The sequence below is a fragment of the Pseudomonas sp. ANT_J12 genome, assembly GCF_008370045.1.
In the GTDB taxonomy this organism is placed as follows: Bacteria; Pseudomonadota; Gammaproteobacteria; order Pseudomonadales; family Pseudomonadaceae; genus Aquipseudomonas.
In genome coordinates, this window is record NZ_VOBN01000007.1 from 173015 (window position 1) to 230685 (window position 57671).

The 57671-nt window shown below is 60.1% G+C and carries 51 protein-coding genes and 1 riboswitch (2 of these 52 running past the window's edge); of the genes, 28 read left to right on the forward strand and 23 right to left on the reverse strand.

Annotated elements, in window-relative coordinates; genetic code table 11:
• Positions 1-382 carry the end of a choline ABC transporter ATP-binding protein gene (gene choV / locus FQ192_RS17300; RefSeq protein ID WP_149659659.1) on the forward strand. 797 nt of this gene lie to the left of the window's left edge, so 382 of the gene's 1179 nt are visible here — the last part of the coding sequence; its start codon lies off the left edge, out of view; the stop codon is at positions 380-382.
• Between the two features lie 253 nt (positions 383-635).
• Here the strand turns inward: choV and FQ192_RS17305 are convergent, their stop codons facing one another.
• Entirely contained in the window at positions 636-2585 is a 1950-nt protein-coding gene (locus FQ192_RS17305; protein WP_256672302.1) for a BCCT family transporter, read from the reverse strand.
• 379 nt (positions 2586-2964) lie between these two features.
• Here FQ192_RS17305 and betI point away from each other — a divergent pair, with 379 nt between their 5' ends.
• The 9 genes from betI to yccS all read left to right on the forward strand — a co-directional run bounded on the left by betI (position 2965) and on the right by yccS (position 16839).
• A complete protein-coding gene (betI, locus tag FQ192_RS17315; protein WP_149659662.1) occupies positions 2965-3558 on the forward strand; it encodes a transcriptional regulator BetI in 594 nt (197 codons plus the stop codon).
• 99 nt (positions 3559-3657) lie between these two features.
• Positions 3658-5130, forward strand: a complete 1473-nt coding sequence (gene betB, locus FQ192_RS17320; protein WP_149659663.1) for a betaine-aldehyde dehydrogenase — start codon at positions 3658-3660, stop codon at positions 5128-5130.
• Positions 5131-5266: 136 nt separating this feature from the next.
• Positions 5267-6970, forward strand: a complete 1704-nt coding sequence (gene betA / locus FQ192_RS17325) for a choline dehydrogenase (RefSeq protein ID WP_149659664.1) — start codon at positions 5267-5269, stop codon at positions 6968-6970.
• Positions 6971-7228: 258 nt separating this feature from the next.
• Positions 7229-8671, forward strand: a complete 1443-nt coding sequence (locus FQ192_RS17330) for a TldD/PmbA family protein (protein WP_149659665.1) — start codon at positions 7229-7231, stop codon at positions 8669-8671.
• On the forward strand, positions 8671-10008 hold the full coding sequence (locus FQ192_RS17335; RefSeq protein WP_149659666.1) for a TldD/PmbA family protein: 1338 nt from the start codon (positions 8671-8673) through the stop codon (positions 10006-10008). The genes FQ192_RS17330 and FQ192_RS17335 overlap by 1 nt, the downstream gene beginning before the upstream one ends.
• A 138-nt stretch (positions 10009-10146) precedes the next feature.
• Positions 10147-11574 (forward strand): multidrug transporter subunit MdtD, encoded by a 1428-nt coding sequence (mdtD, locus tag FQ192_RS17340; protein ID WP_149659667.1) that lies wholly within the window; start codon positions 10147-10149, stop codon positions 11572-11574.
• Between the two features lie 57 nt (positions 11575-11631).
• Positions 11632-13017 carry an ATP-dependent RNA helicase DbpA gene (dbpA, locus tag FQ192_RS17345; RefSeq protein ID WP_149659668.1) on the forward strand — a complete coding sequence of 462 codons (1386 nt, stop codon included), beginning with the start codon at positions 11632-11634 and terminating at the stop codon, positions 13015-13017.
• Positions 13018-13149: 132 nt separating this feature from the next.
• Positions 13150-14328 carry an NAD(P)/FAD-dependent oxidoreductase gene (locus FQ192_RS17350; protein WP_149659669.1) on the forward strand — a complete coding sequence of 393 codons (1179 nt, stop codon included), beginning with the start codon at positions 13150-13152 and terminating at the stop codon, positions 14326-14328.
• A 327-nt stretch (positions 14329-14655) separates the two neighbouring features.
• Positions 14656-16839 (forward strand): YccS family putative transporter, encoded by a 2184-nt coding sequence (yccS, locus tag FQ192_RS17355; protein WP_149659670.1) that lies wholly within the window; start codon positions 14656-14658, stop codon positions 16837-16839.
• Between the two features lie 125 nt (positions 16840-16964).
• Here yccS and FQ192_RS17360 read toward each other — a convergent pair whose 3' ends face one another.
• On the reverse strand, positions 16965-17702 hold the full coding sequence (locus FQ192_RS17360; protein WP_149659671.1) for an ABC transporter substrate-binding protein: 738 nt from the start codon (positions 17700-17702) through the stop codon (positions 16965-16967).
• Between the two features lie 256 nt (positions 17703-17958).
• Between FQ192_RS17360 and FQ192_RS17365 the strand changes: the two genes are divergently transcribed.
• Positions 17959-18411: a GNAT family N-acetyltransferase gene (locus FQ192_RS17365; RefSeq protein WP_149659672.1), complete on the forward strand. Its 453-nt coding sequence runs from the start codon at positions 17959-17961 to the stop codon at positions 18409-18411.
• A gap of 114 nt (positions 18412-18525) precedes the next feature.
• Here FQ192_RS17365 and FQ192_RS17370 read toward each other — a convergent pair whose 3' ends face one another.
• Genes FQ192_RS17370 through FQ192_RS17380 form a run of 3 tightly spaced genes read right to left on the reverse strand, consistent with a single transcriptional unit; the run spans position 18526 to position 21494 of the window.
• Complete coding sequence (locus tag FQ192_RS17370; protein WP_123404302.1) at positions 18526-18822, reverse strand: helix-turn-helix domain-containing protein; 297 nt, start codon at positions 18820-18822, stop codon at positions 18526-18528.
• Between the two features lie 11 nt (positions 18823-18833).
• On the reverse strand, positions 18834-19325 hold the full coding sequence (locus FQ192_RS17375) for a M48 family metallopeptidase (protein ID WP_149659737.1): 492 nt from the start codon (positions 19323-19325) through the stop codon (positions 18834-18836).
• Positions 19326-19370: 45 nt separating this feature from the next.
• Positions 19371-21494, reverse strand: a complete 2124-nt coding sequence (locus FQ192_RS17380; protein WP_149659673.1) for a bifunctional diguanylate cyclase/phosphodiesterase — start codon at positions 21492-21494, stop codon at positions 19371-19373.
• A gap of 322 nt (positions 21495-21816) precedes the next feature.
• Between FQ192_RS17380 and FQ192_RS17385 the strand changes: the two genes are divergently transcribed.
• From FQ192_RS17385 to FQ192_RS17400, 3 genes are all read left to right on the forward strand, one after another.
• Entirely contained in the window at positions 21817-22485 is a 669-nt protein-coding gene (locus FQ192_RS17385) for a polysaccharide lyase family 7 protein (RefSeq protein ID WP_149659674.1), read from the forward strand.
• Positions 22486-23108: 623 nt separating this feature from the next.
• Positions 23109-23393: a fructose-bisphosphate aldolase gene (locus tag FQ192_RS17395; protein WP_149659675.1), complete on the forward strand. Its 285-nt coding sequence runs from the start codon at positions 23109-23111 to the stop codon at positions 23391-23393.
• Positions 23394-23682: 289 nt separating this feature from the next.
• Positions 23683-24096 carry a hypothetical protein gene (locus tag FQ192_RS17400; RefSeq protein WP_149659676.1) on the forward strand — a complete coding sequence of 138 codons (414 nt, stop codon included), beginning with the start codon at positions 23683-23685 and terminating at the stop codon, positions 24094-24096.
• Positions 24097-24873: 777 nt separating this feature from the next.
• On the opposite strand, the gene FQ192_RS17410 is transcribed toward FQ192_RS17400, so the two are convergent.
• Both FQ192_RS17410 and FQ192_RS17415 read right to left on the reverse strand, forming a co-directional pair.
• Positions 24874-25161, reverse strand: coding sequence for a hypothetical protein (locus FQ192_RS17410; RefSeq protein ID WP_149659677.1), 288 nt, complete (start codon positions 25159-25161; stop codon positions 24874-24876).
• A gap of 89 nt (positions 25162-25250) precedes the next feature.
• Positions 25251-25562: a hypothetical protein gene (locus FQ192_RS17415; RefSeq protein ID WP_149659678.1), complete on the reverse strand. Its 312-nt coding sequence runs from the start codon at positions 25560-25562 to the stop codon at positions 25251-25253.
• Between the two features lie 309 nt (positions 25563-25871).
• Here FQ192_RS17415 and FQ192_RS17420 point away from each other — a divergent pair, with 309 nt between their 5' ends.
• Entirely contained in the window at positions 25872-26249 is a 378-nt protein-coding gene (locus FQ192_RS17420; RefSeq protein WP_149659679.1) for a hypothetical protein, read from the forward strand.
• Positions 26250-26389: 140 nt separating this feature from the next.
• Here FQ192_RS17420 and FQ192_RS17425 read toward each other — a convergent pair whose 3' ends face one another.
• The 7 genes from FQ192_RS17425 to tkt all read right to left on the reverse strand — a co-directional run bounded on the left by FQ192_RS17425 (position 26390) and on the right by tkt (position 33173).
• Positions 26390-26629: a helix-turn-helix transcriptional regulator gene (locus FQ192_RS17425; protein ID WP_149659680.1), complete on the reverse strand. Its 240-nt coding sequence runs from the start codon at positions 26627-26629 to the stop codon at positions 26390-26392.
• 163 nt (positions 26630-26792) lie between these two features.
• A complete protein-coding gene (gene fba, locus FQ192_RS17430; protein WP_054044249.1) occupies positions 26793-27857 on the reverse strand; it encodes a class II fructose-bisphosphate aldolase in 1065 nt (354 codons plus the stop codon).
• Between the two features lie 252 nt (positions 27858-28109).
• A complete protein-coding gene (locus FQ192_RS17435; RefSeq protein WP_149659681.1) occupies positions 28110-28442 on the reverse strand; it encodes an MliC family protein in 333 nt (110 codons plus the stop codon).
• A gap of 56 nt (positions 28443-28498) precedes the next feature.
• On the reverse strand, positions 28499-28723 hold the full coding sequence (locus FQ192_RS17440) for a hypothetical protein (RefSeq protein WP_149659682.1): 225 nt from the start codon (positions 28721-28723) through the stop codon (positions 28499-28501).
• Positions 28724-28757: 34 nt separating this feature from the next.
• Positions 28758-29921 carry a phosphoglycerate kinase gene (locus FQ192_RS17445; protein WP_149659683.1) on the reverse strand — a complete coding sequence of 388 codons (1164 nt, stop codon included), beginning with the start codon at positions 29919-29921 and terminating at the stop codon, positions 28758-28760.
• A gap of 17 nt (positions 29922-29938) precedes the next feature.
• A complete protein-coding gene (epd, locus tag FQ192_RS17450) occupies positions 29939-31003 on the reverse strand; it encodes an erythrose-4-phosphate dehydrogenase (RefSeq protein ID WP_149659684.1) in 1065 nt (354 codons plus the stop codon).
• Between the two features lie 172 nt (positions 31004-31175).
• Positions 31176-33173 carry a transketolase gene (tkt, locus tag FQ192_RS17455; RefSeq protein ID WP_149659685.1) on the reverse strand — a complete coding sequence of 666 codons (1998 nt, stop codon included), beginning with the start codon at positions 33171-33173 and terminating at the stop codon, positions 31176-31178.
• Positions 33174-33433: 260 nt separating this feature from the next.
• Between tkt and FQ192_RS17460 the strand changes: the two genes are divergently transcribed.
• The 4 genes from FQ192_RS17460 to FQ192_RS17475 all read left to right on the forward strand — a co-directional run bounded on the left by FQ192_RS17460 (position 33434) and on the right by FQ192_RS17475 (position 37970).
• Positions 33434-34429 (forward strand): metalloregulator ArsR/SmtB family transcription factor, encoded by a 996-nt coding sequence (locus FQ192_RS17460; protein ID WP_149659686.1) that lies wholly within the window; start codon positions 33434-33436, stop codon positions 34427-34429.
• Positions 34430-34447: 18 nt separating this feature from the next.
• The gene (metK, locus tag FQ192_RS17465; protein WP_149659687.1) at positions 34448-35638 is read left to right on the forward strand and encodes a methionine adenosyltransferase; all 1191 of its coding nucleotides are present in this window, start codon (positions 34448-34450) and stop codon (positions 35636-35638) included.
• Positions 35639-35798: 160 nt separating this feature from the next.
• Positions 35799-37472 carry an NAD-dependent DNA ligase LigB gene (gene ligB / locus FQ192_RS17470; RefSeq protein WP_149659688.1) on the forward strand — a complete coding sequence of 558 codons (1674 nt, stop codon included), beginning with the start codon at positions 35799-35801 and terminating at the stop codon, positions 37470-37472.
• A gap of 102 nt (positions 37473-37574) precedes the next feature.
• Positions 37575-37970: a DUF1090 domain-containing protein gene (locus tag FQ192_RS17475; RefSeq protein ID WP_149659689.1), complete on the forward strand. Its 396-nt coding sequence runs from the start codon at positions 37575-37577 to the stop codon at positions 37968-37970.
• Between the two features lie 177 nt (positions 37971-38147).
• Here the strand turns inward: FQ192_RS17475 and FQ192_RS17480 are convergent, their stop codons facing one another.
• Positions 38148-38597, reverse strand: coding sequence for a cytochrome c (locus tag FQ192_RS17480; protein ID WP_149659690.1), 450 nt, complete (start codon positions 38595-38597; stop codon positions 38148-38150).
• Positions 38598-38725: 128 nt separating this feature from the next.
• Here FQ192_RS17480 and FQ192_RS17485 point away from each other — a divergent pair, with 128 nt between their 5' ends.
• Positions 38726-39898, forward strand: coding sequence for a murein transglycosylase A (locus FQ192_RS17485; RefSeq protein WP_149659691.1), 1173 nt, complete (start codon positions 38726-38728; stop codon positions 39896-39898).
• Positions 39899-39990: 92 nt separating this feature from the next.
• Here the strand turns inward: FQ192_RS17485 and FQ192_RS17490 are convergent, their stop codons facing one another.
• Together FQ192_RS17490 and FQ192_RS17495 are read right to left on the reverse strand one after the other, a co-directional pair.
• A complete protein-coding gene (locus FQ192_RS17490; RefSeq protein ID WP_149659692.1) occupies positions 39991-40374 on the reverse strand; it encodes an MAPEG family protein in 384 nt (127 codons plus the stop codon).
• Positions 40375-40415: 41 nt separating this feature from the next.
• Positions 40416-41249, reverse strand: coding sequence for an EamA family transporter (locus FQ192_RS17495; protein WP_149659693.1), 834 nt, complete (start codon positions 41247-41249; stop codon positions 40416-40418).
• Between the two features lie 285 nt (positions 41250-41534).
• Between FQ192_RS17495 and FQ192_RS17500 the strand changes: the two genes are divergently transcribed.
• Together FQ192_RS17500 and FQ192_RS17510 are read left to right on the forward strand one after the other, a co-directional pair.
• Positions 41535-42704 (forward strand): MFS transporter, encoded by a 1170-nt coding sequence (locus tag FQ192_RS17500; protein WP_149659694.1) that lies wholly within the window; start codon positions 41535-41537, stop codon positions 42702-42704.
• A gap of 249 nt (positions 42705-42953) precedes the next feature.
• Complete coding sequence (locus FQ192_RS17510) at positions 42954-44219, forward strand: sodium:proton antiporter (protein WP_149659695.1); 1266 nt, start codon at positions 42954-42956, stop codon at positions 44217-44219.
• Here the strand turns inward: FQ192_RS17510 and FQ192_RS17515 are convergent, their stop codons facing one another.
• Entirely contained in the window at positions 44220-45107 is an 888-nt protein-coding gene (locus tag FQ192_RS17515; RefSeq protein WP_133835627.1) for a formate/nitrite transporter family protein, read from the reverse strand.
• 180 nt (positions 45108-45287) lie between these two features.
• Positions 45288-45692: an acyl-CoA thioesterase gene (locus tag FQ192_RS17520; protein ID WP_123514743.1), complete on the reverse strand. Its 405-nt coding sequence runs from the start codon at positions 45690-45692 to the stop codon at positions 45288-45290.
• A gap of 189 nt (positions 45693-45881) precedes the next feature.
• Positions 45882-45980, forward strand: a riboswitch (S-adenosyl-L-homocysteine riboswitch).
• 23 nt (positions 45981-46003) lie between these two features.
• Here FQ192_RS17520 and ahcY point away from each other — a divergent pair.
• The 4 genes from ahcY (at position 46004) to FQ192_RS17540 (ending at position 51536) form a co-directional block, all read left to right on the forward strand.
• A complete protein-coding gene (gene ahcY, locus FQ192_RS17525) occupies positions 46004-47413 on the forward strand; it encodes an adenosylhomocysteinase (RefSeq protein ID WP_133835625.1) in 1410 nt (469 codons plus the stop codon).
• 184 nt (positions 47414-47597) lie between these two features.
• On the forward strand, positions 47598-48443 hold the full coding sequence (gene metF / locus FQ192_RS17530) for a methylenetetrahydrofolate reductase [NAD(P)H] (RefSeq protein ID WP_123599646.1): 846 nt from the start codon (positions 47598-47600) through the stop codon (positions 48441-48443).
• Between the two features lie 168 nt (positions 48444-48611).
• Complete coding sequence (locus FQ192_RS17535) at positions 48612-49427, forward strand: ABC transporter substrate-binding protein (RefSeq protein WP_149659696.1); 816 nt, start codon at positions 48612-48614, stop codon at positions 49425-49427.
• Between the two features lie 222 nt (positions 49428-49649).
• A complete protein-coding gene (locus FQ192_RS17540; protein WP_149659697.1) occupies positions 49650-51536 on the forward strand; it encodes a DEAD/DEAH box helicase in 1887 nt (628 codons plus the stop codon).
• A gap of 245 nt (positions 51537-51781) precedes the next feature.
• On the opposite strand, the gene FQ192_RS17545 is transcribed toward FQ192_RS17540, so the two are convergent.
• The 3 genes from FQ192_RS17545 to FQ192_RS17555 all read right to left on the reverse strand — a co-directional run bounded on the left by FQ192_RS17545 (position 51782) and on the right by FQ192_RS17555 (position 54992).
• Positions 51782-52375 carry a YceI family protein gene (locus tag FQ192_RS17545; protein ID WP_149659698.1) on the reverse strand — a complete coding sequence of 198 codons (594 nt, stop codon included), beginning with the start codon at positions 52373-52375 and terminating at the stop codon, positions 51782-51784.
• A 32-nt stretch (positions 52376-52407) separates the two neighbouring features.
• Positions 52408-52959: a cytochrome b gene (locus tag FQ192_RS17550; RefSeq protein WP_149659699.1), complete on the reverse strand. Its 552-nt coding sequence runs from the start codon at positions 52957-52959 to the stop codon at positions 52408-52410.
• A 269-nt stretch (positions 52960-53228) separates the two neighbouring features.
• The gene (locus tag FQ192_RS17555; RefSeq protein ID WP_149659700.1) at positions 53229-54992 is read right to left on the reverse strand and encodes a flavin monoamine oxidase family protein; all 1764 of its coding nucleotides are present in this window, start codon (positions 54990-54992) and stop codon (positions 53229-53231) included.
• 222 nt (positions 54993-55214) lie between these two features.
• Between FQ192_RS17555 and FQ192_RS17560 the strand changes: the two genes are divergently transcribed.
• Positions 55215-56621 carry an adenosylmethionine--8-amino-7-oxononanoate transaminase gene (locus tag FQ192_RS17560; protein ID WP_149659701.1) on the forward strand — a complete coding sequence of 469 codons (1407 nt, stop codon included), beginning with the start codon at positions 55215-55217 and terminating at the stop codon, positions 56619-56621.
• A 91-nt stretch (positions 56622-56712) separates the two neighbouring features.
• Positions 56713-57432: a 16S rRNA (uracil(1498)-N(3))-methyltransferase gene (locus FQ192_RS17565; protein WP_149659702.1), complete on the forward strand. Its 720-nt coding sequence runs from the start codon at positions 56713-56715 to the stop codon at positions 57430-57432.
• Between the two features lie 142 nt (positions 57433-57574).
• On the opposite strand, the gene FQ192_RS17570 is transcribed toward FQ192_RS17565, so the two are convergent.
• Positions 57575-57671 carry the end of a transporter substrate-binding domain-containing protein gene (locus tag FQ192_RS17570; protein ID WP_149659703.1) on the reverse strand. Its footprint extends 806 nt past the window's final position, so the window shows 97 of its 903 coding nt (coding positions 807-903); its start codon lies off the right edge, out of view; its stop codon occupies positions 57575-57577.

Genomic DNA, 57671 nt, shown 5'->3' on the forward strand with positions numbered 1-57671 from the left:
CTTCGTGGCTCACACCAACCCGCTGAACGTGTTGTGCGGCCGCAGCCTGATGCGCACGCTGGACAACTGCAAACGCATCAACGGTTCGGTGTGCCTGGATCCGGGCGGCGATTCGTGGCTGGACCTGGCCGAGGGCAACACCATCAAGGGCGCCCGCCAGAACGGCGCGAGCCTGGACCTGCAGAACTGGGTGCCAGGGCAATCGGTGGAAGGTTTAGGCCGTCGGCCAACGGTGGTGGATTCGAACATCGGCATGCGCGAAGCGCTGCAGATTCGTTACCAGACCGGCAACAAACTGGTGCTGCACGACAACAACAAAGTGGTGGGGATCCTCGGCGACAGCGAGCTTTACCACGCGCTGCTCGGCAAGAACCTGGGCTAAGGCAACAGACACAAAAACGCCGCGAGAGGATCGCGGCGTGATCGTTCCCACGCTTGATCGTTCCCACGCTCCGCGTGGGAATGCATCCGGTGACGCTCCGCGTCACGATTCAAAAGCGGACGCGGAGCGTCCGGGGCGGCATTCCCACGCAGAGCGTGAGAACGATCAACCGATCGATCAGGCACAAAAAAAGGGGCTCAACTTGAGCCCCTTTGCGTTCCCACGCGTAGCGCAGGAACGCTCATCTCGCTACTCAGCTATAGACACGGCCAAGGAGCTGCCGATGGCTTTCAAACTGATCGAGCACGTCACGGGTGATCTGATCCTGAGCGAAGCCCATCAGGTCATAGTCCTGGCTGCCGTTGTGCAGGTACACCTCGGCGCGGTAGTAGCGTGCGCGGGGTTCATCGGCGCTTTCGGCCGACACCGTGTCACTCGCCGCCGCCAGATAGCCGTCCAGGCTCACTTCGTAGACAAAAGGGTTGCCCTCTTCCATCTCGATCCGCAGGCCCATGCAACGCTTGGACTTGCCGAGCAAGGTCTGCACGTCCAGGCCTTGAGCGCGCAATTGCACCGCCGCATCTTCCAGCGCCGGGCTGACTTGCTTGTCCATGAAGCGCTGCACGATCGACTGGTTCGGTTGCAGGTCCAGCTGGGTCAAGCGCTCGCTGAAACCGCGACGACCGCGTGCGGCCAACTCCGCTTGCTCCTGTTCGATCTGCACGTCCAGGCGCATCTGCTTGTGCAAACCGAACATGAAGAACACCAGCACCACCGAGAACGGCAGACCGGCCAGCACCACCATGGTTTGCATGGCTTCGAAGTTACCGGCAAACAGCAGGCCGATGGTCACCAGGGTGATCACCGCCGACCAGAAGATCCGCAGCCAGTGCGGCGCATCTTCATCAACGTTGCCGCCCTTGCAGGACAGGTTGGCCATCATCACCGCGCCGGAATCCGCCGGGGTCAGGAACAGCACAAAACCGACAAAGATCGACACGCCGATCACAATCTTCGACGCCGGGTAATGCTCAAGCAGTTGGTAGATCGCCATCGACGGCTGTTCCAGCGCCGTCTTCCCGAGCTCCACCGCCCCATGGTTCATCACCAGGTCCAGGGCCGAGTTACCGAAGATCGACAGCCACGCCAGGGTGAAACCCAGCGGAATCAGCAGCACGCCGGCCACCAGTTCACGCACCGTGCGACCACGGGAAATACGCGCGATGAACATGCCTACGAACGGGGCCCAGGAAATCCACCAGGCCCAGTAGAACAGAGTCCACAGGCCCAACCAGCGGTCGGACTTGTCACTGTCGCCTTCGTACACATAGAGGTCGAAGGTCTTCAGCACCACACCGTTCAGGTAATCGCCGATGTTCTGCACGAAGCCGTTGAGCAGGTGCAACGTCGGGCCGAACAGCAGCACGAAAATCAGCAGGCCGCTGAACAGCACGATGTTGAGGTTGGACAGACGACGGATGCCGTTTTCCACGCCCGACACGGCCGCGATGGTCGCCACGGTGCTCATCACGATGATCACGATCAGCAGGTTGGTGTTGCTGTGTTCCATGCCGAACAGGTTTTCCAACCCCGAAGACACTTGCAGCGAACCAATCCCCAGGTTCGTCACCAGCCCCAGCAACGTCACGAACATGCCGAAGCCGTCCACTGCGTGACCGGCCGCGCCTTTGACCCAACGCTCACCCACCAGCGGATACAGCGCCGAACGCAGCGCCAGCGGCTGGTTGTGGCGATAAGCAAAGTAAGCAACAGCCAGACCGACCAGTGCGTAGATCGCCCAGCCATGCAGACCCCAATGCAGGAACGTCAGCTGAACCGCCTGACGCGCCGCCATGTTGCTCGCGGCCACACCTTCCGGCGGGTTGAAGTAATGGTCCAGCGGCTCGGAGGCACCGAAGTACAGCAGCGAGATGCCGATGCCCGACGAGAACAGCATCCCCGCCCAGGCGCCGTAGCTGAAGTCCGGGGTGTCGTCCTTGCTGCCCAGTTTGAGTTTGCCGTAGGACGAAAACGCCAGGCCGACCACGAACACCAGGTAGGCGGCGATCACCACCATGTAGTACCAGCCGAAGCTGCGGGACAACCAGGCCTGGGCAATGCCGAGCAATCTGCCGGCCTCTTGCGGGGCGATGATCAGAATGGCGGTCAACAACAGGATCAGCGCGGTAGAGGTGTAGAACACCCAACCGTTGACCGTCACCTTCTCGGGCGGGGTCTTTATTAGAGAGGCAGAACTCATGGCACAGATGCTCCGGGCAGTGCGGGAGAAGAACACAAGGCAACGCGATACCCGACCAATCGGTTAGTTGGCAGCCGACCAGCGGGTGATATAAAGACAGCCCGAAAAAAGCCCGAAGCCCGGGAGCGCCTGTGCGCGGGGGTTTCGAGCCGTTTCGGATGTCGTTTTTCCGCCCGCTACACGTAGGAAAAACCGGCAGGTAGCGACGAATTGTCGCAGATCTTATTCTTTGTTGATTGAACGTTCAATCAAAACAAAATAGACTGGCCTTCAATCCGACAGACGTTTTTCGTCCGCCGGAAGGCCTAAGGAGATGTGCAAGATGCCCAAGGTCGGTATGCAACCCATCCGTCGCCAGCAATTGATCGAAGCCACTTTACAGGCTGTCGATCAGGTCGGGATGGGGGACGCCAGCATTGCGCTGATCGCCCGTTTGGCCGGTGTCTCGAATGGCATCATCAGTCACTATTTTCAGGACAAGAATGGCCTGATCGCCGCCACGATGCGGTATCTGATGAGCGTCCTCAGCGAGAACGTCACCGCGCGTCGTCAGGCGCTGGAGGACAGCAGCCCAAGGGCGCACCTTCAGGTGATTATCGAAGGCAACTTCGACGCCAGCCAGGTCAATGGCCCGGCAATGAAAACCTGGCTGGCCTTCTGGGCCACCAGCATGCACCAGCCGTCTTTGCACAGGTTGCAGCGGATCAACGATCACCGCCTGTATTCCAACCTGTGCTGCCAGTTCCGCCGTGCATTGCCGCTCGATGAAGCGCGCAACGCCGCCCGTGGCCTGGCAGCCCTCATTGACGGCTTGTGGTTGCGCGGCGCGCTGTCGGGAGATGCTTTCGACACCGGGCAGGCGCAACAGATCGCTTACGAATACATGGATTTCCAATTGGCCAAGCAGGTGAGCTAGAGCACACATAACCGCTCAGCCCCTGAACCGTCACCGATCGCCAACGCTCCACGGCACCCGGTGACCAACGCCAACCACTTATGCACTTGCGAGGACACTATGGCCCGTTTCGAACTGCAAAAACTCTACATCGATGGCGGCTACTCCGACGCCAGCAGCGACGCCACCTTCGAAGCCATCAACCCGGCTAACGGTGAAGTCCTCGCAAAAGTACAGCGCGCGACTTTCGACGACGTCGAGCGTGCTGTGGTCAGCGCTGAAAAGGGCCAGAAAATCTGGGCCGCCATGACCGCCATGGAGCGTTCGCGCATCCTGCGTCGTGCCGTCGACATCCTGCGCGAGCGCAACGATGAACTGGCCGCCCTGGAAACCCTGGACACCGGCAAATCCTTCTCCGAAACCAAGTACGTCGACATCGTCACCGGCGCTGACGTGCTGGAATACTACGCAGGCCTGGTGCCGGCTATCGAAGGCGAGCAGATTCCACTGCGCACTACTTCGTTCATCTACACCCGTCGCGAGCCGCTCGGTGTTGTCGCCGGTATCGGCGCGTGGAACTACCCGATCCAGATCGCCCTGTGGAAATCCGCACCGGCCCTGGCGGCCGGTAACGCGATGATCTTCAAGCCAAGCGAAGTCACTTCCCTGACCACGCTGAAACTGGCTGAGATCTACACCGAAGCCGGCGTCCCGGCGGGCGTGTTCAACGTGCTGACCGGCAGCGGCCGTGAAGTCGGCACCTGGCTGACCGAGCACCCACGCATCGAAAAAATCTCCTTCACCGGCGGCACCGACACCGGCAAGAAGGTCATGGCCAGCGCTTCGAGCTCTTCGCTCAAAGAAGTCACCATGGAACTGGGCGGCAAGTCCCCGCTGATCATCTTCGACGACGCCGACCTCGATCGCGCCGCCGACACCGCGATGATGGCCAACTTCTACAGCTCCGGCCAGGTCTGCACCAACGGCACTCGCGTGTTTATCCCGACGCATCTGAAAGCGGCTTTCGAAGCCAAGATCGCCGAGCGCGTTGCCCGTATCCGCATCGGCAACCCGGAAGACGAAAACACCAACTTCGGCCCGCTGGTCAGCTTCGCCCACATGGAAAGCGTGCTGGGCTACATCGCCAAAGGTAAGGAAGAAGGCGCTCGCGTCCTGTGCGGCGGCTCCCGTCTGACCGAAGGCGACCTGGCCAAAGGCGCCTTCGTGGCACCGACCGTGTTCACCGACTGCACCGACGAGATGACCATCGTTCGCGAAGAAATCTTCGGCCCGGTGATGGCGATCCTGACCTACGACACCGAAGAAGAAGTGATCCGTCGTGCCAACGACACCGACTTCGGCCTGGCCGCCGGTATCGTCACCAAGGACCTGAACCGCGCCCACCGCGTGATTCATCAACTGGAAGCCGGTATCTGCTGGATCAACGCCTGGGGCGAGTCCGACGCGAAGATGCCGGTCGGCGGCTACAAGCAGTCGGGCGTGGGCCGTGAGAACGGGATCAGCTCTCTCAATAACTTCACGCGCATTAAGTCCGTGCAAGTCGAACTGGGCGATTACGCCTCAGTGTTCTGAGGAGCTACAAGCGGCAAGCTTCAAGCTGTAAGTAAAAGCAGTTTGTTTTTGCCGCTCCCCCCGATTTCACAGACATAGCTCGCTGCTTTTTCTTGCAGCTTGGAGCTTAGAGCTTGCAGCTCCCCCAGGAGACCACATGACTACCGAATACGACTACATCATCATAGGGGCCGGTTCCGCAGGTAACACACTTGCGACCCGTCTGACTGAAGACGAAGGCGTCACCGTCCTGCTGCTCGAAGCGGGCGGCCCGGATTACCGTTTCGACTTCCGCACGCAAATGCCGGCCGCGCTGGCGTTCCCGCTGCAAGGCCGTCGCTACAACTGGGCGTACGAAACCGATCCAGAGCCACACATGGACGGTCGCCGGATGGAGTGCGGTCGCGGCAAGGGCCTCGGCGGTTCTTCGCTGATCAACGGCATGTGCTACATCCGCGGCAACGCGATGGACTACGACAACTGGTCGAAGCTGCCGGGCCTGGAAAACTGGACCTACCTCGACTGCCTGCCGTACTTCCGCAAAGCGGAAACCCGCGACATCGGCCCGAACGACTACCACGGTGGCGACGGCCCGGTCAGCGTGACCACGCCGAAGGCTGGCAACAACCCGCTGTTCCACGCGATGGTTGAAGCCGGCGTGCAGGCCGGTTACCCGCGCACCGAAGACTTGAACGGTTACCAGCAAGAAGGTTTCGGCCCGATGGACCGTACCGTGACGCCGAACGGCCGTCGCGCCAGCACCGCTCGCGGTTACCTGGACATTGCCAAGAAGCGTTCGACCCTGACCATCGTCACCCACGCCCTGACCGACAAGATCCTGTTTGAAGGCAAGCGTGCGGTCGGCGTGCGTTACCTGATCGGCGCCGCTGAAGAGCGCGTTGAAGCCCGCGCCCGCAAGGAAGTGCTGCTGTGCTCCGGCGCCATCGCTTCGCCGCAGATCCTGCAACGCTCCGGCGTCGGCCCGGCCGAACTGCTGAAGAAACTCGATATCCCGGTGGTCCACGACCTGCCAGGCGTCGGCGAAAACCTGCAGGATCACCTTGAGCTGTACCTGCAATACGCCTGCACCCAACCGGTCTCGCTGTACCCGTCGCTGCTCTGGTACAACCAGCCGGCCATCGGTGCCGAGTGGCTGTTCAACGGCACCGGTATCGGCGCCAGCAACCAGTTCGAAGCCGGCGGTTTCATCCGTACCCGTGAAGAATTCGATTGGCCGAACATCCAGTACCACTTCCTGCCGGTCGCGATTAACTACAACGGCAGCAACGGTGTGAAAGAGCACGGCTTCCAGGCGCACATGGGTTCCATGCGTTCGCCAAGCCGTGGTCGCATCCAGGCCAAGTCGAAGGATCCGCGCGAGTACCCGAGCATCCTCTTCAACTACATGGCCACCGAGCAGGACTGGCAGGAATTCCGCGACGGCATCCGCCTGACCCGTGAAATCATGCAACAGCCTGCACTGGACGCTTACCGTGGCCGCGAAATCAGCCCGGGCATCGACGTGCAAACCGATGAACAGCTCGACAAGTTCATCCGCGAACACGCCGAAACTGCGTTCCACCCGTCCTGCTCCTGCAAAATGGGCACCGACGAGATGGCCGTGGTTGATGCTGAAGGCCGTGTGCATGGCATGCAGAGCCTGCGGGTGGTCGACGCCTCGATCATGCCGATCATCACCACCGGCAACCTGAACGCGCCAACGATCATGATCGCCGAGAAAATCGCCGACAAGATCCGTGGCCGCCAGCCATTGCCGCGCAGCACCGCTGACTACTTCGTGGCCGGTGATGCACCGGTGCGTGGCAAGCCGATGCGGGATGTGAGTCCTACTGCTCAGTAAGGCGTAATACCGAGGCGCGGCCTTCGCGGGCAAGCCTCGCTCCTACAAGGAATCGCATTCCCCCTGTAGGAGCGAGGCTTGCCCGCGAAGAGGCCCTCACAAACAACTGCACAACCCTCTGACACACCCCGGTAATCCCTTCCTACACCGCTCCGCGCTTGATCCTACCCCCCGCCCAGGCCTAATCTAGCGCCACGCAAACGTTTCACCCCCTCGCAGTACCGATACGCCGCTTCTCCAGACCAAGGAGGTTTTCGAATGTTCGATTTCCACCCCCAGCTCAAGCAGCGTTTTGCTGCCTTGCGCACGGGCGCTGAATTTTTTTCGCTGCGTTATGTACGCGAGTCCGGCCAATACCTGTCAGTGCGCAAGAACGTCGCCGAGCCGCCGAGCCTGCGCCGTGATGAAGGCGCGATGCTGACCGTTCGGGTCAACGGCGTCGAAGCCTACGCGGCGACCAATGACCTGTCGCAACAAGGCCTGCAAGCCGCGCTGGAGAAGGCCGAGCAACAAGCCCGCCGCCTCAAGCCCCACGCCTTGCTCGACCTGAGCGCACAAACGGTCTCCAGCGACCGCGCCGACTACTTTTCGCCGAACCTCGACCAGCCCTTCCCGTCCCTGAGTGATTGCTACCAACTGCTCGGCGCCGAATCCGCCGCCGTGCCCAAGGACGAGCGTCTGGTGAACTGGGAAGTGAGCATCGGCATCACCCACGTCGAGCAGATCTACCTCAGCAACGCCGGCGCCGAACTGCGCCAGGCCCAGCGCTTTATCTTCCCGAGCCTGGAAGTCACTGCCTACGACGGCAACGACAGCCAGACCCGCACTTTGGGCCGCGAGAACTTCGGCCAGCAGGGCGGCTTTGACGTGATCAGCCGCTGCGGACTGGTCGGCGCCGCGCCGAAAATCGCCGATCAGGCGCTGCAATTGCTGCTGGCGCCCAACACCCCGAAAGGCCCGCGCGACCTGCTGTTAATGCCGGACCAAATGATGCTGCAGATCCACGAATCCATCGGTCACCCGCTGGAACTGGACCGCATCCTCGGTGATGAGCGCAATTACGCCGGCACCAGTTTCGTCAAGGCCGAGGACTTTGGCCGCCTGCAATACGGCTCCAAACTGCTCAACGTGACCTTCGACCCGGACATTCCCGAGCAGTTGGCCAGTTACGGTCACGATGACGACGGCACCGCCGCAAGCAAGCAATTCCTGATCAAGGAAGGCCTGTTGCTGCGGCCATTGGGCGGTGCGCTGTCGCAGTTCCGCGCCGGCATGGATGGCGTGGCCAACAGCCGCGCCTGTGGCTGGAACCGTCCACCGATCGATCGCATGGCCAACCTGAACATCGAGCCCGGCGATCAACCGCTGGAACAGATGATCGGCAATATCGAACACGGCATCTTGATGAGCACCAACCGTTCCTGGTCCATCGACGATGCACGCAACAAGTTCCAGTTCGGTTGCGAATGGGGCCAGTTGATCGAGAACGGCGAACTCAAAGGCGTGGTCAAGAACCCGAACTATCGGGCGATTTCGGCGCACTTCTGGAAAAGCCTCAGCGCCGTCGGCGACGCCAACACCGTCAAGGTCCTGGGCACGCCGAACTGCGGCAAGGGCGAACCGAACCAGGTGATCCGCGTCGGCCATGCGTCGCCGGCCTGCGTGTTCAGCAATGTGGATGTGTTTGGGGGAGATGCCTGATGAGCACTGCAAAAAATCAGGCCGATGCGTTCAAGGCCTTGGTCACTTGGCTGCGCGAGGCGATTCGCGAGCCGGAACAATTCACCCTCAGCTACGCCGCCGAGTCCTCGGCCTTCGTGCGCTTCAATCACGCCAAGGTCCGTCAGGCCGGGCAGGTGCAACAGGCGAGTGTCGGTTTCAAGCTGATCAACGACGGTCGCCACGCCGACTTGAACATCACGCTGTCGGGCGAGGCTGAAGTCGATGTGCAGCGCCTGGCCGAAGGGCTGCAACAGTTGCGCGAAACCCTGCCGTTGCTGCCCCAGGATCCGTATCTGCTGCTCAACCACAACGGCTGGCAGAGCAAGAATGTGCAGGATCACCCGTTGCCGGACACCGAGCAGGTCGTCGCTGAAATCACCCAGGCCGCCGAAGGGCTCGACCTGGTCGGTTTCTACGCGGCCGGGCCGATCAGTCGTGGTTTCGCCAGTTCTTCGGGCGCGTTTGGCTGGCATCAGGCCAATAGCTTCAACTTCGATTTCAGCCTGGTGCATGAAAACGGCCAAGCGGTGAAAGCCAGTTACGCCGGGCACGACTGGAGCAGCGAAGGGTTTGCCAAGCGCTTTGCCCTCGCCCGCGAGCAATTGACGTTTCTCGGTCGGCCATTGCGCACCCTGGCGCCGGGTAACTACCGCGCCTACCTCGCTCCGGCGGCCATGGAAGAAATCATGGACATGCTCGGCTGGGGCGGTTTCTCGGCGCAGTCGATTGCCAGCAAGAACAGCCCGTTGCAGAAGCTCTACGCAGGGGACAACGCGTTCAGCCCGTTGGTGTCCGTCGATGAGAAAGTCAGCGGTTCCCTGAGCCCGGCGTTTTCCGGCGAAGGTTATCCGCGCAGTGATCTGGGGTTGATCGTCGCGGGCAAGGCCGGCGCGCAAATGGTCAGCTCGCGCAGCGCCGCGGAATACGGCTTGCCGGCCAACGGTGCCGGCGGTGGTGAGATGCCGAGCGCGTTGAACATGGCGCCCGGTACATTGCCGCAAGCCGAGATTCTCAAGCAACTGGGCACGGGGCTGTACATCAGCAACCTCTGGTACCTGAACTACTCGGATCAACCAGCGGCGCGCCTGACCGGTATGACGCGGTTTGCGACCTTCTGGGTCGAGAACGGCGAGATCCAGGCCCCGGTGAGCACCATGCGATTTGATGACAGCGCCTACAGCCTGCTCGGTTCGCAGCTGGAAGCGTTGACCCAGGAGCGCGAGTTGCTGCTGTCGGCGAGTACTTACAGTCAGCGGGCGACGGCGTCGGCGTTGTTGCCGGGGGCGCTCGTCAGCAAACTCACCTTGACCCTCTGACACCGATCGTTCCCACGCTCTGCGTGGGAATGCAGCCCGGGACGCTCCGCGTCCCATTGAAGGCGTAACGCGGAGCGTCACAGGATGCATTCCCACGCGGAGCGTGGGAACGATCATTGATAAACCCACAGAGGTCCCATGCCCAACCGCCCGCCTCTCGACGCTGTCACCGCCCGCTGGTTGCCGTGGGTCGTCGCCATTGCCTTCTTCATGCAGTCCCTCGACGGGACCATCCTCAACACCGCCCTGCCGGCCATGGCCCTGGACCTGGCGGAAAACCCGTTGCGCATGCAGGGCGTGATCATCGCCTACATGCTCACCGTCGCCCTGCTGATCCCCACCTCGGGCTGGATCGCCGACCGTTTTGGCACCAAGAAGATCTTCTTCGGCGCGATCCTGTTGTTCAGCATCGGCTCGTTGCTCTGCGCGTTATCGAGCACCCTGACCATGTTGATCGGTGCCCGGATCATCCAAGGCCTGGGCGGTGCCTTGATGCTGCCGGTGGGCAGGCTGGTGGTGCTGCGGGCCTACCCGCGCTCGGAACTGGTGCGGATCATGGGTTTCATCACCATTCCCGGTCTGCTCGGCCCGTTGCTCGGCCCGACCACCGGCGGCTGGATGGTGCAGTACTTGTCGTGGCACTGGATTTTTTTGATCAACCTGCCGGTCGGCGTGATCGGTTGCTACGCCGTGTGGAAGTTCATCCCCGACCTGCGCGGCAGCGAACGCACGCGGTTCGATAGTCTCGGCTTTCTGCTGTTCGGCGCGGCCATGGTGTTGATCACCATTGCCATGGAAGGCCTCGGCGAATTGCATTTGCCGCACCTTCGCGTGATGTTGCTGCTGTTCGGCGGCATGGCCTGCCTCGCGGCTTATTGGCTGCGGGCCGGGCATATCGATAATCCGCTGTTCGCGCCATCGCTGTTCAAGACCCGCACGTTCGCCGTGGGCATCCTCGGCAATCTGTTCGCCCGCCTGGGCAGCGGCGCCCTGCCATTCCTTGTGCCGTTGCTGCTGCAAGTGGCGCTGGGGTATTCGCCGTCCCAGGCCGGGATGAGCATGTTGCCCCTGGCGGCGGCGGCGATGTTCGCCAAGTCCGTGGCGCGACCGCTGATCGAACGCTTCGGTTACCGCATCGTGCTGACCGGCAACACCCTGGCCCTGGGCATCATGCTGGCGGCCATGGGCCTGGTCAGCGAGCAGACGCCGTATTGGCTGCTGCTGGTGATGCTGGCGATTGCCGGCGCGATCAACTCCTTGCAGTTCACCGCAATGAACACCGTGACCCTGATCGACCTCGACGACGCCAGCGCCAGCAGCGGCAACAGTTTGCTGTCGGTGGTGGCGCAATTGTCCCTGAGCCTGGGTGTGGCGTGCGCCGGTGCGCTGCTCGGTGGCTTTACGGCGGAGGTCGGAAATGATGGCGTGGAGACCATTTTGGGCGCGTTCCAACTCACGTTTGTCACCGTCGGCGTCATGGCGATGCTGGCCGCGACGATCTTCTCGCAGCTGTCGAGAGAAGACGGACGGCGCGTCAAACGTCCGGAAGAACACATCGAGCCTTAGGGCGAACGGCCACGGGCCTGATACACTGCGCGACATTTTGTTTTGCAGGCCCGTCCCGTGACCACCATCGCCACCGCTTTTAATACTTTGCCGCTGTCCGCCGCCATGCTGGCTAACCTCGACTCTTTGGGTTATGCCGAGATGACGCCGATCCAGGCGCAAAGCTTGCCGGTGATCCTCAAAGGGATGGACCTGATCGCCCAGGCCAAGACCGGCAGCGGCAAGACGGCTGCCTTCGGCATCGGCCTGCTGAACCCGATCAATCCGCGCTTCTTCGGTTGCCAGGCGCTGATCATCTGCCCGACCCGCGAGCTGGCGGACCAGGTGGCCAAGGAAATCCGTCGTCTGGCCCGTGCCGAAGACAACATCAAGGTCCTGACCCTGTGCGGCGGCGTGTCCCTCGGCCCGCAGATCGGCTCCCTGGAGCACGGCGCGCACATCATCGTCGGCACCCCGGGCCGCATCCAGCAGCACCTGCGCAAGGGCTCGCTGATCCTGCATGGCCTGAACACCCTGATCCTCGACGAAGCCGACCGCATGCTCGACATGGGTTTCTACGATTCCATCGAAGAAATCATTGCCCAGACCCCGGAACGCCGCCAGACCCTGCTGTTCTCCGCGACCTACCCATCGGGCATCAAGCAACTGGCCGCCAAGTTCATGCGCAACCCGCAGATCGTCAAGGCCGAGGCGTTCCACGACGACTCGCAGATCGAGCAGCGCTTCTACGAAATCTCCCCGGAAGAACGCATGAGCGCGGTGACCAAGGTGCTTGGCCACTTCCGTCCGGCGTCCACCGTGGCCTTCTGCTTCACCAAGCAGCAGGTTCAGGAAACCGTTGATCACCTGACCTCCAAAGGCATCTCCGCCGTCGGCCTGCACGGCGATCTGGAACAGCGTGACCGCGACCAGGTGTTGGCCATGTTCTCCAACCGCAGTACGTCGGTACTGGTCGCCACCGACGTCGCCGCTCGCGGCCTGGACATCGATGCGCTGGACATGGTGATCAACGTCGAACTGGCCCGCGATTCGGAAATCCACATCCACCGCGTCGGCCGTACCGGTCGCGCCGGTGAGAAAGGCATTGCGATCAGCCTGGTGGCGCCGTCCGAAGCCATCCGCGCCCAAGCCATCGAGAAACTGCAGCAGTCGCCGTTGAACTGGGATCAGATCGACAACCTCACCTCCCAGGGCGGCGCGCCGCTGCTGCCGGTGATGAGCACGTTGTGCATCGGCGCGGGTCGTAAAGACAAGGTACGTCCGGGCGACATCCTCGGTGCACTGACCGGCGACGCCGGTATTCCGGGTGCCCAGGTGGGCAAGATTGCGATCTTCGACTTCCAGGCATTTGTGGCGGTGGAACGCGGGATCGCCAAGCAGGCCTTGCAGCGCTTGAACGACGGCAAGATCAAAGGTCGTTCGTTGCGCGTGCGTATCCTCTGATCCTGATCGTTCCCACGCTCCGCGTGGGAATGCATCCCGTGACGCTCCGCGTCACATAACGGCGGACGCAGAGCGTCCATGGCGGCATTCCCACGCAGAGCGTGGGAACGATCATTGTGTGAGGACACCGTTTTGCGCTCTACCGAAGTCGTGATCATTGGCGCTGGCGCCGCAGGGTTGATGTGTGCGCTGACCACCGCCGGGCGCGGGCGCCAGGTGATGTTGCTCGACCACGCCAACAAGGCCGGCAAGAAAATCCTGATGTCGGGCGGTGGCCGCTGCAATTTCACCAACATGTACACCGAACCGGGCAATTTCCTCTCGCAGAACGAACACTTCTGCAAATCCGCCCTAGCCCGCTACACCCAGTGGGATTTCATCGGCATGGTCGCCAAACATGGCGTGCCGTACCACGAGAAGAAGCTCGGCCAACTGTTCTGCGATAACAAATCCAGCGACATTCTCGAGATGCTTTTGAGCGAGTGCGATCAGGTCGGCGTCAGCCTGCACCTGGACACCTCGATCCAGACCATCGAGAAACTCGAAAGTGGCTACCTGCTGGACACCACGCTCGGCCAAATCACCTGTGAATCCCTGGTGATTGCCACCGGCGGTTTGTCGATCCCAACCCTGGGCGCCACCGGTTTCGGTTATCAAGTGGCCAAGCAATTCGGCCACGAGTTGCTGCCGACCCGCGCCGGCCTGGTGCCGTTCACCATCACCGATCAGCTCAAAGAACTGTGCACCGAACTGTCCGGCACCTCGGTGGACTGTCTGGTGAGCTGCAATGAGCAGAGCTTTCGCGAGAACATCCTGTTCACCCACCGCGGCCTCAGCGGCCCGGCGATTTTGCAGATTTCATCCTTCTGGGAATCCGGCGACACGGTTGAAATCAACCTGATGCCCGACCACGACGTGCCGACCTGGCTGCAACAGCAGCAAGCCGAACGTCCGAACAGCGAGTTAAAAACCCTGCTGGGGGAAATCTTCACCAAGAAGATGGCCAACCTGCTGGCGGACAACTGGTTCGTGTCCAAACCGATGAAGCAATACACCCACGCGGAAATCGCTGACATCGCCGAAAAACTGGCGAGCTGGAAGATCGTGCCCGCAGGGACTGAAGGCTATCGCACGGCTGAAGTGACCCTGGGCGGGGTCGACACCCATGAGGTGTCGTCCAAGACCATGGAATCGCTGAAAAGCCCTGGGTTGTACTTCATTGGTGAAGTGCTGGATGTGACCGGGCACCTGGGCGGCTTCAACTTCCAGTGGGCGTGGGCTTCGGGTTATGCGGCGGCGCAATACGTCTGACGCTGTAGGAGCAAAGCTTGTTCGCGATAGCGGTCTTACAGTCGACATGGATGTTGAATGCACCGGCCTCTTCGCGGGCAAGCCTTGCTCCTACAGGTTGGCGTCGAACGTGATATAGCGAACGACGCGTCGAACGCGATATTGCGCATGGCACGGACCTGTAGGAGCGAGCGGTGCGACGATTCGACTTGCCCGCGAAAGCGTCCGAACAGACAACACAGAACCATCAAGGGAACAGATTTTGCTGTCAGATGTGATCGGCGCCATTGCGTCGGCGTCATTACTGGCTCAATTTAGCGTCATCGCCTCGGAAGGCCCTCGCACTTCATGTCATCGACCCCATTCAGTCAGTCTCTGCGTCGCCTCTGGGCGCTGGATAAATTCAGTTACAGCGTAAGGGTGTTTATCGCCCTGACCGGCAGCATGGCCGTCTGTTGGTACCAGGATGAAATGGGGCTGTTGATCCCGTTGTTCCTGGGCATCATCGCCAGCGCCCTGGCCGAGACCGACGACAGTTGGCAGGGCCGCCTCAACGCGCTGGCCGTGACGCTGGTGTGTTTCAGCATCGCCGCGTTCTCGGTCGAATTGCTGTTCCCCTACCCCATCATCTTCATCATCGCCCTGGCCCTGGCCGCGTTCGGCCTGACCATGCTCGGTGCGCTGGGCGAACGCTATGGCGCGATTGCCTCGGCGACGTTGATCCTGTCGGTCTACACCATGATCGGCGTGGACCAGCGCGGCGGCGCGGTGACCGATTTCTGGCACGAACCGGTGCTGCTGGTGGCCGGTGCCGCCTGGTACGGCTTGCTCTCGGTGTTGTGGCAGGCGCTGTTTTCCAATCAGCCGGTGCAGCAGAGTCTGGCGCGGTTGTTCCGGGAATTGGGGTTGTACCTGAAGCTCAAGTCATCGCTGTTCGAACCGATCCGGCAACTGGACGTGGAAGCCCGGCGCCTGGAGCTGGCCCAGCAAAACGGTCGTGTGGTCGCCGCGTTGAACGTGGCCAAGGAAATCATTCTGCACCGGGTCGGCAACGGTCGGCCGGGCTCGAAAGTCAGCCGTTACCTAAAACTCTATTTCCTCGCCCAGGACATCCACGAGCGCGCCAGTTCTTCGCACTACCCTTACAACGCCCTGGCCGACGCGTTCTTCCACAGCGACGTGATGTTCCGTTGCCAGCGCCTGCTGCGCCAACAAGGCAAAGCCTGCCGGGCCCTGGCCGAATCGATCCAGATGCGCCAGCCCTTCGTCTACGACGCCAGCTTCGCCGAAGCCCTGGGCGACCTGCACGCCTCCCTCGAACACCTGCGCATCCAGAGCAACCCGGCCTGGCGCGGATTGCTGCGTTCCTTGCGCGCACTAGCGGCCAACCTCGGCACTCTCGACCGTTTGCTCAGCGACGCGAGCAACCCCGACGCCCTCGCCGACGCCACCGACAGTAGCCTGCTCGACCGCTCGCCGCGCAACCTCAAGGATGTGTGGCTGCGCTTGCGCACCCAACTGACGCCGACCTCGTTGCTGTTCCGCCACGCCCTGCGTTTGCCCCTGGCGCTGAGCATCGGCTACGCCATGGTGCATTTGATCCACCCGTCCCAGGGTTACTGGATCATCCTCACCACGCTGTTCGTCTGCCAACCGAACTACGGCGCCACCCGGCGCAAACTCGGGCAGCGGATCATCGGCACCGCCATCGGCCTGACCCTGGCCTGGGCGCTGTTCGATCTGTTCCCCAATCCACTGGTGCAGTCGTGCTTCGCCATCGCCGCCGGGGTGGTGTTCTTTATCAACCGCACCACCCGCTACACCCTGGCGACGGCGGCGATCACGCTGATGGTGTTGTTCTGCTTCAACCAGGTCGGCGACGGTTACGGGCTGTTCCTGCCGCGCCTGTTCGATACCTTGCTCGGCAGCCTGATCGCCGGCCTCGCGGTGTTCCTGTTCCTGCCGGACTGGCAGGGTCGACGCCTGAACAAAGTGCTGGCCAACACCCTGACCTGCAACAGCATTTACCTGCGCCAGATCATGCAGCAATACGCCGCCGGCAAAAGCGACGACCTGGCCTATCGCCTGGCCCGACGCAACGCGCACAACGCCGATGCGGCGCTGTCGACCACATTGGCCAACATGCTGATGGAGCCGGGGCATTTCCGGAAGGAAGCGGATGCCGGGTTCCGCTTCCTGGTGCTGTCCCACACGTTGCTCAGCTATTTGTCAGGGCTCGGCGCGCACCGCGAGACGCAATTGCCGCCGGACGTGCGCGAGCATTTGATCGATGGCGCCGGGGTGAGCCTGGCGGCCAGCATCGACGAAATCGCCCAGGGGTTGGCGAGCAAACTGCCGGTGGCGATCCAAAGCGATGCGGAAGAGGCACTGGCCAATGAGCTGGAGCAGATGCCGGACGAGATCGATGAAGGACAGCGGCTGGTGCAGACGCAGTTGGCGTTGATCTGCCGGCAGTTGGGGCCTTTGCGCACGCTGGCGGCGCATCTGATTAAAGACACCAGCGAGGTCTGAGATTTGTAGCGGCTGGGCGGGCCTCTTCGCGGGCAAGCCTCGCTCCTACACGGGTTGTGTCGTGCCGAAAATCACGGATTCACCCCAACCCACTTGCCGCTTGAAGCTCAAAACCTGCCGCTGCCCTACATCCCATGCTGCTTCATCAACCGCTCATAACTCCCATCCGCCTTCATCGCCGCAATCTCCCGATCAAACCCCGCCACGATCTGCTCATGCGCCGGGTTCTTCAGGCTGACCAGAATGTGCAGGCTGTTCTCGCTCAAGGGCTTGGGCAAAAACTCGACCGTATTGCGCACCCTGGACGATTCCCGGGCCAGGTAATAACGGGCGACGAATTCATCTTCCAGGGTCAACTTGACCCGGTCGGCCGCGAGCATGCGCACGGCCATGGCGAAGTTGTGCACCGGGACTTTCTGCAGCGCTTTATCCTCATCGAATTCCGGCGAATAGGCGTAACCGCGCACCACGGCGATCGGGTAGGTGTGCAGTTGCTGCAGGTTGTTGTATTCGATGGGTGCGTCTTTGCGCTTGATGAAGCGCACGCGGTTGAGCAGGTACTCGGCGGAAAACTGCCCGAGCTTGGTCCGGTCGTCGTTGTACCAGGCGTTGACTAGCACGTCGTAGCGGCCCTCGCCCACGCCCAGCAAGGCGCGCGCCCAGGGCACCTGCTCGAAATCGCTGGCGTAACCGGCCCGGGCCAGTGCCGTGCTGACGATGTCCGTGGCCAAGCCACCGTTGACCAGCGTGGCGTCGGTAAAGGGCGGCCAGGCATCGGCCACCAGACGCAGCTTTTCCGCTGCCGCAGTCTGAGTCAGCAACAGCAAGCCAATCAAAGCAAAAGCTCGATGCAATCGCGGCATGCTAGAAAATCCTTAGCGGGCGGGCGGCCCGACGTGTTTTCAGCCAAAACTCCAAGACTCGAATACCGGCGCAGCGGTACTAAACCTTAGCTCATGGAAGCCAATGCACAGCGCTGACTTGCAGATTACACAAAGAAGACAAGGGCGCGCGAAATGAATGATGGCATTTTGGCCTTTATCACAGATTTCTCAGTCATCAAGACATCTTTCGCCCAGACGCCTAGTATCGCAGGGACGTAATTCAAGGAATGTGAAGATGACAATCGAGTGGGTCTGCAAACATCACAGCGATCTGGGTAAAGAGCAGCTGTATGCCATTTTGAAACTGCGCGCCGAGGTGTTTGTGGTCGAGCAGCGCTGTGCCTATCAGGACGTCGATGGCCAGGACCTTGAAGGCGACACCTGCCATTTGATGGGTTGGAGCGGGGATGCGCTGCTGGCGTACCTGCGCTTGCTCGACCCGGAATTGCAGGGTGGCGACGTGGTCATCGGGCGGGTGGTGACGGCACCTGAAGGCCGTGGCCAGGGGCTGGGGCATGAAATGATGGAACAGGCGTTGAAACAGGCTGAGAAGCGCTGGCCGGAAGTGCCGATCTATCTGTCGGCGCAGGCGCATTTGCAGGGGTATTACGGGCGGTATGGGTTTGTCGCGGTTGGGGAGCAATACCTGGAGGATGATATTCCGCATATCGGGATGCGGCGTTCTTGAGGGCCTCTTCGCGGGCAAGCCTCGCGCCTACAGGTTCGCGCGATTTTATGCACGACGCCATACCTGTAGGAGCAAGGCTTGCCCGCGAAGGCGTCAGCCCAGGCGCTGCAAATCTCAGGGATATTCCAACACCGCTTTAATCTGCCGCAAATTGCGCTCGATCCACCCGCGATCAATCGCGCCCCACTCGCGAATCCGGTAACGCCCCGCATGATTGCGCGCGCCGTCTTCCTGCTCGAACTCGCAAACAATGTCCAGATCCGCCAACGCCGCGATGGTGTCCTGGGCTGTGCGCCGAGGCATGCCGGTGACTTCGGTCAGGGTCGGCACGCTGCTGGCCAGTCCGCTGTCGATCAGGTACGCCACGTATAGCCGGCGGTAGAAGCTGCTTTTGGTTTTGCTGACGTCCATCCGGACACTCCTTATTGCATATCCCGCCAAGTCAGATACACCCGCAGATCAAACTCCACCTGGTGATACCCCGGCAACATGTGTTCGCACAGTTTGTAGAACGCCTTGTTGTGATCCGACTCTTTGAAATGCGCCAGCTCATGCACCACGATCATTTTCAGGAACTCCGACGGCGCTTCCTTGAACAGCGACGCCACGCGGATTTCCTTCTTGGACTTGAGCTTGCCGCCCTGCACCCGGGAAATCGTGGTGTGCAGGCCGAGGGCGCGGTGGGTCAGGTCCAGGCGATTATCGAACAACACCTTGTCGATGGCCGGGGCGTTGCGCAGGTATTCCTGCTTCAGGTCCAGGGCGTAGGTGTACAACGCCTTGTCGCTTTGCACCGCGTGCTTTTGCGGGTAACGCTGGGTCAGGTAGTCGCCCAGCCGACCGTCGGCGATCAACTGGCGCACCTGGTCCTGCAACGCAGCGGGATAGGCCTGGAGGTATTTCAACGCGGTCATTGGGCGGGCAACACGAATCACGAAAAGGTCGCCAGTGTAGCGAATTCAGCGGTGCAGCGCGCTCCAGTCGAAGGGCTGCACAAATTCGCCGGCATCGTCGGAGGTCATGGGCCGCGCCACCAAAAAACCCTGCACATACTCGCAGCCGTTGGCCTGCAGCCAGTCATATTGCGCCACCGTTTCCACCCCTTCGGCGATCACCAGCAGACCGTATTGCTTGCACAGATCGATCACCGTGCGCACCAGCGAGGCATCCCGCGTCGACTCCGGCAGCCGCGCAATCAAATGCCGGTCGAGCTTGAGAGTGTCCAGCTCCAGGTCCCGCAGATGCGCCAGCGAACACGGCCCTGAGCCGAAGTCATCCAGCGCCACCCGCACCCCCAGATTGCGCAGCAAACGCAGCTGCTTGCGGGTTTCGTCGGGGTTGATCATCAACGCTTCTTCGGTGACCTCGACTTCTATCTGGCTCGGCCGCAATGCATGGCGCTCCAGGGTTTGCCGCAACTCCGTGACCAGGTTCGGCATGCCGAATTGCGTACTGCTCAAACTCACCCCCAGCACCAGGTCCTCGGCGAACAAGGTTTCCCAGGCCTTACGCTGCTTGGCGCTGCGATGGTAAATCCAGCTGCCCAGGCGACTGATCAACCGCGCCTCTTCCAGCAACGGCAAAAACAGCCCCGGCGGCACATCGCCGACACTCGGGTGCTGCCAGCGCAGCAACGCCTCGAAACCGCGAGTCTGCCCGCCATTGATCGCCACTTGCGGCTGATACACCAGGTTGAAATCACGGTTCTCAATGGCGGTGCGCACACTCTCTTCCAGCATCAAGCGCGAACGCGCCCGGCCATTCATTTCGTGATCGTAGAAGCGATATTGCTGACGCCCGGCGCGCTTGGCTTCGTACATCGCGATGTCGGACGCGCGCAGCAAACCGTCGAGGTTGGAACCACAATCCGGGTAAGTGGCGATACCGATGCTGGCGCCGAGGGCGATGTCCAACCCTTCGATCTGCTGACAGATCGACACCCGCTCGATCAGCTTCTCGGCAATCTTTGCCGCTTGCTCCGGAAACTCCAGGTCCAGCAGCGCGGTGAATTCATCGCCGCCCATGCGCGCCAGAATGTCGAAGGGCCGCAGGCAGGCCTTCAACTGCTCGGACACCCAGCGCAACACCCGGTCCCCAGCGTCGTGACCGAGGGAATCATTGACCCGTTTGAAACCGTCCAGGTCCAGGTACAACAGCACCCAGGCACTGTCGGAACGTTCGCCGCGCAGCAGCAGGTTTTCCACGGTCTGGTGGAAACCACGGCGGTTGAGCAGCCCGGTCAGCGGATCGGTGACGGCCTGGAACTCCAGTTGCTGATGCAGATGGCGCACCACCGACATGTCCAGCACCGTCACCACCATCGCGTGTTGCTCGGAGGGCAGCGGCGCGCAGGACAACGCCACCGGCACCTGCTGGCCCGGCGCCGTGCGCAGCAGCGCGTCGTGCAGGCGCAGGGTTTCGCCGCGTTTGTAACCGGTATACAGGTCGGAATCGGCCCAGATTGGGATGTGCGGTTTTTGCAGGAAATCCAGAAACTCCCGGCCCTGCAGGTCCTTGACCGTGGCATTGAGCAGCCGCGACATCGCCGGGTTGGCAAAACGAATCAGACCGTCCTCACCCACCACCAGAATGCCTTCGGCGGCGTTATCCAGCACCGAGGCGTTAAAGGCGCGGGCGACCTCCAGATCGTGGCTCAGGCGCTGCAAGGCCCGGCGATTGCGCTGATGCTCCAGCAACGCCTGGACTTTGGGCTTGAGGATTTGCGGGTCGAAGGGTTTGAACAGGTAATCCACCGCGCCGCTGGCGTAGCCCTTGATCACGGCGTCCTGGGACTGTTCGTTGGCGGTGAGGAAAATGATCGGGGTCAAGCGGGTGCGCTGACTGCCGCGCATCAACCGCGCGACTTCAAAACCATCCATGCCCGGCATCTGCACATCCAGCAGCACCAGGTCGACATCGTGTTCAAGCAGCAAGCTGAGGGCCTCGAAGCCCGAGGCGGCGGTCATGACCTGCCAGTCCTGGCGCTGTAACAAGGCGCGCATGCTGATCAGGTTTTCAGGGTAATCATCAACGATTAAAAGGACAGAGCTGCCTTCACTTGGCGTGGGTTGCGCGCATTCCATGCTGCTTCTCTTGTTCGGGGCGACAGGCCGGTTTCTCGTGAAAACCGGACAAATACTACGCCTTCACTCTAGACCCGGATCCGAAAAAGCAGTAGGTATCATCGCGCCATCATGTAACCAAACCGTCCATAACCCGACTAACGGTCGGCGCTACAGCCCCCGAAAACCGGGAAAGATGGCTTTTTGACAGGATGTTGACGTCAATCTTCTGCCCGGCGGGCATTAACAAAGCACGCGACTACGCTTATAAAGGCAGCCCTCCAAGGCCCGTGCTAGAGCTTGTGGCACGGGCGTGCAGCATGAATTCGTGGAAGCTTTGTCTATGATCGATCTCGCAACATGGAACCTCAGTGTTCCTGTCGGCAATCCGCCTTACACCGTCGAAACAGCCAAACTGGTGAAGGGTTTCAAGGACCAATACTTCCATTCCGACACCGGCACCCTGTTCTTCTGGTCCCCGGTCACCGGCTCCAAAACCGCAAACGCCAAATACCCCCGCACCGAACTTCGCGAAACCTACAGCAACGGCACCCTGCGCAACTGGCTCTACCCGGACGCCGACAATTCCCTGCGCGCCACCCTCGCGGTGAACCAGGTGCCGAGCTCCGGCAAGATCGTCATCGGCCAGATCCACGCCTATGAAAGCCAGAAACCGTTGATCAAGCTTGAATATCAATTCAAGACCAGCACGCAAACGGGCAACATCGTCGCCAAAGTGCGCATGCACCCCGATGACGGCGAAGGGCGGGTGATCACCATCGCCACCGGCGTGAAGCTGGATCAGGAGTTTTCCTACCTCCTGCACCTGAGCCCGGGCGGTCAATTGGGTATCAGTGCGGCGGGTTATCAGTGGGATTCGAACATCAGCGCCACGTGGCGCGACAAGCCGCTGTATTTCAAGGCGGGCGTGTATGTGCAGGACCACACCGGGTATACCAGCGAGGGTGGGAAAGTGACGTTCAGCAAGCTGGATATCGATCACGACAAGTAAGCCTTCTGCCCTGATCGTTCCCACGCGCAGCAAAGGAATGCAGCCCGGGACGCTCCGCGTCCCATCCAGAGCCCAACGCAGAGCGTCCGATGAGGCATTTTGTGGCGAGGGGGCTTGCCCCCGTTGGGCTGCGCAGCAGCCCCAATTAATCTCAAGCCTTCCGCAAATCCCGTAGGAATAATGCCTTTATGGCGAGGGAGCTTGCTCCCGCCGGGCGGCGAAGCAGCCCCATCCACCTGCCACCGCATTCCTACAGCCCCACCGCAACGCCCGGTTTTGCGGCGGCTGCGCCACCGAACGGGGGCAAGCCCCCTCGCCACAAGGGTTATGCGCCGTCCTACACCCCGGTTGCAGCCATCAAAGTCGCCGCTTATAGTTCGCCCCGTCGCTGACAGCAGTCGGCGATAGGGTTTCGCAGCCCTACAGCACAATGGCAACCAAGCCCCATAACAAACGATGGTCGTTTTAACGCCCGCAGTTCGTTTTATGGTGGCTGCGTGTGGGAGACCTTCGGGTCTGCCGGGTTCCTTGTGCCTCGGTCTGCGAACCCGCACGCAGCTACCACCCATTCGATTCGCAGCGAAAAGTAGTAGCTCTTCTTTTATGCACAGGAAGATTTACTTATGACAACGAACAACCCGCCGCGCCGCTTCACCCCCATGTCCCAATTCGCTACCGACTACCCCGTCCTGCTCATCGACAGCGACGCCCCGATCCGCGAATTGCACAACTGCGTCAGCGAACGCCTCAACGCCGTCGTCAAATACCTCAACCTCATGGCCTGCACCAGCCTGCCGGACTACGCCGAAATCGACATCAACACCGTCACCAACATCGCCTTGATCCTGCTGCGGGACGTGGGGGACGTGTTTCGGGTGATTGAGCGGCGTGGGTTTGATACGCCTTGAGTCCAGTGATTAATAGGCATTAATTAAAAACCCACATGTGTGTGGGTTTTTAATGCTTGAAAATCGAAGGATCGATTAATTGCTTCACACCCGCTGAAACCCTCCTAACCAGTAAACTTTTATCGCAAAAAGATATAAAAAACTGTCAGATTTTACAGGTTCAATAAACAATCTTCTCCCTTACACTTTTTTAAAGTAAACGCAAAAAAAGCCACAACACCAAACCTACACCCTCCAACTAGCTTAATACACATATCATCAAATCCAACATAAGCGAAAAGGTGAAGACATGGCAAAATATTATGGCGAAAGATCCGTTAATGGAATAAAAAATTGCGCCCCATTCCTAAAGGAAATGTTGGAAAATCTAGCCAATCAACCAGCATATACAGGCGAGACCGGATGGAACTCTCAAATCGTAGACCAAGCAACTAATAGGGTATGGGTCGCATCTATCGAAGTAGGCACTGGTGATTCTTACAACTCACCTGATGACTATGCAGCCAACATCCCTTCGGCGGACGCAGCCGCACAGAACTCATACACCGCCTACGTAGAACACGAGTTCAACCACACGACAATACGCGCTCAAATCGCAATGGCATGTATCGGCTCCACCAAGAAAGAAATCCCGGGAATGAGCGTATGGGAGGCGATAAAATACAACATCGTAAACGAAGTACCTGAACGTTTTAAATCATAACAATCTGCACCATATTAAATCCGCGCAAAAAAAATGGACGGATTTATTCAATCTGCCCCACAACTAAATATTGGTTGAGCTGATCGACTAGTAATCATGTTCAACCAACTCAACTAGATTTTAATATCAATACGGTTATCGACTATTTCAAGCGCCATCCCTAAGGCCGCTGTGAAAAACCGTATATAACGCGACATTTTCACCAGCCTCCAGCGCCATAATAGTCTTTCGACTGCATCTCGCTTTCTGCGCCAAATGCTGCTCGCATTAAAAGGGCATTAAAAGGGGACGGATTTATTTATCCACTACCTTCATGCCTAACGACAACCACTCCCCCTAAACAATCACCTGTAAGAAATAACAGTTCTTAATACAATTTTTCGATAACAGAGCGATAAGATATGATACAAAAGCTTACAGCAAATCCATAGACCATTTTCCGCCACCGCCTGCTACGCTTCCTGCAACATACATGGAAGTAGGTGGCTATATGCCCAGAACAGCACGCATTGTATTGCCCAACCATCCGCTTCATGTTGTGCAACGAGGCCACAACAAATAAGCAACAGAACGAGCACAGGGACGACCGGCGGAAAAGTTCAATACGGCAGTTGTCATGAGAGGACAGACCTATTAAATAAATCTGCCCCCTTTTTCCAGTCCCCTTTTCCAAAATAGGCCAATAGGATAGTTGGCATAAGGAAACCGATTAAATAAATCAAACCCTTTTTTACGCCCCCCCCCCTTTACAGCTAAATACCAGAATGAACAACTACACTAAAAGTGTTCAGATGTATATTGATAGAGGGCCTTTCCATCCTTGTATATAGGAACCACACAAAGATCATGCGAACCTACATCAGGCAAGTGCACAATGATAGTAAAATCATTATTCGCAAGCGATGCACCATAGGCGAAAAACCCCCCGCCACCGCTTATGTACACGCCAAGTACTGTAGCGAGCATATCTGGAAACCCACCTTCAAGCTGGCCTTGCAGCTGAAAGATGTCATTTCTTTGAGTTAAAGGCTTGGATCTATACAACAATACATTCATGTCAGCCATGATATTACTCTCCACAAAGCTCACAAAATTAAAAGAATCGAGCTCATACGCCCTACAAAAAGGGCCAAGTCCATTTCCCTTAACGATTTTTAAACATTGGATTGAACAACGACTTCAAACGCTTTGGATGAAAATTGGTAACGAGGCACTCCATCAGTGTATATAGGAATTACATATAAGGTATATCGCCCCACATCCTGCAAATGAACGATGATAGAAAAATTACTATCTGCCAGTGCGGCACCATAGGCGCGGATAGACCCGAGCCCATCAACTGACACTCCAAGTATTGTAGCTTCCATATCAAATAGTCCGCCTTCGATCCGGCCCAACACTTGGAAAATATCATTCCTATCAGTTAATGGTCTGGTTCGATATACCACTACATTTAAGTCAGTCATCGTCGAATCTCCCGAAAGTTCACAGATGCAGAAATCATAAAATTTATGTATTTACTATTTTTACGCTACCGAACGCCGCTGTCCGTGTCACCTGTAAAACATGACAGTCTTAAATGCTAAATGGCGATCACTTCAACCAAAACCAAAACCCCCAGGAATATCTCCTGCCAATTCAATCTATCACCAATAACAAAACGATATAAAAAACTGTAATTTTTAACAGGTCCATTTCGACTAATACACGCCTAACTTATTCACGAGCTCAGCGACTGGCTGGGTTATTATGCTTTTAAAACAGGGGATTTAACCATGAGCGCACTTTCATCATCACAAATAGCATCAGGAGACGTCCTTAGCTTTAATGACGCTTCCGGTCAAGCCGTCGAGGCCGAAGTAACAAGCACCGATGAAAATTCACAACAAATTACTGCCATCGTACGCAGCCCAAGTGGTAACGTTCAAGTAGGAACAGACATTAACATTAGCCTTGATACGGGTGACACTTTGAATGGAAGTGCTTCTTCCGTCAACGGATCAACATTTGTCATTACGGTCACGGGAGTCACTTCATCATTTAATGTGGACACTTCCTCTGGAGCTAGAAGTGGCGCGACTGGCGCGGGCATACGTATGAATATTGACAGGCAAAAAGCCAAGGACAAGAACTGGAAGTACAAACCCAAATAGAACAAATTATCAGAACGGAAAAGCGGAAAAGCATTAAAAAGGGGGCAGATTTATTTAATCTGCTCCCCTACTCTTCTATCCATTTACTCACTATATGCAGCCCTAAACTTTTTGGCTTATCCAACTGACTCATAATTACACTAAACTAACTCGGCGAGAGATTTAAGGTCGATTCGACTATCAACTAATTCAATCGCCACCCCTAAGGCCGCAGTGACTCTAAACACCGTATATAACGCGACATTCTCACCAGCCTCCAGCGCCACAATGGTCTTTCGACTGCATTTCGCTCTCTGCGCCAATTGCTGCTGGCTATAGCCTTTGGCACGGCGTAATTGGCGTAGCCTTTCAGCAAATACTGCCGGGTTGTACAGAACCATATATGTCACCTATAACGGACTTTTGGGGTTTACTCCTTGGCTATTTCCACTATAAGTGACATCGCAGCGCACTTATGTCAGCCCATTCCGAAAGTGAAAATCGCGCACACAAAAAAACCCGCCTCTCGGCGGGTTTCTTATCAACGCAGCTTAACGCCCAGGCTTAGTTCACCTTAGCGTTCAACTCACCTTTCAGGTAACGCTGATACATCGCTTCCAACGAGATCGGCTTGATCTTCGAAGCATTACCGGCAGTACCAAACGCTTCATAACGAGCGATACACACATCACGCATCGCCGTCACAGTCGCGCCGAAGAACTTGCGCGGGTCGAATTCGCTTGGGTTGGTGGCCATCAGGCGACGCATCGCACCGGTGGACGCCAGACGCAGGTCGGTGTCGATGTTGACCTTGCGCACGCCGTGCTTGATGCCTTCGACGATTTCTTCAACCGGCACGCCGTAGGTTTCTTTGATGTCGCCGCCGTACTGGTTGATGATCGCCAGCCAGTCTTGCGGGACCGAAGACGAGCCGTGCATCACCAGGTGGGTGTTGGGGATGCGTTTGTGGATTTCTTTGATGCGGTCGATGGCCAGTACGTCGCCGGTCGGTGGCTTGGTGAACTTGTAGGCGCCGTGGCTGGTGCCGATGGCGATGGCCAGGGCGTCGACCTGGGTGCGTTTGACGAAGTCAGCGGCTTCTTCCGGGTCGGTCAGCATTTGGCTGTGATCCAGAACGCCTTCGGCGCCGATGCCGTCTTCTTCACCGGCCATGCCGGTTTCAAGCGAACCCAGGCAGCCCAGCTCGCCTTCTACCGATACGCCGCAGGCGTGAGCCATGGCCACGGTTTGTTGGGTGACGCGGATGTTGTAGTCGTAGTCGGTCGGGGTCTTGCCGTCTTCGCCCAGGGAACCGTCCATCATCACCGAGCTGAAGCCCAGTTGGATGGAGCGCTGGCAGACGTCAGGGCTGGTGCCGTGGTCCTGGTGCATGCACACCGGGATGTGCGGGAATTCTTCGATTGCCGCCAGGATCAGGTGACGCAGGAACGGGGCGCCGGCGTATTTGCGAGCACCGGCCGAAGCCTGGACGATCACCGGGGAGTCAGTCTTGTCAGCGGCTTCCATGATGGCGCGCATCTGCTCAAGGTTGTTGACGTTGAAGGCTGGAACGCCGTAGCCGAATTCGGCTGCGTGGTCCAACATCTGGCGCATGCTGATAAGTGCCATTGTGTGTGTCTCTCCCGGTTTGGGTCGTTAATCGTGCCAGCCTGCCGTAGCGGCGGCGGCTATTCAAGTTATTGCAGATCGGGGGTGGGTCCGGTCCGCTCATTCGGTATGACAAAAATCTCTACGAGCCATCGATGACCTGTAGGAGCAAAGCTTGCTCGCGAAAGCGGTTTAACCGCCAACACATGTGTTGAATGTGCTGGCCTCTTCGCGAGCAAGCTTCGCTCCTACAGGTTTGGCGCGAGCCTTCGATTACTCGGCTTTACAACCGCGGCCAATCAAATCATTGGTGGCGACCCAGTAAACCAGGCCTTCCTCACCTTTTACGTGAAACGCCAGCATGTCGTTGCTGTACAGCGAACCTTCGGCGCCCGGTTCAAGCTTCAAGCGGTAGACCTGATCGGCCCCGCCGAGGCGCACGTCGACTTCCCTAAGGCTGTCGTCGGTGTAGCGCCAGAGCACTTTGGCCTGGCTGTCGCAGGTCCAGGTGGTCCAGTTGTCCGCAGGCGCCGAGGTGTTGAACAGGTTGAAATTGGAGCAACCTGCCAGCAGTGCCAGCGCCATGACGGCGATAAAACCTTTCATCCATGTTCCTCGACCGACGGCGCACGCCGCCAGCCTTGAGTAAAGAGTCAGACCCGTCAAGGGCAGCCATGTTCCTTGGCCGGGGTCTGTGTCTCGTATTTGTCCAGGCCATCGGGCCCGGAACGCTTGTTGAGCACCGGGTTGGTTTCGGCCTGCCAGTCGGCCTGGTAACAGCCTCTATCCGCCGGCGCAGACGGCGCGGGGTCCGGCTTGGCTTTCGGGTTACTCCCGCAAGCCGCCAGCGACACCGCGACGATCAACAGCGCTATCGTCCTGACCATATCAACACTCCTTTGCCTGGTCATTTGAGTGATCTCAGGCCTTGGCCCGGCTTTCCAGGACTTCAACCGCCGGCAGTACTTTGCCTTCGACGAACTCAAGGAACGCGCCGCCGCCGGTAGAAATGTAGGAGATCTGATCGGCAACGCCATATTTATCGATGGCCGCCAGGGTGTCGCCACCGCCGGCAATGGAGAACGCCGAGCTGTCCGCGATGGCCTGGGCCAGGACTTTGGTGCCGTTGCCGAACTGGTCGAATTCGAACACGCCCACCGGGCCGTTCCACAGGATGGTCTTGGACGACTTCAGCAACTCGGCGAAATTCGCCGCGGTCTGTGGGCCGATGTCCAGGATCATGTCGTCGGCGGCTACGTCGGCAATCAGCTTGACGGTAGCGGTGGCGCTTTCCGCGAATTCCTTGGCAACCACGACGTCCACCGGCAGCGGCACGCTGACTTTGGCGGCGATGGCGCGGGCGGTGTCCAGCAGGTCCGGTTCGTACAGGGATTTGCCGACCGGGTGACCGGCGGCGGCCAGGAAGGTGTTGGCAATGCCGCCGCCGACGATCAGCTGGTTGCAGATCTGGCTCAGGCTGTTGAGCACGTCGAGTTTGGTCGAGACCTTGGAGCCGGCCACGATGGCAGCCATTGGCTGGGCCGGGGCGCCGAGGGCTTTGCCCAGTGCGTCCAGTTCAGCAGCCAGCAGCGGGCCGGCGGCGGCGACTTTGGCGAACTTGGCCACGCCGTGGGTCGAACCCTCGGCGCGGTGAGCGGTGCCGAAGGCGTCCATCACGAACACGTCGCACAGGGCGGCGTATTGCTGGGCCAGTTCGTCAGCGTTCTTTTTCTCGCCTTTGTTGAAGCGCACGTTTTCGAACAGCACGATGTCGCCGGCCTTGACGTCAACGCCGCCCAGGTAATCGGCCACCAGCGGCACGTCGCGGCCCAGGGCCTTGCTCAGGTAGTCGGCGACGGGCTTGAGGCTGTTCTCGGCCGAGAACTCGCCTTCGGTCGGACGGCCAAGGTGCGAGCAGACCATCACGGCCGCGCCTTTTTCCAGGGCCAGCTTGATGGTCGGCAGCGAAGCCAGGATACGCGCATCGCTGGTGACAACACCGTCCTTGACTGGGACGTTGAGGTCTTCGCGGATCAGTACGCGCTTACCTTGCAGATCGAGGTCGGTCATCTTCAACACGGTCATGGGTCGCAATTCCTGAGTTACTGTTTTTGAGTGACAGAAAGTGGAGCAGCTATGTGCAGATAGTGTTCTGCAACGTCCAGCATTCGGTTGGCAAACCCCCATTCGTTGTCGAACCAGGCCAGGATGTTCACCAGCCGTGGGCCGGAAACGCGGGTCTGACTGGCATCGACGATGGCCGAATGTGGGTCGTGATTGAAATCACAGCTTGCGTGGGGAAGCTCGGTGTAAGCCAGCAGACCTTTGAGCGGGCCACTGGTGGCGGCTTCGCGCAGGATCCGGTTGACCTCCACGGCGTCAGTGTCGCTGACGGTTTGCATCGTAATGTCGAGACACGACACGTTCACCGTCGGCACGCGTACGGCTTTGGCCTGAATTCGCCCGGCAAGTTCCGGCAGCAGGCGTTCGATGCCGCGCGCCAGACCAGTGGACACCGGGATCACCGACTGGAACGCCGAACGGGTGCGGCGCAGGTCTTCATGATGATAGGCGTCGATCACCGGCTGGTCGTTCATCGCCGAGTGGATGGTGGTGATCGACACGTATTCCAGACCAATGGCCTGGTCCAGCAGACGCAACAGCGGCACGCCGCAGTTGGTGGTGCAGGACGCGTTGGACACCAGCAGCTCGTCGCCGGTCAGGCAATCCTGGTTCACGCCGTAGACGATGGTGGCGTCGACATCCGCCTCGCTGGCCATCGGCTGGGAAAACAGCACGCGGGGAGCGCCGGCGTCGAGGAAGCGCTGGCCATCGGTGCGGGTGTGGTAAGCGCCGGAGCACTCCAGCACCAGATCGACGCCCAACGACGCCCAATCGATGCCTTCGGGGGTAGCACTGCGCAGGACCTTCACGCAGTTGCCATTAATATGCAGACAATCGTCCTCCACCCGCACTTCGCCGGGGAAACGCCCGTGAGTGGAGTCGAAGCGTGTCAGGTATTCGATGCTGGCCATGTCTGCCAGATCGTTGATCGCGACAATTTCAAACCCGGCCTTCTCGCCTCGCTCAAACAACGCACGCAAGACGCAACGACCAATCCGGCCGTAGCCGTTGAGTGCAACTTTGTAGGGATGCGGTTGGGGCATGGGGTTCTCGATTACCGTGGTGAATCCGTGGTTGCAGTGCTGGCAGGGCCGACGCCTTCGCGGGCAAGCCTCGCTCCTACAGGTTTTCGGTTGTCATGAAAAACAACACGATCCCTTGTAGGAGCGAGGCTTGCCCGCGAAGAGGCCAGCCCGGACAACGCAACCTTCGGACTTAGTCTTCCAGCAGCTCTTCAGCCTGACCCAGGATGTTTTCCAGGGTGAAACCGAATTCTTCGAACAAGGCTGGCGCAGGCGCCGACTCGCCGAAGGTGGTCATGCCGATGACACGACCTTCCAGGCCCACGTACTTGTACCAGTAGTCCGCGTGAGCGGCCTCGATGGCGATACGCGCACTGACCTGCAACGGCAGAACGGCTTGCTTGTAGCCAGCGTCCTGAGCGTCGAACACGCTGGTGCACGGCATCGAAACGACGCGTACCTTGCGGCCTTGCTCGGTCAGTTTGTCGTAAGCCTGAACCGCCAGGCCCACTTCCGAACCGGTGGAGATCAGGATCAGCTCAGGCTCGCCTGCGCAGTCCTTCAACACGTAACCGCCACGGGCGATGTCGGCGATCTGGCCGGCATCACGCTCCTGGTGCTGCAGGTTCTGACGCGAGAAGATCAGCGCCGAAGGGCCGTCCTTGCGCTCGATGGCCAGCTTCCAGCAAACAGCCGATTCAACGGCATCGGCTGGACGCCAGGTGTCGAGGTTCGGGGTGCTGCGCAAGCTGGTCAGTTGCTCGATCGGCTGGTGAGTCGGGCCGTCTTCGCCCAGACCGATGGAGTCGTGGGTGTAGACGAACACCACGCGTTTCTTCATCAGCGAGGCCATGCGCACCGCGTTGCGCGCATATTCCATGAACATCAGGAAGGTCGCGCCGTAAGGCACCAGGCCACCGTGCAGGGACACGCCGTTCATGATCGCGCTCATGCCGAACTCGCGAACGCCGTAGTACATGTAGTTGCCGCTGGCGTCTTCAGCCGACACACCTTTGCAACCTTTCCACAGGGTCAGGTTGGAACCGGCCAGGTCAGCGGAGCCGCCGAGCAGTTCAGGCAGCAGCGGGCCGTAGGCATTCAGGGCGTTCTGGCTGGCTTTACGGCTGGCGATGGTTTCGCCCTTGGCCGCGACTTCAGCGATGTAAGCCGAGGCTTTTTCCGCGAAATCGGCTGGCAGTTCACCGCTGAGGCGACGCACCAGTTCGTTGGCTTCGGTCGGGAACGCGGCGGAGTAAGCGGCGAAACGCTGGTCCCACTCGGCTTCGGCAGCGCGGCCTTTTTCCTTGGCGTCCCACTCGGCATAGATGTCAGCCGGGATTTCGAACGGGCCGTGGTTCCAGTTCAGCGCCTTGCGGGTCAGGGCGATTTCCGCGTCACCCAGTGGGGCGCCGTGGCAGTCTTCCTTGCCTTGCTTGTTCGGCGAACCGAAACCGATGGTGGTCTTGCAGCAGATCAGGGTCGGCAGCTCGCTTTTGCGCGCGGTCTCGATCGCAATCTTGATTTCTTCCGGGTCGTGACCGTCGACGTTGCGGATCACTTGCCAGTTGTAGGCTTCGAAACGCTTCGGCGTGTCGTCGGTGAACCAGCCTTCGACTTCGCCATCGATAGAGATGCCGTTGTCATCGTAGAAGGCGATCAGTTTGCCCAGGCCCAAGGTACCCGCCAGGGAGCCGACTTCGTGGGAAATGCCTTCCATCATGCAGCCATCACCCAGGAACACGTAGGTGTGGTGGTCGACGATGTTGTGGCCAGGACGGTTGAACTGCGCCGCCAGGACTTTTTCCGCCAGGGCGAAACCCACGGCGTTGGCCAGGCCTTGGCCCAGTGGACCGGTGGTGGTTTCAACGCCTGGGGTGTAACCGAATTCCGGGTGACCCGGGGTGCGGCTGTGCAGTTGGCGGAACTGCTTGAGGTCTTCGATCGACAGGTCGTAGCCGGTCAGGTGCAGCAGCGAGTAGATCAGCATCGAGCCGTGGCCGTTGGACAGCACGAAGCGGTCACGGTCGGCGAACGATGGATTGCTTGGGTTGTGCTTGAGGTAGTCACGCCACAGCACTTCGGCGATATCCGCCATACCCATAGGGGCACCCGGATGGCCGCTGTTGGCTTTTTGCACGGCATCCATGCTGAGGGCACGAATGGCGTTGGCACGCTCACGACGGCTTGGCATCGCTGATCTCCTAGGGTTTGAATAAAACGAAACGGAAAAAAGGCGAGCATTTTCCCTCACCCACCCGCCTCGGGGCAATGACAGATAGTCATCTAGAGACGTTTTTCCAATGGATAACGACGGTTTCGGCGGGTGAAACCTTTCTGCTATTCGTTTGTAGAGACAACAGCGCCTTGAGAAGTGCCATCTATCGAGCAATATCAAAACTTTTTGATATTGCTCTTGCGAGGCTTTCTGACCATCACTAGACTGCTGGCCCTATGAATCTACGCGTGCCTTCCATTCAACATGACGATTGCGATGAGCTGGCGGCCTTGTGCAAGGCCGGTGGCGATCCTCTACGCCTGAATGTATTGCGCGCGCTGGCCAACGATTCGTTTGGCGTACTGGAACTGGCGCAGATCTTCGGCATCGGTCAATCCGGCATGAGTCACCACCTCAAGGTCCTGGCCCAGGCCGACCTGGTGGCGACCCGCCGTGAAGGCAACGCGATTTTCTACCGTCGCGCCCTGCCCCACACCGACTTGCTGGGCGGCAAGCTGCACGCAGCCTTGCTGGACGAAGTGGACAACCTGACCCTGCCGGCCGATGTGCAATCGCGGATCGCTCAGGTACACGGGCAACGGGCGGCGGCCAGCCAGGACTTTTTCTCACGGGTGGCGGAGAAGTTTCGCGCCCAGCAAGACCTGATCGCCGGCCTGGCGCAGTACCGCGAAAGCGTGGTGGCGCTGCTCGACAAGCTGAGCTTCAGCGAAGGCGCCACGGCGATTGAAGTCGGCCCCGGCGATGGCGGTTTCCTGCCGGAACTGGCGCGCCGCTTCACCCAGGTCACGGCGCTGGACAACAGCCCGGCGATGCTCGAACTGGCGCGCCAGGTCTGTGAACGTGAACGGCTGACTAACGTCAGCCTGCAATTGGCCGATGCATTGAATGGCGTAAGCCTGACCGCCGATTGCGTTGTACTGAACATGGTGCTGCACCATTTCGCCGCACCGGCCGAAGCGCTCAAGCACATGGCCGGCTTGCTGCAACCAGGCGGTAGCCTGTTAGTGACAGAGTTATGTAGCCACAACCAGAGTTGGGCCAGGGAGGCCTGCGGTGATCTATGGTTGGGGTTTGAACAGGACGATCTGGCCCGTTGGGCCACCGCTGCGGGACTCGTTCCCGGGGAAAGCCTCTATGTAGGCTTACGTAATGGTTTCCAGATTCAGGTCCGCCATTTTCAGCGGCCGGCTGGCGACACTCACCATCGGTAAATTCAGGAAAACATCGAGATGAGCGAATACTCCCTCTTCACCTCCGAGTCCGTGTCTGAAGGGCATCCGGACAAAATCGCCGACCAGATTTCCGATGCGGTGCTGGACGCCATCATTGCTGAAGACAAGTTCGCCCGTGTGGCGTGCGAGACGCTGGTCAAGACCGGCGTGGCAATCATCGCAGGTGAAGTCACCACGTCGGCCTGGGTCGATCTCGAAGAGATCGTGCGTAACGTCATTCTGGACATCGGCTACAACAGCTCCGATGTCGGCTTCGACGGTGCCACTTGCGGCGTGATGAACATCATCGGCAAGCAGTCCCCTGACATCAACCAGGGTGTCGACCGTGCCAAGCCTGAAGATCAGGGCGCCGGCGACCAGGGCCTGATGTTCGGCTACGCGAGCAACGAAACCGACGTGCTGATGCCAGCACCGATCACCTTCTCGCACCAGCTCGTGCAACGGCAAGCCGAAGCCCGTAAATCCGGCCTGCTGCCTTGGCTGCGCCCGGACGCCAAGTCGCAAGTGACTTGCCGTTACGAAGGCGGCAAGGTGGTCGGGATCGACGCCGTTGTTCTGTCGACCCAGCACAACCCTGAAGTGTCGTACAAAGACCTGCGCGAAGGCGTGATGGAGCTGATCGTCAAGCACGTGCTGCCTGCCGAGTTGCTGACCAAGGACACCCAGTTCCACATCAACCCGACTGGCCAGTTCATCATCGGCGGCCCGGTTGGCGACTGCGGTCTGACCGGTCGCAAGATCATCGTCGACAGCTACGGCGGCATGGCCCGTCACGGCGGCGGCGCGTTCTCCGGTAAAGATCCATCGAAGGTTGACCGTTCGGCGGCTTATGCCGGTCGTTACGTGGCCAAGAACATCGTCGCGGCCGGCCTGGCCGAGCGTTGCGAGATCCAGGTTTCCTACGCGATCGGTGTTGCCCAGCCGACTTCGATCTCGTTGAACACCTTCGGCACCGGCAAAATCAGCGACGACAAAATCGTCAAACTGGTTCGCGAAGTGTTCGACCTGCGTCCATACGCCATCACCACCATGCTCGACCTGCTGCACCCGATGTACCAGGAAACCGCTGCGTACGGCCACTTCGGTCGCACCCCGGAAACCAAGACCGTGGGCGAAGACACCTTCACCACGTTCACCTGGGAAAAGACCGACCGCGCCGATTCGTTGCGCGCTGCTGCCGGCCTGTAAGACTTCCCCGGCGGTACCCAAAGCCCCGCACGGTTCGCGCCGTGCGGGGCTTTTTCATGCTGGAAAATCTGTCCTCGAAACACCCCGAAAAACACCCCGCTTTTACAACACTCATGACCGACTAATCTTCCAGACATCCCAACGAGCAAGGACGCTCTCGATGCTCCCCAGCCTGCGCCTGTTTTTCGCCCTCCTGCTGACATCCCTGACCGCCAGCGCCGCCGATTGCCCCGACTGGGCACCCGCGCGTGCCCAAGCCGAAATCACCACCCTGCAACAGCAACTCGACCGTTGGGACGACAGCTACCACCGCAAGGGCCAATCCCTGATCGGCGACGAACTCTACGACCAGTCCCGAGCCCGGCTGACGCAATGGCGCACCTGTTTAAACCTCGCCCCTGCCCCTGAACCGCTGCGAACGACGGGCGGCAAGGTGCCTCACCCCATCGTCCACACGGGGTTGGAAAAACTCCACGACGGACCCGCCGTCGAACACTGGCTGCGCGATCGCAAGGATGTCTGGATTCAGCCAAAGGTCGATGGCGTGGCGGTATCGCTGATCTACAGCAAAGGCCTGCTGCAACAGGCGATCAGTCGCGGCGACGGCATGAACGGCCAGGACTGGACCGCCTCCGCACGCCAGATCGCCGGCATCCCCCAGCAACTGAAGCAACCAATGGACGTCCTCGTGCAAGGCGAACTCTACTGGCGCCTGACCGATCACATACAAGCCGAAGCCGGCAGCCTCAACGCCCGCGCCAGCGTGGCCGGGTTGATGGCGCGCAAGTCGCTGAGCGCGGAGCAGGCTGCCGGGATCGGGTTGTTTGTCTGGGATTGGCCGCAAGGTCCGGAAAGCTGGCCTGCCCGGGTCACCGCTTTGGATAGGCTGGGATTCCCGGCCACCGGCGTCTACAGCCAATCGATCAACACCTTTGCCGATGCAGACCGCTGGCGCGATCACTGGTATCGCTCGCCCCTGCCTTTCGCCAGCGACGGCGTCGTCCTGCGCCAGGATTCACGTCCACCCGCCGAACGCTGGCAGGCCCGGCCACCTTACTGGAGCGTCGCCTGGAAATACCCCTTCGCCCAGGCATTGGCCGAGGTGCGCAAGGTGCATTTCAAGATCGGCCGGACCGGGCGGATCACCCCGGTACTGGAGCTGTCGCCGGTAAAGCTCGATGACCGGCAGATCAAACGAGTGAGCGTCAGCTCCATGCAACGCTGGGAGCAATTGGACATTCGCCCCGGTGATCAGGTTGCCATCAGCCTCGCGGGCCTGACCATTCCCAGGCTCGATGACGTCGTGCTGCGCAGCGCCGAGCGCGCGGAAGTGAATGCACCGCTGGCGGCTGACTTTCATCCGCTGAGCTGCTGGCAGCCAACGCCGGGCTGCGAAAGCCAATTTCTCGCCCGTCTGACCTGGCTAAGCGGCAAGCAAGGGCTGGCCTTGCCGCATGTCGGGCCGGGCACCTGGGAGAAACTTCTCGAAACAGGCCGCCTCAACAGCCTGCTGGATTGGTTGACCCTCGATGCCCAAGAGCTTGCTAACATTGCCGGCTTCGGCGAGCGCAGCAGCGCTCGTCTTTTAAACAGTTTTGAAAGTGCCCGGCAGCGTCCGTTTGCTCGCTGGCTCAAAGCCCTTGGCTTGCCGCCGACGGGTCAGGCGAAGCTTGCCGATTCATGGCAGACCCTGGCGCAACGCAGCCACGAACAGTGGCAGGCCGAAGCCGGCATCGGCCCGGGACGCGCAGCGCAATTGAGCGCGTTTTTTCGCGACCCGCAGGTCCTGGCCTTGAGTGAAACATTACGTATGGCGGGGATTGACGGTTTTTAGCGACCAACAATGCCTGTCAGCCCGGGAACCCAATGGTGGCGCTGCGCTCAAACAGCCCATTGCCACCTCGACCCGCTTGCCTTTTTTTTGCATGGAGCTTTTATGAAATTTCTTGCACCGCTCGCCCTGCTGACCCTTTGCGGCATGATGGCTGCTCCGCTGATGGCAGCCGAAGAGATCCCGGAACTGACCGGTTGCGCCGCCAAGAAACAGGGCATCGTCAACCAGATCGAACTGGCCAAATCCCATGGCAACGCCGATCAGCAGGCGGGCCTGGAAACCGCCCTGAACGAAGTCACCACCCACTGCACCGACGCCTCCTTGAAGAAGGAACGGGAAAACAAGGTGCTCGACGCCAAGCATGAAGTCAGCAAGCGCCAGGCCGATCTCGACAAGGCCATGAGCAAGGGCGATGCCGAGAAAATCAACAAACGCAAAGACAAACTGGCCGAGTCCCGCAAGGAATTGCAGGAAGCGCTGGATGAACTGGATAAGTAGGACCTCGGCGTTGCGAGGGAGCTTTTGTGGCGAGGGGGCTTGCCCCCGTTGGGTCGCGGAGCGACCGCAAAATCAGCAGACGCGGATAATCAGATAGACCGCGCGGGCCGAATTGACGACTGCTTCGCAGCCGAACGGGGGCAAGCCCCCTCGCCACAGGGAATACACACCGCTAGATCAATGATCCCGAAACTGTTTATGGCAAGCACTGCAGGCATCTTCAACTTTCTGCACCGCCGGCCCGAGGTTGCTGGCCTTGTACGGCTGGACCTTGCTGGCAATCACCAATTCACCGGTGGCGCCTTCAAGGTTGCGGGCCATTTCCTGGAAGCGTGCCTGTTGCTTCCACACATCGTCCTTGGCGCTGGTGTGATCTTCTTCGCGCACCTGCGGGAAATGTTTCCACGGCTCATGGGACAGCGCATCGAGTTTCACCGCACCCTCGGCAAATTTCGGCCCGTCGAACGGAATGCGTCCGCGCAACATGCCACCCAGGTCTTCGCCGGTCTTGAGCATTTGCTTGAAGATCGCCTTGCGTTGACCCAATGGCGAATTCGGATCAACACCGCCGCAGGCGGACAAGGTCAGGCAGGCCAGCAATACAACAGAAATTCTTTTAAGAGTCATGGTGGCTTCAGGTCACGGGGAACGGCGGCCAGTATCCTCGCGTCATCGTTAAACACCAATAGCCCTATTATCAATAAGGGTTGTTTGAGCGCATGGAGCACTCAGGCAGCCGTCAAAGGAATTACTCCATGAACAGCCGTTTCATGGCCTGGCGCCCGCGCCTGGCCTGGACCCTTCCGATGGTAGCCGTGCTTGCGGGCTGCACCGGCGGCGAAAACAACACCCCGAAAACCCACGCCCTGGCCACCTACACCAGCGCCACCTGGGAAGCATTGCCAACGGTGTCCGACGATGATCTGGTGGCCGGTTTCGGTTCCTGGCGCAGCGCCTGCACCCGACTCAAGGCCGACCCGGTCTGGGGCTCGACCTGCGCAGCGTCCGCCAATGTGGCGCAAACCGCCGGCGAGATTCGCGGCTTTCTCAAGCAGAACCTGGACGTCTACGGCCTGCGTGCCGCCAACGACAATCCCAATGGCCTGATCACCGGCTACTACGAACCGGTGTACCCCGGCAGCCTGACCCAGACCGAAGTGGCTAATGTCCCGGTTTACGGCGTGCCCGAGGACATGATCATTGTGTCCCTGGACAGCCTCTACCCGGAACTCAAGGGCAAACGCCTGCGCGGTCGACTTGAAGGTCGCGTGCTCAAACCCTACGACGACGCCGCCACCATCGAGAGCAAAGGGGTCAAGGCGCCGGTCGTGGCCTGGCTGACCGACCCGATGAACCTGCAATTCCTGCAAATCCAGGGTTCCGGGCGGATCCAGCTCGACAGTGGTCGACAACTGCGTATCGCTTATGCCGACCAGAACGGCCATCCGTATCGTCCCATCGGCCGCTGGCTGGTGGATCAGGGTGAACTGAAGAAGGAAGACGTGACCATGGGCGCTATCAGCGCCTGGGCCAAGGCGAATCCGTCGCGCATTCCGCAATTGCTCGGCAGCAACCCCAGCTACGTGTTTTTCACCCAAAATCCGGACAGCAACGAAGGGCCTCGCGGCTCGCTGAACGTACCGCTGACGGCGGGCTACAGCGCGGCAGTGGATCGCAAGGTGATTCCGCTGGGCAGTCTGCTTTGGTTATCCACCACCAAACCGGATGGCAGCGCACTGGTGCGGCCGGTGGCGGCCCAGGACACTGGCGGCGCGATTGCCGGCGAAGTGCGGGCGGACCTGTTCTGGGGCACCGGCGAAGCGGCCGGGCAATTGGCGGGGGATATGAAGCAGCAGGGGCAGATCTGGATGTTGTGGCCTAAAGGTGCAGCGTTGCCGCAAGTGCCGCAGGTGGCTGACAAGCCTTAACGTCAAAAGATCGCAGGCTCCTACGGGGAATCGTTGTGAACACGGTCCCTGCAGGAGCTACCGAAGGCTGCGATCTTTTGCTTTTGCTTCAATCAGATCGACACAAAAAAGAAACTGGCAATCAACCCCATCACCACAAACCACACCAGCGACCGCAAGATCGCCCAGTCCGCCAGGTAGCAAATGATGTACAGCAGCCGACTGGTGATAAACAGCACCGCCAGCACGTTGACCGTCACCAACTGCGCCGTGCCCACCAGATGGGCCGCGAGCACTGCCACCGCGAACGCCGGCATCACTTCAAAACTGTTCAACTGCGCCGCATGGGCACGCCGACCCAAGCCATTCAGCGATTCGAGAAAGTCCCGGGGATCATGGTTGTCTTTCAGGTTGTACCTGCCACTGGCCTTGGCGATGGCCGTGCAGACATAGGGCAGGAAAATCGCAATCAAAACGCACCACAGCGCAACCGTCATAAAGCAGTCCCTTCTTCAGTTTTCAGAAATTCGGTGGTCGGTCAAAACTTCATCACCAAGATGCCGATCAGCACCAACCCACAGGCTAAGAGCCGCGGCCGGCCGAAAGGTTCTTTCAAGTAGCGCATGCCGAACAGCACCACCAGGATCACACTGATCTCACGCAACGCCGCCGCTTCGGCAATCGAGCCCAGTTGCATCGCCCACAGCACCAGAGCGTAGCTGAACAACACGCAAAACCCGACCGCCAGCCCCAGTCGCCACTGTTCTCGCCAGAACAGCATGAACGCCGGTCGCTTGCGCACCAGCGCCAGCAACGGGAATGGCCAGGCACTGAGCAGCGTGACCCACACCAGGTAATCCAGCGGATGCGACCAGCGCCGCAACGCCTGGCCATCGATGAAGGTGTAGCAGCCGATGCACAGGCCAATCAGCGCCACCACTGGCAGCATTGACCACGGCAATCGCGCACCGCCACCGCCCTGCCACAGCAGGCACAGCATGCCGAACGGGATCAGCAAAATGCCGAAGATCTGCTGATTCGTCAGCACTTCCCCGGCGAAGATCAGCGTCAGCGCCAGCACCACCAGTGGCGACAGGCCCCGCATCAGCGGATAGACCAGCCCCAGGTCACCAACCCGGTAGGCCTGGATCAGCAAATAGCGATAGAGCAACTCGAACGCCGCCGACGCCAGGATCCACGGCCAGATTTCAATCGGCGGCACGTTCACGAACGGCAGCATCACGGCGACAAACAGCATCGCCACCGAGTCCATGCACGCCACCACCAGCAGCCGCTCGGCGCTGAATTTGATCAGGGTATTCCACGCCGCGTGCAACAGCGCCGCGACCAACACCAGTGCTGTTGCAAGCACGGCTCACTCCTTCTGTTGCCCACCCCCATCCCTGTAGGAGCGAGGCTTGCCCGCGAAGGCGATCTCAAGGACGCCTTCGCGGGCAAGCCTCGCTCCTACGGAAAGCGGGGAGAGAATTGATTCGCCATATGTCCGCAGCTGTTTATACTGCAAGCGACCACGCCGCACTCAGTTGCGCACAGACTAATTCCAATAATTCCTGCCCCCGCCCGCTCTCCTCGAGAACGGCCGATGGCCTGCGTATGCCTGATCCGAGCGTCAAGACTACCGACAGAGACCTTGCGCATGCCACTCGCCTTGCTTGCCCTCGCTGTTGCCGCGTTCGGCATCGGCACCACTGAATTCGTCATCATGGGCTTGCTGCCCGATGTCGCCCGCGACCTCGCCGTGAGCATTCCCCACGCCGGCCTGTTGATTACCGGCTACGCCCTGGGCGTGGTGTTCGGCGCGCCGATCCTGGCGATCGGCACCGCGAACATGCCACGCAAAGCCACGCTGCTGGGCATGACGCTGATGTTTATCCTCGGCAACATCCTCTGCGCCCTGGCGCCGAACTATGCGACGCTGATGGCCGCCCGCGTGGTCACCGCGTTGTGCCACGGAGCGTTCTTCGGTATCGGTTCGGTGGTCGCGGCCGGTCTGGTGGCGCCGAACAAACGGGCCCAGGCGATTGCCATGATGTTCACCGGCCTGACCCTCGCCAATGTGCTCGGCGTGCCACTGGGCACGGCACTCGGCCAATACGCCGGTTGGCGCTCGACGTTCTGGGCGGTATCGGTGATCGGCGTGATCGCGGCCATCGCCCAATGGGTGTGGTTGCCGAAAGACATCGTCATGGACAAGGCGAACCTGGCCAGCGAGTTCAAGGTGCTGGGCAAGGTCAACGTGTTGCTGGCCCTGGGCATGAGCGTGCTGGCGTCCACCAGTCTGTTCAGCGTATTCACCTACATCGCACCGATCCTGCAAGACATCACCGGCGTCAGCCCCCACGGCGTGACCATCATGTTGCTGTTGTTCGGCGTGGGTCTGACGGCGGGCAGCATGCTCGGCGGGCGCTTGGCGGACAGTCGCTTGCTGCCTTCGCTGGTGGGCATGGCCCTGGCGGTCGCGGTGGTGCTGGCGGCGTTCAGCCAGACCAGCCATTCGGTGATTCCGGCGGCGATTACGCTGGTGTTGTGGGGGATTTTTGCGTTTGCCCTGTGCCCGATCCTGCAACTGCTGATCATTGATCAGGCGCATGAGGCGCCGAACCTCGGTTCGACGTTGAACCAGAGTGCATTCAACCTCGGCAATGCCGCTGGCGCGTGGATTGGCGGGCTGGTGGTCGCCAGCGGCGCGGACCTGGCGGATTTGCCGTGGACGGGGGCGCTGGTCAGCGGGCTGACGGTGCTGACGGCGCTGTTCTATATCTACCTGCAACGGCGCGGGGCGGCTGCGGTCAATGTGTCCGGCTGACTCGACGCACTGCATTAACCTGTGGCAAGGGGGCTTGCCCCCGTTCGGCTGCGCAGCAGTCGCAATCCAGACGCCGCGCTCATCCTGATTTACCGCGATTGCAGATTTGAGGGCCGCTTCGCAGCCCAACGGGGGCAAGCCCCCTCGCCACAGGGGATCGCATTTGTGTCCCTGACTTGCGACAGCCCATCCAACCTCATGCACGACCCGCATCGTGCCCAACTCCACCCACCATCCAAAGGACCCCGGATGCTTGAACTTGTCGCTGCGTTTATCTGCCTCACGTCCCTCCTCACCTACGTGAATTTCCGCTTCATCGGCCTGCCCCCGACCATCGGTGTGATGGTCACGGCGCTGATGTTTTCCCTGCTGTTGCAAGGCCTGAGCCTGCTCGGCTACCCCGGTCTCGAAGAGCGCGTACAACAGCTGATCGGCCAGATCGACTTCGGTGATCTGCTGATGAACTGGATGCTCTCGTTCCTGCTGTTCGCCGGCGCCCTGCACGTCAATCTGAGCGACCTGCGCAGTTACCGCTGGCCCATCGGCCTGCTCGCGACCTTCGGCGTATTGATCGCCACGGCGGTGATCGGCAGCCTCGCCTATTACATTTTTGCCCTGTTCGGCTGGCACGTGAGCTTCTTGTATTGCCTGCTGTTCGGCGCGCTGATTTCCCCCACCGACCCGATTGCGGTGCTCGGTGTGCTGCGGACCGCCAACGCGTCCAAGCCGCTGAAAACCACGATCGTCGGCGAGTCGCTGTTCAACGATGGCACGGCGGTGGTGGTGTTCACCGTGTTGCTGGGCATCGCGCAATTGGGCGAAACCCCGACCGTCGGCGCCACGGCCATGCTGTTCGCCCACGAGGCGATTGGTGGCGTGGTGTTTGGCGGGCTGATCGGTTACCTGGTGTACCTGATGATCAAGAGCATCGAGCAGCATCAGATCGAAGTGATGCTGACCCTGGCGCTGGTGATCGGCGGTTCGGCCATGGCTTCGGAGCTGCACGTGTCCGCGCCGATCGCGATGGTGGTCGCCGGTCTGATTATCGGTAACCTGGGGCGCAACCTGGCGATGAACGACATGACCCGAAAGTACCTGGACGGTTTCTGGGAACTGCTCGACGACATGCTCAACGCCCTGCTGTTCGCGCTGATCGGCATGGAACTGTTGCTGCTGCCATTCAACTGGCTGCACGTATTGGCCGCGAGTTTGCTGGCGCTGGCGATTCTGCTGTCGCGTCTGTTGACCGTGGCCCCGGCCATCCTGCTGTTGCGGCGCTGGCGCACCGTGCCGCGCGGGACGATCCGAATCCTGACCTGGGGTGGTTTGCGCGGCGGTGTGTCGGTAGCCCTGGCCCTGGCGTTGCCGCTGGGCCCGGAGCGGGATCTGATCCTGAGCATCACCTACATCGTGGTGTTGTCGTCGATCCTGTTGCAGGGTTTGAGCATCGGCAAACTGGTCAAGTACGTGACCCGGGATGAGCCTGCGCCAACGGCACAGGCCGAGCATCACTGATTACTTTTTGATCTTCTGCGGGTCAGGCTTCCCGGGCTGATCCGCAGCCTTGTTCGGCGTGCTGCTTTCACTGCGCACCTGGGCATGGCTGATCAGGGCAAAAATGAAACTGCCGCCAATGATGTTGCCCGCCAGCGTCGGCCCGGCGAACACCAGCCAGAAATCCTTCCACGGCAATTCGCCGGCAAACACCAGGTACGACACTTCCGCCGAACCGACGACGATGTGGGTGAAATCCCCCAGCGCCATCAGATAAGTGATGAGGATGATGATCCACATCTTGGCGCTCTCCATGGACGGGATCATCCAGACCATGGTGGCGATCATCCAGCCGGAAATGATGCCTTTGGCGAACATCTGGCTGGCGCTGTTTTCCATGATCTTGCGCCCGATGTCGAGGAAGGCCAGGTCGGTCTTGGTGTCGAAGATCGGCAGGTGCAGCATCACGTAGGCCACCAGCAACGTCCCGCACAGGTTGCCGAACAGCACGACCCCCCACAGGCGCAGCAAGCGCCCGAAATTGCTCAACGTGGGTTTGGTCATGATCGGCAGCACGGCCGTCAGGGTGTTTTCGGTGAACAGTTGCTGGCGCGCCAGGATCACCGCGAGGAAACCGGCGCAGTAGCCGAAACTGGCGATCACCTTGAAACCTTCGCCGTCCGGCAGGCGGGAATTGAGCAGCCCCATGGCCATCAGCGACAGGCCCATGGTCAGGCCGGCGGCCAGGGCCGACCACCACAGCGCGGCGACGCTGCGTTCCAGCTCCTGATCGCCCTGGGTGCGGATGATTTCATGCAACACCGCCGCCCGGGGCGGCTGGTTGCGGTCGGCTTCGTGCTGCTCTTCAGCCGAGAGGTTCGGGGTCTTGCCGTCTTTTTGAGTGTCCATGGAGCTCCGGAACCGGTGGCGTGTCATGTAGGTACGACACGCGGGGTTCGGAGCTGTTCACTGACCTCGGCAGATCGTTCCCACGCTCTGCGTGGGAATGCCTCTTGTGACGCTCTGCGTCACGCTTTGGGACGCAGAGCGTCCCGGGCTGCATTCCCACGCGGAGCGTGGGAACGATCATCAATCGACGACGACGTCGTCCTTGAACTGGTCTTTGACGTAGAGGATTTCGGTGCGGCCGTGGGGCGCCGGCAGGCCGTCTTCGCCGAGGTTGACGAACACCATGCGCTCGACGGTCAGGATGCTTTTGCGGGTGATCTTGTTGCGCACTTCGCAGGTCAGGGTGATCGAGGTGCGGCCGAACTCGGTGGCGGTGATGCCCAGTTCGATGATGTCGCCCTGGCGCGAGGCGCTGACGAAGTTGATCTCGGAAATGTACTTGGTGACCACGCGCTGGTTGCCCAGCTGGACGATCGCATAGATCGCCGCTTCTTCGTCGATCCAGCGCAACAGGCTGCCGCCGAACAGCGTGCCGTTGGGGTTGAGGTCTTCGGGTTTTACCCATTTGCGGGTGTGGAAATTCATGGGGGGCTCCGGGGTTGAGGCGTTTGAGCGATAGGTTTCTGCCCCCAGCTTCAAGTTTTAAGCGACAAGCTGCAAGTAAAAGCAGATTCGCTGTTACTTGCCGCTTGTAGCTTGTCACTTGCCACTAGCCGGACAAAGAAAGCTATAATCGCCACCGTTTCAAAACGGCTACCACCGTTTTCCCGCCACCTGTCCGAGGGGCGCTGCAGCAGGTCAAACCTGTCAGGCTCGGATGGGGCGTTGCCTGGCCCTGGCCAGACACTAAACGCACAACGGCGCCCATTCGCATACATTACGAATGGAGGCTCATCATGAGCGCTGTCATCACGCCTGCAGATTTTACCGATTACAAAGTTGCCGACATGTCCCTGGCTGCCTGGGGTCGTCGCGAAACCATCATCGCCGAATCCGAAATGCCTGCCCTGATGGGTCTGCGCCGCAAGTACGCCGGTGAGCAGCCGCTCAAAGGCGCCAAGATTCTCGGCTGCATCCACATGACCATTCAGACTGCCGTGCTGATCGAAACCCTGGTTGCCCTGGGTGCCGAAGTACGCTGGTCGTCCTGCAACATTTTCTCGACTCAAGACCAGGCCGCTGCTGCTATCGCCGCTGCCGGCATCGCGGTGTATGCCTGGAAAGGCGAAACCGAAGAAGAGTACGAGTGGTGCCTGGAGCAAACCATCCTGAAAGATGGCGCGCCTTGGGATGCCAACATGATCCTCGACGACGGCGGCGACCTGACCGAGCTGCTGCACAAGAAATACCCGGCGATCCTGGACCGCGTCCACGGCGTCACCGAAGAAACCACCACTGGCGTGCACCGTCTGCTGGACATGCTGGCCAAGGGCGAGCTGAAAATCCCGGCCATCAACGTCAACGACTCGGTGACCAAGAGCAAGAACGACAACAAGTACGGCTGCCGTCACAGCCTGAACGACGCGATCAAGCGCGGCACCGACCACCTGCTGTCCGGCAAGCAAGCGCTGGTCATCGGTTACGGTGACGTGGGCAAGGGCTCGGCCCAGTCCCTGCGTCAGGAAGGCATGATCGTCAAGGTTTCCGAAGTTGACCCGATCTGCGCCATGCAAGCCTGCATGGACGGCTATGAGCTGGTTTCGCCGTTCATCGACGGCATCAACAACGGCACCGAAGCCTCCATCGACAAAGCGCTGCTGGGCAAGATCGACCTGATCGTGACCACCACCGGTAACGTCAATGTGTGCGACTCGAACATGCTCAAGGCCCTGAAGAAGCGCGCTGTTGTCTGCAACATCGGCCACTTCGACAACGAAATCGACACCGCTTTCATGCGCAAGAACTGGGCATGGGAAGAAGTGAAGCCACAGGTTCACAAGATTCACCGTACCGGCCCTGGCGCATTCGATGCCCAAAACGACGACTACCTGATCCTGCTGGCCGAAGGCCGTCTGGTTAACCTGGGTAACGCCACCGGTCACCCAAGCCGCATCATGGACGGTTCGTTCGCCAACCAGGTGCTGGCGCAGATCTTCCTGTTCGGCCAGAAGTACGCCGACCTGTCGCCAGCCCAGAAAGCCGAGCGCCTGACCGTTGAAGTACTGCCGAAGAAACTCGACGAAGAAGTGGCCCTGGAAATGGTCCGCGGTTTCGGCGGCGTCGTGACTCAACTGACCAAGACCCAGGCCGACTACATCGGCGTGACCGTCGAAGGCCCGTTCAAGCCGCACGCCTACCGGTACTGACAGCAGCTGCAAGTGGCAAGCTTCAAGCGGCAAGTAAAAGCGGTTCGTTTACTTGTGGCTTGAGGCAGGCGCTTGCTTCTTCATCGCTTTTTTGCAGCCGTGAGTTGCGGGCTTCAACTACGAGAGTCGGCGCTACGCCCTCTTGCAGCTTGCAGCTTGCAACTTGCAGCTGGAGGTCCCCTCCATGTCCCAAGACCGTCGCTACAGCTTCGAGTTCTTCCCGACCAAGACCGATGCTGGGCATGAAAAACTGCTCGCCACTGCCCGTCAGCTGGCGACGTACAACCCCGATTTCTTTTCCTGCACCTATGGCGCTGGCGGTTCGACCCGTGATCGCACCATCAACACCGTGTTGCAGCTCGAAAGTGAAGTCAAAGTCCCGGCCGCACCGCATCTGTCTTGCGTGGGCGACAGCAAGGACGACCTGCGCAGCCTGCTGACGCAATACAAGGCTGCCGGCATTACCCGTATCGTTGCCCTGCGCGGTGACCTGCCTTCGGGCATGGGCATGGCCAGCGGTGAACTGCGCCACGCCAACGACCTGGTTGAATTCATTCGTGAAGAAACCGGCGATCATTTCCACATCGAAGTCGCCGCTTACCCGGAAATGCATCCGCAAGCGCGCAATTTCGAAGACGATCTGAACAACTTCGTGCGCAAGGCCAACGCCGGCGCCGACAGTGCGATCACCCAGTACTTCTTCAACGCCGACAGCTACTTCTACTTTGTCGAGCGTGTACGGGCGATGGGCGTGAACATCCCGATCGTGCCGGGGATCATGCCGATCACCAACTACAGCAAACTCGCGCGCTTCTCCGATGCCTGCGGTGCGGAAATCCCGCGCTGGATCCGCAAGCAACTGGAAGCCTACGGCGATGACACCCAAAGCATTCAAGGCTTTGGCGAGCAAGTCATCACCGAAATGTGCGAACGCCTGCTGCAAGGTGGCGCGCCAGGGTTGCACTTCTATACGTTAAACCAGGCTGAGCCGAGTCTGGCGGTGTGGAATAACCTGAAGTTGCCGCGGTAAAACAGCTGCAAGCTTCAAGTTGAAAGCGACAAGCCAGATCAAAAGATCGCAGCCTTCGGCAGCGCCCACGCGCCTCCGAGCGCTGCGATCTTTTGCTTTCAACGCCCGAAACAGAGCTTCTGGATCCCGTTTCTGGCTCTTTACGGTTTCTCGTCGTAATCTCAAGTCATGCCATTGATCGCGCAGTTACTGACCGTGCTTCTTTTCACTTGCCTGAGCTTCGCCGCCCGGGGCGAGAAACTGCGCATTGTCACAGAGCCGTGGGCGCCGTACGTGTACGAGGAAAACGGCAAAGCCCTGGGCCTGGACTACGAAACCACCGCCATCGTCTTCAAACGCCTGGGCATCGAAGTGGAATGGCAATTCCTGCCCTGGAAGCGCTGCCTGTCGATGCTCGACACCGGCCAGGCCGACGGTGCGCTGGACATTTTCCACAGCGACGAACGCGACGCCACCCTGCTCTACCCCAGCGAACCGCTCTCGGAAGTCGAGTTCGTGATGTTCTACGCCAACGAACGACCTCATCCGTTTCGCACCCTTGAAGAACTCAAAGGCCTGACCATCGGCACCTCGCCGGGTTATCTCTACAGCGAGGACTTCAGCGGTTCGACATTGTTTACCCGGGAGCCGGCGCCGACCCACGAAGCCAACTTCGGCAAGCTGCTGCGCGGGCGCATCGACCTGTTGATCACTGACCGCCGGGTCGGCCAGCATTTGCTGGATGAGCTGAACATTCGCGATCAGATCAGCGAAAACCCGACGATCATCAGCCACCAGAGCCAATTCCTGGCGGTCCGACGCAATGCCGGCATGGATTTGCTGGTGCAACGTTTCGGCGCCGAACTCAAGCGCTTCAAGCGTGAGCCCGCCTACGCCGAGCTGAGCGCCCGTTATGGCGCCGGCCCGGCCCCCGATCTGCAAGCGCCAGGCATCACCGCCGCCCGTGGAAAAACCGTTGAGCAGCAGGAAAGCGGCGCGCAGTGAATGCTCTGTTATACTCCGGCCTTCCCGCCAGGCTCACGCCCGGACGCTCGGAATCGTTCAAGGCATCTCGACCCCGCTACAGCGCAGCTTTTCAGCCCGCGCGAGCGCTCCAGACGAGCCTTCGAAACCCAGCAGGACCGGACGGGATTGCGTCCTCTTAAACGCCATTCGCGCCAGGCAAGACTCCCATTGGGCCAAGCCCTAACTAAAACAGGATTACTCATGTCCTTTGCTTCCCTCGGTCTCTCCGAGGCTTTAGTCCGTGCCATCGAGGCAGCGGGCTATACCGAGCCTACTCCGGTGCAACAGCGGGCTATCCCCGCCGTGTTGCAAGGTCGCGACCTGATGGTTGCGGCGCAGACAGGTACTGGTAAAACCGGCGGCTTCGCCCTTCCGATCCTGGAGCGGTTGTTCCCCAACGGTCACCCGGACAAATCCCAGCGTCACGGCCCGCGCCAACCGCGCGTCCTGGTCCTGACCCCTACCCGCGAACTCGCGGCTCAGGTCCATGAAAGCTTCAAGGTCTATGCCCGTGACCTGAAGTTCGTCAGCGCCTGCATCTTCGGCGGCGTCGGCATGAACCCACAGGTTCAGGCCATGTCCCGCGGTGTTGACGTGCTGGTGGCCTGCCCTGGCCGCCTGCTCGACCTCGCCGGTCAAGGCAGCGTCGATCTGTCCCACGTGGAAATCCTCGTGCTGGACGAAGCCGACCGCATGCTCGACATGGGCTTTGTCCATGACGTGAAAAAGGTCCTTGCCCGTCTGCCGAGCAAACGCCAGAACCTGCTGTTCTCGGCGACCTTCTCCAAAGACATCACCGACCTCGCCGGCAAACTGCTGCACAACCCGGAACGCATCGAAGTCACGCCGCCGAACACCACGGTCGAGCGTATCGAACAGCGTGTGTTCCGCCTGGCCGCGAGCCACAAGCGCTCCTTGCTGGCGCATTTGATTACCGCCGGCGCCTGGGAACAGGTTCTGGTCTTCACCCGCACCAAGCACGGCGCCAACCGCCTGGCCGAGTACCTGGACAAACACGGCCTGAGCGCCGTCGCGATCCACGGTAACAAGAGCCAGAACGCGCGCACCAAAGCCCTGGCCGACTTCAAGGCCGGTGAAGTGCGCATCCTGGTTGCCACCGACATCGCCGCTCGCGGCCTCGACATCGACCAGTTGCCCCACGTGGTCAACTTCGAACTGCCGAACGTCGACGAAGACTATGTGCACCGTATCGGCCGTACGGGCCGGGCCGGTCGTTCGGGCGAGGCGATCTCGCTGGTCGCCCCGGACGAAGAGAAGCTGCTGAAAAGCATCGAGCGCATGACCAAGCAGAAGATTGCCGACGGCAACCTGATGGGCTTCGACTCCAGCGCTGTAGAAGCCGAGAAGCCAGAAGTCCGCGAGCGTCCGGATGTGCGTAACCCGCGCAACCCACGTGGCCCGCGCGGCGACGGTCCGAACGGCACTGGCGGTGGCGGCGGTCGTAAAGACAAAGGCAAGGACAAGGGCGGCAAGGAAAAACCTGCCGCTACTGGCCGTGGCGATCGCCCTGCCCGTGAGCACAAACCACGCGAAGGCACCCCGGCCCGCGAACAACAGCGTCCGGCGCCACGCGCTGCGGCGGCTGATCGCGCGCCGGACGAGTTCCTGGACGATGACGTGGATAACTTCGGTAACCGCGTTGACTACGTGCCGCAAGCCAAACCGGCCCAGGGCCGTGGTCGTCGCCCGGGTGCTCCGGCACAAGGCGCGGCAGCGGGCGCAGGTGCTGGTGCTCCGCGCACCGGCGGCAAGCCTCAGGGTCGCCAAAGCGGTCCGCGCAGCAGCGACGGCGCCACCACCGGCACCCCGCCAGCCAAGCGCAGCGGCCCACGCAACGGCGCGCCACGTGACGGTCAGGCCCGTCGCGAAGAGTCCCGCAACCGCCGCCCGGCCCGCACCGACGACCAGCCTCGTTCGGAACCGGCCGTGCAGAACCCGCGTGGCCCGGCACCGAAGATCATCCATAAAGAGTCGAAAACCGATCGGTTCCCGACGCCTGAGCAACTGGATCAACTGCCAGGCCGCCCACGCGGCGAAAAACCAGCATTGCTGACTCGCAATCGCTGATTTAACGCAGTAACCAAAAATGCCCCGGATCGCGAGATTCGGGGCATTTTTTATGCACACCAACCCCTGTAGGAGCGAGGCTTGCCCGCGAAGGCGCCATCCGCGACACAACAGAAACCGAGTTGCCCCCGTTCGCGGGCAAGCCTCGCTCCTACAGGGTTTTGTCGTCCATGCAATTTGTGTTCGGCCATAAAAAAACGCCCCCGATCGCGAGATCGGGGGCGTTTTTGTTGAAGCGGCGAAGGTTACTTCGCTTTCACACCTTCAAACGTGACGTACAGATCAACCGCGTCGGACTGCGGACCCAGGTCCATCATCTTGCCGAAATCAGAGCGCTTGATGCTGGTGGTGCCTTCGAAGCCTGCACGGTAGCCGCCCCATGGATCCTTGCCTTCACCCAGGAAAGTGGCCTTGACTACAACTGGTTTGGTGACACCAGCAATAGTCAGGTTGCCCGCCACGTCGGCAGTGACTTTACCGTCGGCGTTTTTGCCGGTGGTTTTAACGCCGGTGGACACGAACGTAGCTTTAGGGAAATCAGCTACTTTCAGGAAGTCTTTGCTGGAGATGTGCTTGTCGCGCTCAGCGTTGTTAGTGAAAACGCTGGCGGTGTTCACGTTGAACTCGATCTTGCTGTCTTCTGGCTTGGCAGCGTCGAAGCTGAACTTGCCGTCGATATCCTTGAAGGTACCGGTGATGTAGCTGTAACCCAAGTGGCTGATCTTGAAGTCAACGAAGGCGTGCTGGCCTTCCTTGTCGACGGTGTAGTCAGCAGCCATCACGTTAGCGGACAGCAGCGCGGAACCGATTGCCAGAGCGGCGAGAGTCTTTTTCAACATGCTTTATTTCCTTTTGGAGTCGAGGTTGAATTTCAGGCTTTGCGACCCAGCATTCGCTTGAGGGTCACATCACGGTCGATAAAGTGGTGCTTCAATGCTGCCAACGCATGGAGACCGGAAAAAATTACCAGCGCCCACGCCAGGTACAGATGAATCGCACCTGCGGTATCTGCCTGGTCCGGTAGTCCGGACACCAGTGCAGGCACTTCAAACCAATCAAACACCGGGATCCCGACGCCTTCTGCGGTGGAAATCAGGTAACCGGCAATCATCACAGCAAACAGGCAGAGATACAGAAAGGCATGCCCGAATTTCGCACCCAGGCGCGTCATGCGGCTGTAGCTGGTCAAGGTCGGTGGCGGTGGGCTGATAAGGCGCCACACCACGCGAAACACCATCAACGCCAGCAAGATCAGACCGATGCTCTTGTGGATATCCGGCCCTGCCTTGCGCCAGGGATCGTAATAACCGAGACCGACCATCCACAGACCCAACGCGAACATTGCGAACACCGCCAGCGCTACGCCCCAGTGCATGAAGATGCTGACCCAGCCGTAGCGAGCAGTAGAGTTTCGTAGTTGCATTGCCAAGTCCCTGTAAGTGCTGGCCCAAGACTATCGAGTTATCTATCGATTTAAAGCGGAAAATTTCGCTTTGAAATATCGAGAAATACGATCAAGAGTCTCTTAGGGATGCGTTAAGGAAAGATTAAAGACGCCAATCTCTGAAAAACCAGGTAGTCCAGGCCAAGAACACCTGCGCCATCCGGTTTATTCGAATCGTGAGGGCCCTTTTCTTCAGGCGTAAAAAAAGCGCGGCATCACTGCCGCGCTTTCTTTTTCAACCCAAAGCCTTACTGCGCTTTGGTATCGGTCGCTGCCGGTGTCGTTGCAGCAGGCTTCTTGGCCGCTGGTTTCTTCGCCGGTTCAGCTTTCTTGGCCGGAGCCTTTTTAGCATCGGTTTTCGCTGCCGGCTTCTTCGCCGCAGGCTTGGCCGCTTTCTTCGCAGGCTCGGCCTTGGCCGGTGCCGCTGGCTTCGGTGCTTCCACTGGCGCCGGGGCCGGGGTTGGCACTGGAGCAGGGGCCGGAGCTGGCGGGGTCACTGGTTCTGGGGCCTTGACCGGTTCTGGCTTCTTGTCGTCATCCGAACCGCCGAACAGGTTGGTGAAGAAGTTACCTTTCTTCGCCGCCACTGCGCCGGCCGCTGCTGCGGTCGCTGCCGGCACAACTTTCACCGGTTCAAACGACTTGCCCGCCGCCAGGTCTTCAACCTGACTGGCCGCACGCTGGCCAGTGCGCAAAGCACCTTCCAGGGTGCCCGGGTACAAGGTGTCGGTGTGTTCGCCGGCAAAGGCTACACGTTGCAGCGGACGCTCCCACAGGCGCCAGTACTTGCTGATCTGGCCCGGACCGAAGGCCAGGTAAGCGCCGCCCATCGACGGGTCGGTGCTGTAGCGGCGGATTTCATAACCGGTGAACGAACCGCGCGCCTGTGGATAAAACGCGTGCAGGCGAATCAGCACCTGATCGACCATCTGCTTGTCGCCGAAAGCCTGCATCACCCGCGCATTGTCGCCGGACAGGTTGATCACCACGTTGGCGCCACCCTTGAGCGCCGGCTCTACCCACAACATACCGAGGCCGGCGTTGCTGTAGATCTCGCCGGACATGCGCGCCTTGCTTTCCCAGACCGGGGTCTTGAACTTCAGCATGATCTGGTCGCGCCAACCGTAGTTGGTGCCCTTGATCGCGCCCATGTGCTGGGCATCCAGCGACGGGGTCATGATGATCTTGCTCAGGGCGCGCAATGGCACGGCGACCACCACGTAGTCAGCCTGATAGCCAACACTGCCGACCTTGACGGTCACGCCGTCCTTGTCCTGGGTGATGGCCGAGACTGGCGAGTTGGTCTTGATGGTCTTCAGTTGTTTGACGAAGGCCTGGGCCAGCACCGGGCTACCGCCGATCAGGCGCGAAGCGCGCAGGTCACGGTCGGAAACGCCTTGGTACACCCGGCTCTGTTGTGCGAAATACAGCAGCGACAGGCGCGAAGGTTCGTCGTAACGGGTACGAATCTGCTGGTTCACCAACTGACGGGCAGTCGCTGGCAGGGTCAGACGATCGAGCCAGTTGGCCACGTTGATCTGGTCCAGGGCGAACAGCGTGCTGTTGGCTGCCGGGTTTTGCGGGTCGGTGATCGAGCGCGCCAGGTCATCCAGGGTCTTTTCGTAGCGCTTGAGCGCTTCGGCGGTGGCCGGTTGCTTGGTTGCCAGGTCGGCGGCGGTGAAGTACTCGCCGTCGATCAGGTAGCCCGGCGTACGCACGAATTCAGGCGCCGGCGTGGTGCCGAGCTTGAAGGTCGACACATATTTGTTCAGCACCGGTTGGGCCTTGTCGCTGCCGATCCACTCGCTGGTGGCCATGCCGGAGCGACCGCCCAGGCTTGGCTTGGCTTCCAGCACGGTGACCTGCCAGCCTTTGTTTTGCAGCTCGTAGGCCGCGGTGAGGCCCGAAAGCCCGCCGCCGATCACGATTGCCGTTTTATCCTTGGCCAGCGCCGAAACGCTGAACAGCCCCAACATCACCAGCGCACAGGCGCGCAGCCAACCAGCAGACATTCAGCGAACTCCGGAAATCAGGTAGGAAAAAGCAGTTTTGCGAGTCAGACGACTCAAAGAACCGCGAAGAATACGTCAGCCATCAAAACGCCGCCAGCGACGTCTATTACCCCATACAAAGTAGCTCAATCGACACAATGGGTTGTCCCGGCGCGATGCATTGCATAGGCTTGCGCGATTGTTTGCCCGCGCCTGCCGCGGACCGCCTCGAGGAGACTGTAAATGGGCCTGAATAATCAGTGGATGCAACGGGACCTGGCCGTGTTGTGGCACCCCTGCACCCAGATGAAAGACCACGAACAGCTGCCGCTGATCCCGATCAAGCGCGGTGAAGGCATCTGGCTGGAAGACTTCGAAGGCAAGCGCTACCTCGACGCCGTCAGTTCCTGGTGGGTCAACGTGTTCGGCCACGCCAACCCGCGAATCAATCAGCGCATCAAGGACCAGGTCGATCAACTGGAACACGTGATCCTTGCTGGTTTCAGCCATCAGCCGGTGATCGAGCTGTCCGAACGCCTGGTGAAGATGACCCCGGAAGGCCTGACCCGGTGCTTCTACGCCGATAACGGTTCGTCCTGCATCGAAGTCGCGCTGAAAATGAGCTTTCACTACTGGCTCAACCGCGGCCAGCCGAACAAGAAGCGCTTCGTCACCCTGACCAACGGCTACCACGGCGAAACCATGGCGGCGATGGCGGTGGGCGACGTGCCGCTGTTCACCGAAACCTATAAAGCCCTGCTGATGGACACCATCAAGGTGCCGAGCCCGGATTGCTACCTGCGCCCGGAAGGCATGAGCTGGGAAGAACACTCGCGCAACATGTTCGTCGCCATGGAACAGACCCTGGCCGAGAACCATGACACCGTCGCCGCCGTGATCCTTGAGCCGTTGATTCAAGGCGCGGGCGGCATGCGCATGTACCACCCGGTTTACCTCAAGCTGCTGCGCGAAGCCTGCGACCGTTATGGCGTGCACCTGATCCACGACGAAATCGCCGTCGGCTTCGGCCGCACCGGGACGATGTTCGCCTGTGAACAGGCCGGCATCCGCCCGGACTTCCTGTGCCTGTCCAAGGCCCTGACCGGCGGCTACCTGCCACTGGCGGCGGTGCTGACCACCGACGACGTCTACAGCGCCTTCTACGACGACTACCCGACCCTGCGCGCCTTCCTGCATTCCCACAGCTACACCGGCAACCCGCTGGCGTGCGCAGCGGCACTGGCGACGCTGGATATCTTCGAAGAAGACAACGTCATCGAGAACAACAAGGCCCTGGCCCAGCGCATGGCCACCTCCACCGCGCACCTGGTCGATCACCCGAACGTGGCGGAAGTACGCCAGACCGGGATGGTCCTGGCCATCGAGATGGTCAAGGACAAGGCGACCAAGGAAGCCTACCCGTGGCAAGAGCGCCGTGGCTTGAAAGTGTTCAAGCACGCCTTGGAGCGCGGTGCTTTACTTCGCCCGTTGGGCAGCGTGGTGTATTTCCTGCCGCCGTACGTGATTACCCCGGAGCAGATTGATTTCCTCGCGGAGGTGGCCAGTGAAGGGATCGATATTGCGACCCGCAATAGCGTCAGCGTGTCGGTGCCGGAAGACTTTCACCCCGGCTTCCGTGATCCGGGCTAACAGGCACTGCATAACCCTTGTGGCAAGCCCCCTCGCCACAAAGAGTCAGCAGCCACTAAAGCGATTCCGAGCCAATTTTTAGAGACCCAAGATGAGACTGTCCCGCTTCTTTATCGACGCCCCCCTGAGCACCGGCGAGCACGAGTTGCCCGAGGCCCAGGCCCATTACATCAGCCGCGTGCTGCGCATGGCCGAGGGTGATGCGGTGCAATTGTTCGACGGCTCGGGCCACGAGTTTCGGGGTTCGCTGGTGGAAGTCGGCAAGAAACGCGTGGTGGTGCAGCTCGATGAAAGCTTCATCGGGCAAGTGGAGTCGCCGTTGTCGATCCACCTCGGCCAGGGCCTGTCCCGTGGCGAGCGCATGGATTGGGCGATCCAGAAAGCCACCGAACTGGGCGTGACCGAAATCACCCCGATCTTCACCGACCGCTGCGAAGTCCGCCTCAAGGACGAACGCGCCGACAAACGCCTGCTGCATTGGCGCCAGGTGGCGATCAGCGCTTGCGAGCAGTGCGGGCGCTCACGGGTGCCGGTGATTCATCCGCCGCTGCTGTTGGCGGATTGGTTGAAGCAGACCGAGGCGGAATTGAAGCTGGTGCTGCATCCGGTGGCGCAGCCGCTGGTGAGTCATGCCAAGCCTGCGACCCTGGCGTTTCTGATCGGCCCTGAAGGGGGGTTGTCGGAGGCGGAAGTGGATCAGGCCAAAGGGGCGGGTTTTCATGCGGCTCGACTGGGGCCGCGGGTGTTGCGCACCGAGACGGCGCCAGTGGTGGCGTTGGCGGTGGCTCAGCAATTGTGGGGTGACTTCTAAAAAGATCGCAGCCTTTGATCGTTCCCACGCTCTGCGTGGGAATGCCTCTTCGGACGCTCTGCGTTCGGCTCTGGATGGGACGCGGAGCGTCCCGGGCTGCATTCCCACGCGGAGCGTGGGAACGATCAGGATCAGGAGGCGGTTATTGCACCGGCTCACTCACCGGTTTGGCGATGATCGCTTTCAGCTCGCTGGTCATCGGAAACTCCAGGTTCAAGCCCTTGGGCGGGATCGGCTGC

Bases quoted from the DNA above. Each gene is read 5' to 3' on its own strand.
- betI (WP_149659662.1), top strand. From the start codon at position 2,965: ATGCCCAAGGTCGGTATGCAACCCATCCGTCGCCAGCAATTGATCGAA.
- betB (WP_149659663.1), top strand. From the start codon at position 3,658: ATGGCCCGTTTCGAACTGCAAAAACTCTACATCGATGGCGGCTACTCC.
- betA (WP_149659664.1), top strand. From the start codon at position 5,267: ATGACTACCGAATACGACTACATCATCATAGGGGCCGGTTCCGCAGGT.
- FQ192_RS17330 (WP_149659665.1), top strand. From the start codon at position 7,229: ATGTTCGATTTCCACCCCCAGCTCAAGCAGCGTTTTGCTGCCTTGCGC.
- FQ192_RS17335 (WP_149659666.1), top strand. From the start codon at position 8,671: ATGAGCACTGCAAAAAATCAGGCCGATGCGTTCAAGGCCTTGGTCACT.
- mdtD (WP_149659667.1), top strand. From the start codon at position 10,147: ATGCCCAACCGCCCGCCTCTCGACGCTGTCACCGCCCGCTGGTTGCCG.
- yccS (WP_149659670.1), top strand. From the start codon at position 14,656: ATGTCATCGACCCCATTCAGTCAGTCTCTGCGTCGCCTCTGGGCGCTG.
- FQ192_RS17360 (WP_149659671.1), bottom strand. From the start codon at position 17,702: ATGCCGCGATTGCATCGAGCTTTTGCTTTGATTGGCTTGCTGTTGCTG.
- FQ192_RS17365 (WP_149659672.1), top strand. From the start codon at position 17,959: ATGACAATCGAGTGGGTCTGCAAACATCACAGCGATCTGGGTAAAGAG.
- FQ192_RS17370 (WP_123404302.1), bottom strand. From the start codon at position 18,822: ATGGACGTCAGCAAAACCAAAAGCAGCTTCTACCGCCGGCTATACGTG.
- FQ192_RS17375 (WP_149659737.1), bottom strand. From the start codon at position 19,325: ATGACCGCGTTGAAATACCTCCAGGCCTATCCCGCTGCGTTGCAGGAC.
- FQ192_RS17380 (WP_149659673.1), bottom strand. From the start codon at position 21,494: ATGGAATGCGCGCAACCCACGCCAAGTGAAGGCAGCTCTGTCCTTTTA.
- FQ192_RS17385 (WP_149659674.1), top strand. From the start codon at position 21,817: ATGATCGATCTCGCAACATGGAACCTCAGTGTTCCTGTCGGCAATCCG.
- FQ192_RS17395 (WP_149659675.1), top strand. From the start codon at position 23,109: ATGACAACGAACAACCCGCCGCGCCGCTTCACCCCCATGTCCCAATTC.
- FQ192_RS17400 (WP_149659676.1), top strand. From the start codon at position 23,683: ATGGCAAAATATTATGGCGAAAGATCCGTTAATGGAATAAAAAATTGC.
- FQ192_RS17410 (WP_149659677.1), bottom strand. From the start codon at position 25,161: ATGGCTGACATGAATGTATTGTTGTATAGATCCAAGCCTTTAACTCAA.
- FQ192_RS17415 (WP_149659678.1), bottom strand. From the start codon at position 25,562: ATGACTGACTTAAATGTAGTGGTATATCGAACCAGACCATTAACTGAT.
- FQ192_RS17420 (WP_149659679.1), top strand. From the start codon at position 25,872: ATGAGCGCACTTTCATCATCACAAATAGCATCAGGAGACGTCCTTAGC.
- FQ192_RS17425 (WP_149659680.1), bottom strand. From the start codon at position 26,629: ATGGTTCTGTACAACCCGGCAGTATTTGCTGAAAGGCTACGCCAATTA.
- fba (WP_054044249.1), bottom strand. From the start codon at position 27,857: ATGGCACTTATCAGCATGCGCCAGATGTTGGACCACGCAGCCGAATTC.
- FQ192_RS17435 (WP_149659681.1), bottom strand. From the start codon at position 28,442: ATGAAAGGTTTTATCGCCGTCATGGCGCTGGCACTGCTGGCAGGTTGC.
- FQ192_RS17440 (WP_149659682.1), bottom strand. From the start codon at position 28,723: ATGGTCAGGACGATAGCGCTGTTGATCGTCGCGGTGTCGCTGGCGGCT.
- FQ192_RS17445 (WP_149659683.1), bottom strand. From the start codon at position 29,921: ATGACCGTGTTGAAGATGACCGACCTCGATCTGCAAGGTAAGCGCGTA.
- epd (WP_149659684.1), bottom strand. From the start codon at position 31,003: ATGCCCCAACCGCATCCCTACAAAGTTGCACTCAACGGCTACGGCCGG.
- tkt (WP_149659685.1), bottom strand. From the start codon at position 33,173: ATGCCAAGCCGTCGTGAGCGTGCCAACGCCATTCGTGCCCTCAGCATG.
- FQ192_RS17460 (WP_149659686.1), top strand. From the start codon at position 33,434: ATGAATCTACGCGTGCCTTCCATTCAACATGACGATTGCGATGAGCTG.
- metK (WP_149659687.1), top strand. From the start codon at position 34,448: ATGAGCGAATACTCCCTCTTCACCTCCGAGTCCGTGTCTGAAGGGCAT.
- ligB (WP_149659688.1), top strand. From the start codon at position 35,799: ATGCTCCCCAGCCTGCGCCTGTTTTTCGCCCTCCTGCTGACATCCCTG.
- FQ192_RS17475 (WP_149659689.1), top strand. From the start codon at position 37,575: ATGAAATTTCTTGCACCGCTCGCCCTGCTGACCCTTTGCGGCATGATG.
- FQ192_RS17480 (WP_149659690.1), bottom strand. From the start codon at position 38,597: ATGACTCTTAAAAGAATTTCTGTTGTATTGCTGGCCTGCCTGACCTTG.
- FQ192_RS17485 (WP_149659691.1), top strand. From the start codon at position 38,726: ATGAACAGCCGTTTCATGGCCTGGCGCCCGCGCCTGGCCTGGACCCTT.
- FQ192_RS17490 (WP_149659692.1), bottom strand. From the start codon at position 40,374: ATGACGGTTGCGCTGTGGTGCGTTTTGATTGCGATTTTCCTGCCCTAT.
- FQ192_RS17500 (WP_149659694.1), top strand. From the start codon at position 41,535: ATGCCACTCGCCTTGCTTGCCCTCGCTGTTGCCGCGTTCGGCATCGGC.
- FQ192_RS17510 (WP_149659695.1), top strand. From the start codon at position 42,954: ATGCTTGAACTTGTCGCTGCGTTTATCTGCCTCACGTCCCTCCTCACC.
- FQ192_RS17515 (WP_133835627.1), bottom strand. From the start codon at position 45,107: ATGGACACTCAAAAAGACGGCAAGACCCCGAACCTCTCGGCTGAAGAG.
- FQ192_RS17520 (WP_123514743.1), bottom strand. From the start codon at position 45,692: ATGAATTTCCACACCCGCAAATGGGTAAAACCCGAAGACCTCAACCCC.
- ahcY (WP_133835625.1), top strand. From the start codon at position 46,004: ATGAGCGCTGTCATCACGCCTGCAGATTTTACCGATTACAAAGTTGCC.
- metF (WP_123599646.1), top strand. From the start codon at position 47,598: ATGTCCCAAGACCGTCGCTACAGCTTCGAGTTCTTCCCGACCAAGACC.
- FQ192_RS17535 (WP_149659696.1), top strand. From the start codon at position 48,612: ATGCCATTGATCGCGCAGTTACTGACCGTGCTTCTTTTCACTTGCCTG.
- FQ192_RS17540 (WP_149659697.1), top strand. From the start codon at position 49,650: ATGTCCTTTGCTTCCCTCGGTCTCTCCGAGGCTTTAGTCCGTGCCATC.
- FQ192_RS17545 (WP_149659698.1), bottom strand. From the start codon at position 52,375: ATGTTGAAAAAGACTCTCGCCGCTCTGGCAATCGGTTCCGCGCTGCTG.
- FQ192_RS17550 (WP_149659699.1), bottom strand. From the start codon at position 52,959: ATGCAACTACGAAACTCTACTGCTCGCTACGGCTGGGTCAGCATCTTC.
- FQ192_RS17555 (WP_149659700.1), bottom strand. From the start codon at position 54,992: ATGTCTGCTGGTTGGCTGCGCGCCTGTGCGCTGGTGATGTTGGGGCTG.
- FQ192_RS17560 (WP_149659701.1), top strand. From the start codon at position 55,215: ATGGGCCTGAATAATCAGTGGATGCAACGGGACCTGGCCGTGTTGTGG.
- FQ192_RS17565 (WP_149659702.1), top strand. From the start codon at position 56,713: ATGAGACTGTCCCGCTTCTTTATCGACGCCCCCCTGAGCACCGGCGAG.